The following is a 57,671-nucleotide window of genomic DNA, read 5'->3' on the forward strand; positions in this document are numbered from 1 at the left end:
ATAACCCCCAAATTATTGAACATTTTATTGTCCAACTTTTGGGGGTCACTTCACTCGCTTGGTTGCGAGAACTTTTTTTATTTAAATGGATTATAGAACCTTCCACCATCAATTTTTATAAATAAGATACCTATTACAATAATTAAAACCGCTAATGATAAAGTTAAATAATCATTTCGACTAAATTTGCGATACATGTACCAAGTTCGAGATTTATTCTTACCAAATCTTCTCAGCTCCATGGCCTGACTAATTACTTGAATTTTGTCTAAACTAGATAAAATCAATGGTACTAAAATTTGTGAAGTCCCTTTAATTCTATCCATAACTTTACCCTTTTTAGAAATTTCATACCCGCGAGCTTGTTGTGCTAAGCTAATCGATTGAAAATCTGCTTGCACATCTGGAATATACCTTAAAGCTAGTGAAACTGCATAGCTAAAACGATATGGTATGCAGATTTGGTTTAAACTAGCTGAAAATTCACTCGGATTAGTTGTGATTAAAAACACCAATGATATAGGAACTGTAACTAGATATTTAATCGCTAAATTTAATTCATAAAATAATTGCTCTTGGGTCATAGTTAAATATCCAAAGTTAAAAATAACGTGTCTGGTGCCATATAAATACGCACCATGACCCGGTGAAAAAATATACACTGTAATTAAATTAAGCACAGCAAAAATAACAATTAACTTCACAACTAATTTAATCTGTTGCCATTTTATTTTAGATTGTTGAAAAATAAAAGCTGATAATAATAAAACTAATAATGTAAATCGAACGTCATAACTAATCATCGATATAATTGAAACTAGAATGAAAAAGACTAATTTGCTGGTTCCAGTTAGTCTATGAATCCAAGTATCGTTGCCATCATAACCAAATATACTATTATTCATTTTTGATATTCGACTCCTTACTAATTAAGTAATGTGTCAAGCGGTCAGCGTTTAAGTTAAATCGGTCAGCTATGGTGCTAATACTAGTTGATTTTAAATGTGCCGCCTTAACTACTGATTCATCATTTAAAACATTTTCTGGATAATCATCCTTTAAGATTCCGTGATTACCTAAGGCCACTGCTCGATTAGCATATTCAGTCATGAGATACATATCATGCGTAACAAATATCATCGTGATGTGATGTTCTTGGTTCAAAGACTTCAAAAATTGCATAATTTCAGTGTAATGATAGTAGTCTTGACCAGCTGTGGGTTCATCTAAAATTAATATTTTTGGATTTAAAGCTAAAATACTAGCAATCGTTAAACGCTTCTTTTGTCCATAGCTTAATGCTGAAATAGGCCAATTTCTAAATTCGTATAAATGACATATTTTAAGCACTTCCATAACTTTTCGATTGATATAATCGTCATCAAAGCCACGTAATTTAAGTCCTAAGGCCACTTCATCTTGAATCATTACTTTACTAATCATTTTATCGGGATCTTGCATGATATAGCCAATCTTATCAGCTCGTTGTTTAATGGTCACACCATCTAAGCTCTCATCACCCAAATAAACGCTGCCACTTTGTGGGTTAATGAACCCTGCAATTAGCTTACTTAAAGTAGATTTACCTACCCCATTTTTACCAACTAGGGCCAGCATATCACCACGATTAATCGATAGATTTAAATTTTCAAAAATAATTTTTTGTTTATAGGCAAAGTTTAAGTTATCTATTTTTAAAACTGGTGATGCTGTTGAAATATCAGGTCTATATTTAGCATATGCATTAGCTTGTTGCAATTTAGGTAATAAGTATTTACCGTCAACTAATTTAGCAGATGAGATATGTTCCAAGCCACTAATGTCAACTCCTGACAATCTTATTAAATCTAAATACAACGGATTTCTCAAACCATAGTTAGTTAAAATATCTTTTTTCAATAATTCATCAGGTTTAAAAACTCCTACGATTTCGCCATTATTCATTAAAATAATTTTATCTACTGATTGATTTAAAACTTCTTCAATTCGATGTTCTATGACAATAACCGTGTTATTTAATTCATTATGAATCGCATCTATCAGATTTATTGAAGCAGCTCCCGATGCTGGATCTAATGCAGCTAGAGGTTCATCCAATAATAAGATTGGGGCTTCATCAACCATAATTCCAGCCAATCCAGTTCTTTGTTTTTGACCGCCGGAAAGTTCACTAGGCGCTTGGCTTAGTAAATCTTTTAAATCTAGACGTTTAGCCCACTGATTTACTTTCTTATTCATGTCAGAATTATCTACGCAATCATTTTCCATACCAAAGGCAATATCTTCAGCCACGGTTAATCCTACGAATTGGTCATTAGAATTTTGCAACAATGTACCCACTTTAAGTGATAAATCGAATAACGACATTGACTGCGTGTTTTTACCGTCAATCAAAATTTCACCATCTAGCATTCCTTTAATATTTCGCGGGATAATTCCGTTGATTAAATTGCCTAGTGTGGATTTCCCCGAACCTGAAGGGCCTGCAATTAATACTTTTTCGCCAGCTTTAATATTCAAGTTAATGTGTTTTAGAGTTGGTTCAGATTGGCTATTATATTGAAAAGTAACGTCCTTAAATTCAATCATTGATTTATTTTCCATAACTATTCCTTTTTAAGACTACCTTTCTGAACCTTTGTGGAAGCGTAAATAACTAATAAAATAGTTCCAATAATTCCCGTAGAAAGACTATTAGTAAATGCGGATACTATTCCTTGTAAATAAACTTTATTAGCCGGTTCGGAATAAATTAGAACATCCCCAGTTGGTGCAATTACTACCCAGCAAATGATGTTAATAATAACTTGATATATATTGTATAAAACCAGTTTTTGGGTACTAATTTTACCTTCATCAGGCTTAATATATCTTTTCAAAAAGCCCATTGCTAAACCAAAGAACCCAGTAGTAAATACCCATGTCCACCAAGGAGTTCCAAACTGAGTAAAATCATTAATTGAATGTCCTAAAAAACCAACACAAAAACCTACAGCTGGTCCAAATAAAACTGCAATAAATCCTAAAAACCCATATGACGTATCTAGATTAGTGTTTGGAATTCCGATTGGAATGGAAACCCATCTTTTGAGTAAGAATAAAATTGCAGTCCCAATTCCAATTGCTACAACACTTTGTACACTTAATTTTTTCTTGTTCATCACAAACACTCCTTAAATTTTTAGTTTCAAATAAAATAAAGCCCACCTCTAGATTAACTAGAAGTGAGCTAACACGATACCATTCTAATGTTGAAATAGTTTCACAACTATCTCCTTACCAACATACATAAAATATGTGTACATTTATAATAGGTGCCGCCTATTATCACCTAAATGTCGGTGATACCAATCGTGAGCCATTTTCATACTAAGTTCTAAACTCATTTTCACCAAATATGAGCTCTCTAAATTTAGAAACATTAATATTACTTAATCAGTCAATTTGTTTCATATATTTATTGATTAAAATTATATTGATAAAAAATTATTAAGTCAAGCTTATCCAAAATCAATTACCTATCATTATACGTTAAATTAATGTTAGTATGTAATAGTCAATTTAAAATAAAGGATGGGTTAATATGAACAATGTAAACGTTACTAATCCCAGCTTTTTTAGAAAATATCTAGATAGTTTTCAATGGGATCAAATTTTACATAACATTACTAATATCATAATTGGATTAATTTTACTTTCGTTATTCTTTATGATTTTGAGATACATTGGTAAAAAAATAATCAATAGGTTGTTTAATAGTTACCAAAAGAAACAAAGTGATGTTTCGGCGGGCCGATTAAAAACATTACACTCATTATCAACCAATGCTTATTTATATATCTTAGTATTCTTTTGGATTTATTCAGCATTGACCATTATTGGAATTCCAGTGGGAACATTGTTAGCCAGTGCTGGGTTATTCTCAGTGGCAATTGGTTTAGGTGCCCAAGGTTTGGCATCAGATATTTTAAATGGTTTCTTTATCTTATTTGAAAAGCAAATCTCAATTGGCGACTATGTCACTATAAATGAAGTTACCGGTACAGTTTCATCAATTGGCTTAAGAACTACGCAAATTAGAGGCAATAACGATTCACTAAATTATATTCCTAATCGATACATCACCGTAATTACTAATATGTCTAAGCAAAGAATGAAAGCTGAAATCAACATTAGAATTAACCCTGATACTCCTATCGATAAGGTAATTAATATAATGAACCAAGTTAATAAAGAATACGTTCCTAAACGACCAACTATCATCAGCGCACCTGAATTACTAGGTACGGTGGATATGGGCGATGGCACAATTGCTATCAAAGAATATATTCCAACTACTGCTGATGCTCGTTTTGAAATTCAATTTGAATTCTTAGAATTATATTTAACGGCTATTAATAAAGCTGGTATTAAATTACCAGATAATCATATCTTATTTGGGACTAACCATTAAAAAGAAGTGCATAAGAAGAATGTACTTCTTTTTATTATGAAATGAAACACGAACAACACAGATAAAATTTAAGATTTTAAACGGGTTTTATTGTATAATGTTAGTTATTAGTTTATTAATGTTATTGAAATAACAATTTATGAATATAAAAAATTAACGTTTAAAAGCTAATCATAAACGCTATAACTCTTAGCTATTACGTTACATCTATCGATTAATAAAAGATGCCGGAATGGGCGTCTTTTATTTTATTATGTAATTTAAAATGACATAAGCATTATTTTTTATATACATATTACGAATATTCTGATATTATTAATACAGTTAATGTTATAAAAAGTAACATAGAAGGGATGATACAATGAAACGACGTAATTTAACCATTAGTGTATTTTTAACTACCATCTGTGCACTAATGATAGCTTTAGGAGTATTTTTAGCTCCTAGCAGGGCTAACGCCGATACAAAGACTTACCAAATTGGAACAGATGTAACCTTCCCACCATTTGAATTCGCGAACAACGACAACAAATATGTAGGAATTGACATGGACTTGTTAAGAGCCATTGCTAAGAACCAAGACTTTAAAGTAAATATTAAACCACTTGGTTTCAATGGATCAGTTCAAGCAACTCAATCTGGACAAATTGATGGTATGATTTCTGGAATGAACATCACACCTGAAAGAAAAGGTACTTTTGACTTTTCTAAGCCTTACTACAGCTCTGGAGTAGTCATGGCAGTTGCTCCAAATAGTAGTATTAAATCATTAAATGAACTAAAGGGTAAAACTGTAGCTGTTAAAACTGGTACCGCAGGAGCTGACTACGCTAACAGTATTCAAAAGAAATACGGTTTTAAAGTTTCTACTTTTGATGATTCAAGCAATATGTATCAGGATGTGACTACAGGTAACTCAGTAGCTTGTTTTGAAGACAATCCTGTTATGATGTACGCAATTAAACAAGGAACAAAACTTAAAATAGTTACTAAGCCTGCCAACAACGGTTATTATGGCTTTGCTGTTAAAAAGGGACAAAACAAAGAGCTTTTACATAAGTTTAATGTTGGTCTAGACAACTTAAAGAAAAATGGTGAATACCAAAAAATAGTTGATAAGTATCTAAAAGCTAAGCCTAACGCTGGTAGTAGCTATGCAGATAATCATTCATTCATTGGTATTTTGAAGCAAAACAAATCTTTCTTATGGAATGGTTTTGTACAAACCTTATGGTTAACAATCGTTTCAATTTTCTTTGCTACAATTTTCGGTATGATATTCGGTTTAATGGGTGTGTTACCAAGTAAGTTTTTACAAGGTGTATCAACAACCGTTATTTATATTTTTAGAGGTTTGCCTTTAATGGTATTGGCATTATTTATCTATACTGGTATCCCAAGCTTAACCGGAACTAAAATACCAGCATTCGTAGCCGGTGTCGCCACGCTAATGTTCAATGAAGGTGCATACATTGCTGCCTTCGTTAAGGGAGGAATTCAATCAGTTGATAAAGGTCAAATGGAAGCTGCACGTAGTTTAGGTCTTCCATTTGGTAAATCAATGCGTAAGATTATCCTTCCACAAGGTGTTAAAATTATAATTCCTTCATTTGTTAACCAATTTATTATTACACTTAAAGATACTTCTATCCTATCAGTAATTGGTATTCTAGAACTTACACAAACTGGTAAAATCATCATTGCTAGAAACCTTGAAGGGTTTAAAGTATGGACTGCCATTGCAATTATGTATCTTGTAATTATTACGCTATTAACTTGGCTTTCTAACTGGGGCAAAAGGAGGACTAAGATTTGAGTAAAATAAAAGTTTCTAACTTATATAAACAATACGGCGATAACCATGTTTTAAAAGGTGTCGATTTAGAAGTAAAAGATAACGAAGTAGTCGTTATTATTGGACCATCTGGTTCAGGTAAGAGTACTCTTTTAAGAACTTTGAATAAATTAGAAGAACCTACTTCTGGTTCAGTTATCGTTCACGGCGAAGACATTGCTAAAAAAGACGTTAATATTGATAAAGTAAGAGAACAAATTGGGATGGTTTTCCAACACTTCAACTTGTTCAACAACTTATCAGTATCTGATAACATCATGCTAGCCCCAATGGAATTGAAAAATGTTTCAAAGGAAGATGCTAGTAAATTAGCCAGAAAGTTACTTAAAATCGTTGGACTAGAAAATAAATTCGATGCTCCAATACAATCACTATCTGGTGGTCAAAAACAACGTGTTGCGATTGCTAGAGCCCTGGCAATGCATCCTGACATCATGCTATTCGATGAACCAACTTCAGCTTTAGATCCTGAAATGGTTGGTGATGTGCTATCCGTTATGAAACAACTAGCTAAAGATGGTATGACAATGGTCGTTGTTACCCATGAAATGGGCTTTGCCAAAGAAGTTGCTGACCGTGTACTATTCGTAGATAAAGGTAAAGTCTTAGAAGAAGGTACCCCTGATGAAATCTTTAATCACCCTAAGGATTTAAGATTACAAGAATTTTTATCCAAAGTTTTAGATGCATAAAAATAAAAAGGAACATTCTAAAATAGAATGTTCCTTTTTATTTATTTGAATATTTTCTGTTATAATTATGAAAAGTAATCTCAAAGGAGATAGTTAAGCAATGTTAAACTTTATTATCAATGTTTTACCTAAAAAATTACAAAGTAAAAACAAACAGAAAGCTCAAGATATTATAAAAGACGATAAAAAAAGAGTATTAGTGAAAAGAGTTAAACATGATCGCATGAATTTTTCAGACAAAATAGAGATAATCACAAAAGAATTAAACGTAAACAAAGGTACTGCTAAAGAACTTATAAAGCAGGCAAAATAAAAAAGATTTGGTAATGTCTACCAAATCTTTTTTATTTTAAGCTTTTTTATTGGCTCGATTATAGAAAATCCAGGCAACAATAATGAAGAATACTGGACCGAAAACAGTCCAAAATGCTGTTTGTAAGTCATGGTCTAAAATTGGTTGTAACGATGTGAATATAATCGATAATGCCAAAGTAGCCATAGTAATCACCGTTACAAAATTAATTGTTATTCGGCGATGATAGAAAATAGCACCAACTTGATTATTAGCAAAATTTTTCTTGAAGAATGGAAAAGCAACTACTAAGAACAAGTATGGAACTGCAGTCGTAATATTATTCATATCAGTCAAAATTGTATAGAAAGCTTGTGCAGTAGATCCACCAAATGAAACCCCTAAAACAATCAAGCAAACTACTAGCGTTTGAATCCAAAGAGCAAAAGAAGGAATTCCATTTTGATTTAACTTAGTCATTTTCTTTGGCCAAAAGTCTTTAGGTGAACCTTCAATAAATGATTTAATCGGTGCATAAATTAAGAATAAAAATTCACCAAAATAACTTATAAATCCGGTTAAACTCATAAATCTAGAAATCCATTGGCCTAAAACAACTGAGTTAGCTGCATTCATATGTAAAGCTTTTTCACCAAACATAGAACCTAAATTAGTTACCATGAAATAACGCACGTTCCCTAAATTAATGTTGCTGCCGCTTAAATCTTTTAACCAGTTAGCACTAATTCCGCAGATAAAAATGCTTACCACATACGACAAAGTCATAAAAACCGTGGCAATGATAACCGCACGTGGAAAAGTCTTTTTAGCATTTTTAGTATTATCAGTAACTCCACCTAACGTTTCCATCCCAGCATAAGCAAAAATAGCATAAACTAAAAATGAAAAAATACTTACTGGAGATTGGAAAGCTGAGTTAGGAGATTGTGTAACACTGTGCATAGTAATTGGTTCGGCAAAGTGGCCACCTTGCAATACTAATAACCAAACTGATAAACCTACAAAAATAATAATATCAATCACACTAATAATTCCACTAAAGTAAGAAATTTGCGTAATTGCATTTAATCCGCGATTAGCCACCCAAGTAATTAAAATAATTGCAAAAACTGATAAAATTCCAATCGTTTCATTGGAATTAAGTCCCAATAAACTCCAAGTTTGGGTTTTATCAACGCCTGAAAAAGTAACTGATAAAGGAATCCACATATTAGTTAAAAGTGAAACTAAAGTTAAAACCCAACCGGCTAGCCAGGTAAAACTACCAATAAATGCCCATTTTTTACCAATTGATTTTTCTAACCATGAATAAATTCCACCGTGGGCATCCTTAAAAGTTGAACCGTATTCAGCAAACATTAAACTAGTTGGAATAAAAAACAATAGTGCTCCTAATATATACCAAGTTGCACTAGCGTAACCCATTTGATAAAAAGCCGTCTGAGAATTACTAATTCCAAAAATAGTTGAAAAAATAATGAGAACTAGTCCCATTGTTGTAATCTTACGATTACTTTGTACTTTATCCATAATAAATACTCCCTTTTTTAAGGAAGACACTTCGACACAGCTAAATAACTATGTAAAGATTTTACATATATAAAAAGCATCTCCTAAAATTAGAAGATGCTTTAAAATAAGTACTTAACAAACTAAAAAGTTCATATATGTAAATACCTTAAAAGCACCCCGTAGAAAACTACGACAGTTACCAGTCTATTAAACTGGTCCCCAATAATAAATTAAATAAGTAATTCATTACTTCGGCAAAATACCCTTTTTAACTAAATCACAGTTGCTTAATCAACTCAATAGCTATACTAATGTATTTTGCGCCTCTTCCTTAGATATATTTGATTATTTTAATAATACAATAACATTTTATATTATGCAAACTAAAAAAGATGCCTTTTAGGCATCTTTTTTAGTATTTTTTAATGGAATTGCATTCCACCGTCTAAAATTAAAGTTTGACCTGTCATGTAATTAGAATCTGATTCAGCTAAGAAAGCTACACCAGCAGCAATTTCTTCAGGTTCAGCTAAACGTTTAACTGCAATGTTTTTGGCAAATTGTTGCATACCCCAATCATCGTCTTTATTGTTGTTTTGTGCAACTTGATGGGCAATGTCCATCATCATTGGAGTTTTAACGATACCTGGTGCAAAAGCATTAACTGTAATGCCTTCTTCAGCTAAATCTCTAGCTGAAGATTGAGTGATACCTCTAATAGCAAACTTAGTACTACTATATAAAGTTAAGTTTGGATTACCAACTACACCTGCTTGAGAAGTAGCATTAATAATTTTACCACCATGACCTAATTCTTTGAACTTATCTCTGGCAGCTTGAATTCCCCAAATAACACTAGCAACATTGATGTTATATACCGTGTTAAATTGTTCTGGAGTAATTGTATCGATAGGAGTTGTTGGGCCAACACCAGCGTTATTTACAACAACATCTAAGCCACCTAATTTTTCAACAGTTTCATCAATCGCATTAAAAACTTGGTCTCTTTGTGAAACATCAACTTGAACGGCAATAGCTTCTCCACCATTATCGTTAATTTCTTTAGCAACCGCTTCTCCTTTAGATAAAGTACGGTTAGCAATAGCAACTGCAAAACCATCTTTAGCTAATCTTACAGCAATTGATTTTCCAATACCTTGACCACTACCAGTTACAAAAGCTACTTTTTTTGTCATTGGGACACCTCTTAAGTTTATTTATTCATAAATAAATTTACACTAAAAACGGTTAAAATGTAAGTGGTTTTCAATAATTTTTTTCTAATTTTTATTATAAATTGAATTTTAGAAATTTAAATTTAATCTTATTATAAATATTATCTAACTACAACTGCATAACGATTATATTGGTCATATACTTGTTGAAATCTGGATGTGCTTACCCAGAAAATTTTATTACCATCTCCAGCGTATTTATAAGGGTCAGCAACTAAAAATTGCCCATATCTATATCCAACAATTGTTAACATATGGCCCGTGGCTTTACCACGCATATTTCTTGATCCAGCAAAGGCCACTGCATTTCCCCTTTTAACTTCCTTAATGATTTGGTCTTTGTGGTAACTAGAAATGTTAGCGGTATTGGAATTATACTGTTTGCCATATCTAGTTAAAGGAGCCGGCAATATAGTCCATGAAACGTTGGTAGCGTTATGTTTGTATGGATTACCGCGAAAACCCTTATGAATATTAGAACTTCTAGGCATTCGATCGATAAAAGTACGTGTACTCAAATTATTAGCACTACCTTTAACTGATAACGCCATTTTTAGACTAATCGCCTCACAGGCATTTGGTGCGAGGGTTGGATACAATTGACTAGAATAAGTGTATGGTAAAACATAAGTTGATATGCTCTTTAAAGCCTTAGCGTTTATCCAACCATAAACGTGTCCTTTGCGACTAATTTGGTAATATGTTTCCTTATTTGAAACGGCTTTTTGATTTAGTTGTACGGATAATCCGTTAATTCTATTAGTGCTACCTAAGTATTTAGCTCCTGGCTTATATGGTTCTGCCCATAGATACGAAGTTCCATTAGCTATTTTCATCATATATTTATCCCTAGCAGAAGTTACATCATACTTATATTGGTCAGCATTATTTTCGTCGCTATTATTATTTTCTCCATTATCATTGTTGTTTTCACTATTGCTATTAGTGTTATTTTGATTGTTTTCAACACTAACTCCGTTGATAGAATCAGCATAAGCTTTATTATACTTAATAGCGGATGTAAAGATGCCTAAACCCATTAAAGATAAAGTTGCTAAATATACTGTTTTTTTCATTTTAAAATCCATCTTCTTATTTTTATTTTGAGTAAATAATATCAACTAAATTTAACAAACGTATAACATAAAGATTAACTTTTATGAATATAATGTTACACCTTTAGGCCAATTGTTTGAATATTAACCGTTGAAATAGTAGTTTATAGACGTAATAAATAAAAGATAAGAGGTTAAAAAATGGCTGATAAATATAATTATGATGTTTTATACATTGGAGCCGGACATGGTACCTTCGATGGTGCAATGCCTCTAGCACAAAAGGGATTCAAAGTTGGTGTTATTGAAGCTGATAAAGTTGGTGGAACTTGTCCTAACTGGGGTTGCAACGCCAAAATAGCCCTAGATACACCTATAAAAATTTATGAACAACAAAAACAAATGAGTAACATTTTAGAAGGAAATCTAAAAATTAACTGGAGAAATAACGTTGAAAATAAACGTAAAACAATTAATTCACTACCTTCAGCTATTGAAAGCGGTATGAAATCAATGGGAATTGATGTAATAAAAGGATGGGGTAAACTTGTCGACAAAAATACTGTAAGCGTCGACGACAGAAAAATCACGTCAAAAAACATCGTAATTGCTACTGGTTTAAGACCAAATAAATTAGACATTCCTGGTACTGATTTAAGCCATGATAGTAAAGAATTTATGGACTTAGACGAAATGCCTAACAATATCGCTATCATTGGTTCTGGATATATTGCAATGGAATTTGCTACGATTGCTAACGCCGTTGGTGCAAATGTTACTGTATTTATGCATAGTGATCGCATTTTGAGACAATTCTACCAACCTTATACTGAGATATTAATGAAATCACTAGAAAATAAAGGCATTAAATTCATTAAATCAGCTAATGTAGCTAGTTTCAGCAAAGAAAACGACAAATTTGTTGTCGAATATGGTGATAATGAAAAATTTGAAACTGACTGGATTTTAGATGCAGCTGGCCGCATTCCAAACGTTGAAAATATCGGATTGGAAGATGTTGGGGTGGATTTTGACAAAAAAGGTATCAAAGTTGATAACTACTTAAGAACCTCAGTAGACAACATATATGCTTCCGGTGACGTTGCTGATGCTGGGCAACCTAAGCTAACTCCAACTGCTGTATTTCAATCAACTTATTTAATGAAATTATTTGCTAAACTAACTGATAAACCAATTGATTATCCAAGTATTCCATCAGTCGCATTTACTATGCCACGTATTGGTCAAGTTGGGGTTAGTGTAGACGAAGCTAAGAGTAATCCCGATAAATATGACATCAAAGAAAATAATTTAACTGATTCTGATTGGTATCGAATTATGACAAATGATAAAATTGCTCAAAATAATTATATTTACAATAAAGAACATCAACTAGTTGGCTTTACCGAAATTAGTAATGAGGCTGATAATGCTGTAGACTCGTTATTACCAATTATTGATTTAAAGTTAAATAAAGACCAAATGGGCCAGATAGTTCAATTGTTCCCATCCATCACTAGTGATACTTGGGGTAATATGTAACAACCTAATAACCTAAAAAAGATTAATCCATAGCGATTAATCTTTTTTTGTTTCACGTATGTATTGTAAATCTATAATAACTCTATTAGTATGTTAAGTATAAATTATCAGGGAGGATTTATATTATGAGTAGATTTGATCTTAAGAAAAAAGCAGATCGAATTTTAATGACTAACTTTAAGTATTTCTTTTTAATGTTTTTACCATATTATATTTTATCAATTATTTCTGGGGTAACATACCAAAATTCATCAGAAATAAGTATAGACGGAAGTAATCACATAAAAGTAACACATAATTGGGGAATGTTAGGTTCAACTACTATATTTTCAATAGTAGCTGGACTATTAATGACTGGAATTATGTTTGTATGTATTGACCATATACGTAATAAGGCTGAATATAACAAACCTTTTTTGCATTCTGTAACTATAATTAATAATGGTAAATATTTCTGGGGAACAATATTTATATATATATTATCTTATATAATGATATGCTTATGGACATTGTTACTAATAATTCCAGGAATAATAAAAGGATTAGCATATTCTCAAGCATTTTATATATATAGAGATGCCGTCGATAAAGGTGAACACATATCATACATGGATGCTATCACAAAAAGTCGTCAGCTTATGGACGGACATAAGTGGGAATTCTTCGTTCTTCAATTAAGTTTCATCGGTTGGTTCTTGTTAGTAGGAATTACATTTGGACTAGCTGGTATTTATGTAATACCTTACTATCGTTTAACTATAGCTAACTTCTATGATAGTTTGTTAGATTAAGAAAATAAGTACTATTTAAAAAAATAGGTTATGAAGTAAACCTCCATAACCTATTTTTTAGTGTCTGAACAAGTAAATCATTGCAAATCCAATCACCGCAATGATACTTCCCCAGAAAAATTGAGCAATCATACTACGATCACCTAACATGTATCTAATCAAAGGAATCTTTTTACCTACACCAAATATACATACTCCTAGAACAGCCAATACAAATCCAACGACTGCTAGTGGTCCATTTTGATGCCACATTTGTGAAAACTCATTTAATATTTCATTCAATTATAATTCACCTCATATTTAATAATACTAAAAAAACACTCAATAGCTATAGTATTGAGTGCTTTTTATAAATAATTTTACTATCTAATTACCATTACAGAGATAGGTGCATACTTAGCCATGTAAGCTGCTTGACTACCAAAGTGTTTGGCAATTCCTTTTTTAGATTCAGAACCAATAATTAGTAAATCCGGTTCAACATGAGGAATAACATCTTTAACAATTGTTTCTCCAGCTTCACCTTCAGAAACAATCACATTAACTTCTTTAACTCCAGCTTCTTGAGCTTGTTTTTGATAATCTAAAACGTGTTGTTCTAATTCAGAACGTTCACCGTGAATATAATCCTTAGTTAAAGCTTGATAGATGTTCATATCTTCATCTTCTAGCACTGAAACGATAGTTAATGAAGCTTCATCTTTTTTAGCACGTTCAATGGCGTACTTAAAAGCTAAAATAGCATCGTCTGAGTCATCAACTGCTACTAAAATTTTTTTGAAGTCATCATTCATATTAAAGCCTTCTATCTTTTATATAATTTAAACTAATCTTTATTAGCTTGCTTTTGAGCGTAACGCTTATTTCCGCGATGCAATTCTACTAAAGTCCATACAAGTAATGCTAAGATTAAAACATCAATTACATAAGCAATAATAGTACCAGCATGTTGTTGACCAGCAGTTGGGTTATCACCAAAGAATCCAATAATGGAATCTGGCATATTTAACAAGTTTAGGAATGTCAAAGCTATAACTGATAACCATCCACAAACTTTTACCCAAGTACTATTCTTAAATCTTTCACCCATTTCAACTTTACTATTAGTCATCATTAGTAATGGCAACATTGAGAATGGTAAAGCAAATGCTAAGAATACTTGTGAATTTTCAATTAAATCATTAATTGCGGCATGTTGAGCTAGTTCAGATTCTTTCGCAGTCATTGCCACACAAATAAGCACTGGAATAACTGAAATCAAACGAGTTATTAAACGACGCATCCATAGAGGCATCTTCATGTGAACGAAACCTTCCATGATAACTTGACCAGTTAAAGTACCGGTAATGGTAGAGTTTTGTCCTGAAGCTAACAATGCAACTGCAAATAAAGTGGAAAGTACACCAGACTTAGCAACCCCAATTAAAATTGGGTTTGATAACATCTTAGTGTTATTTAAAGCATCAAATAATCCAAAGAATGATGTATCTTGAACGGCACCAGATTTGAATACCGCTACACCCATAATTAATAGTAATGAGTTTACAAAGAAAGCAAATGTTAATTGAATATTTGAATCCCAAGTAGTAAATCTAATTGTTCTAGCAACGTCTTCTTCATCTTTATGATCAATTGATCTAGTTTGAGAAACTGCAGAATGTAGGTATAAATTATGTGGCATAACAGTAGCACCAATAATTCCTAAAGCACCACTTAATGGAGTCATACCTGCAACTTCTTCTGAGCCTGAGAACGTACGTGGAAGTGGCATTAATCCAGCAAATGCACCACCCCAGTCTGGTTTAGATAGGACAACTTGATATACGAATACCAACAAAATAACCAAAATTAAACAAACAACGATTGCTTCAATTTTTCTAAAACCAATCTTAGTTAATAATAGCAATACCAAAACATCTAGAACTGTAACAAAAACTGCTACAACTAAAGGTATATCGAATAATAAATAAAGCGCAATCGCAGCACCAATAACTTCAGCAATATCAGTCGCCATAATTGCTAGCTCGGTCATAATCCATAAAACGATTCCTAAGGTCTTACTGGTTCTGGCACGGATAGCTTGTGCTAAATCCATCTGACTCACGATTCCAAGTTTAGCCGCCATGTATTGTAGTAGCATCGCAATCAAACTTGAAATTAAGATGACAGACATCAATAGATAACCAAAGTTTTGACCACCAGTAATTGAAGTAGCCCAGTTACCTGGATCCATATAACCAACGGCAACTAATGCTCCAGGTCCAGAGTACGCAAATAATGTTTTCCAGAATCCCCAGTTTTTAGGAACATCAATCTTCCCGTTAATTTCTTCAAGGGAAGGTCCATTAGCATAATGGATTAAGCCTTGCTTTTTGTGTTGAGAACTTACTTTTTCACTCATATTAGTAGTTCCACCTTTCTGTAAATTAAGCAACAACACACATTGTACAATATTATTAAAAAAGTTTAAAGTTTTTTTTAGGCATTACTAAACTTTTTTTATCCACTTATTAAATATAATCATTATACATACTGTAAAGTAGCCTTTTGATAATGAGTAATTTATTTTAACAAAAAAATCGAAAAGTAAAATAATCGGTAAATTTACTTGTTAAATGTACAATAATACCTTTGTATTAAAGTTTAATTTGAGTTTTGAGCAAAACACGAACTTTTTTTCTATTTGACAAAATAATGTTTATGTTTGATAATAGTCGATAATTTTATACTTAAGAATTGGAGCTATTATGATGGAAAAAGTCGATTTATGCATTACTAACGGTAACGTTTTAAATGTTTTTACCCGTTCATTTGAAAAAAACACTTTATGGATTAAGAATGGAAAAATTGTTGCTACCGGAAATCAATTTAATACAATCCAAGCTAAAACTATTATTAACGCTAGTGATAAATACATAGTTCCAGGATTTATCGATTCACACGTCCACATTGAAAGTTCGCTAGTCGCTCCATCCGAATTAGCTAAAGTAATTTTACCAATGGGAACTACCTCAATTTTTACTGACCCACATGAAATTGCTAATGTATCTGGAGTTGATGGTATTAAATATATGATTGAAGATGCCAGACAAACTCCATTAGATGTCTTTGTAATGTTACCATCTTCAGTTCCTTGTACCCCATTTGAAGATAATGGTGCTACTCTTAAAGCTAAAGACTTACACCCACTTTATAAATTTCCTGAAGTTAAGGGCTTAGCTGAAGTTATGGATTATCCAGCGGTTGAAAAAAGAGATACCGATATAATGGAAAAAATTAATGATGCTTTAAACCATCATTTACAAGTTGATGGACATGGTGCCGGCATGAACAGAGAACAGCTGGACGTCTACCGCCAAGCAGAAATTAGTACCGATCATGAATGTACAGACTTACAGGGAATTAATGATCGTTTGGCTGAAGGCTTTAAAGTATTCTTGAGAGAAGGCACCGTTGAAAGAGATTTACAAAACACGATTCAAATTGTGAATGAAGGTAATGCGCAACGTTTCTCATTTTGTACCGACGACAAATTTATAAACACTATAATTGAAGAAGGTGGCATTAATTTTGCGATTAAGCTAGCCATCCAATACGGTGTTAAACCTGAAACAGCTTACACCATGGCTAGTTACAATGCAGCTATGGCACATAAAATTGACGATTTAGGGGCTTTGTCAACTGGTTACAAAGCTGACTTAGTATTTATAAATAACCCGAAAGCCGTTGATGTTAATAAGGTTATGAAAGATGGAAAGTTCATTCAAGAAAATGATTTTGAAACTAAAACTTTAAACTTTCAAAGCAATACTATGAATCATCATTTTACTAAAGCAGATTTGAAACTTGAATTAAGCAACGACGAATGTAACGTTATTGGTATTTGTCCTAATCATATCGAAACTAAACATTTAATAAAAAAAGTTCCTATTGAAAACGGTGAGTTCAAAGCTGACCTTAAAAATGATGTTTTAAAGATGGTAGATGTAGAAAGACATCACAACTCGGGAACTTACGGATTAGCTTTAGTAAGTGGTTTTAAATTAAATGAAGGGGCAGTTGCTACAACTGTGGCGCATGATTCACACAATTTACTAGCATTTGGAACTAGTGATGATGCAATCTATCGAGCAATTGAAGAAGTTACTAAAGTTGGTGGTGGCATTTCTGTTGTCGATGACGAAAAAACACTTGCCACAATGCCCTTAAAAATTGCTGGCCTAATGTCTGATAAATCCTGGCAAAAAGCTAGTGAAGATTTATCTGCCATTACCAATGCTTATAAAAAAATAAGCAATGATATTGATTTTAACCCATTCATCACCCTATCATTTTTAAGTTTACCGGTAATTCCTACGATTAAATTAACCAACCGTGGATTATATGATTTTGAACAACAAAAATTTATCAATATTGCAAGATAAAAAAATACACATTATCGATTTAGATAATGTGATTTTTATTTTTTATATATTATAAGTTTGTACAAATAAGATACCAGCTAATATTAAAGCTAAAATACCAATGATAATTTTTAACAATCTAATTGGTAATAATCTAACAATCTTAGGACCAATATAACCACCACATAGAAATCCTAATGCTAGCGGTAGTACTAATACCCAAACAATGTGTGATTTAAACGCATATATCACTGTTGCTGCAAAGTTAGCGGCTAACATCGCTACATTTCGAATAGCATTATAAACTGGAAATGGTTCTGAGCTAGTTCTTGATAAAACTGCCAACATAATTACTCCAGCAGCCGCACCAAAATATCCACCATATATTCCAATTAAAATTAAGCTTAAACCGCCTAAAACCAATTTAAATTTGTTTCTTGCGAAATTATGAAAATGTTTTGGATCAAAACCAGTAGAATTTGTTGGATAAGCATTAGATTTTTCTGGCCACAAAATCATAATCCCAGCAATTGCAATAAAAAACGGTACAATACTTTCAAATACTTTGGATGGAACTGACAATAAAAGAAAACTACCTATGATACCACCCACGAAAACTAAGAGTAGTATTTTAAACATTTCTTTCCAATGTCCATGTAGTTCCCTTGAAGATGATACTCCTGAACCAATTCCATTTAAAATTAACGCTGCTGTATTAGTTACATTAGCATACACTGGACTGACTCCAGCCATTAATAAAGCTGGATAAGATACTAATGATGCTAGACCAGTCACAGTACTCATAATTCCAGCTAATATACCTACTGGAAAAAAGATTAGTATTTGCCATAAGCTAAAAGATTGAATAAATAAAACTTCTCTCTATAAGTTGATATCTATCATTGTACAACAACTAATTAATTTTTTTAATTATTTGCCAAAGTTAATTTGAGATAACTGCTTATCTAGTTTCATATCTTTAGTGACAGCTTTACCATTGTGGTAGTAAGTAACTGATACGGTGCTACCAACTTTTTGTTTGTACAATATATCTCTAATATCATTTTGACTTTCGATATTTTTACCAGCAAATTTAGTTATGACATCATACTTACTGATTCCCGCATTAGCTGCTGGAGAATCGCTTGTTGTTTTCATAACTACAACCCCATTTTTAACCGATTCAGGTAACTTTAGAATTGATTTTTGTTGTTGCGCAGATATATTGGTTAAATCAACATATTGAATTCCTAAAGCTGGACGAATAACTTTTCCATGCTCAACTAGTTGATTAATAATATTAACTACTTCGTTACTTGGAATGGCGAAACCAATTCCTTCAACGCTAGTACCTTCACCATCTGACGATAATTTCATGGAGTTAATACCAATAACTTGACCAGCTAAGTTAATTAATGGACCACCAGAGTTACCAGGATTTATCGCTGTATCAGTTTGAATGACAGTTGCTGTATTTCCAGTAGCTTGACCGTTTGAACTAGTTTGTTGTACTTCACGTTTTTTAGCAGATATAATTCCTTGTGTTAAAGATGAAGCATATGATGAACCCATTGGAGAACCAATTGCTAATGAAGTTTCACCAACTTTAATGTTGTCAGAATTACCAAATGTAGCTACTTGATTAACGACACTACTATTAATTTTTAAAACTGCCAAATCGGTAACTTCATCACGACCAACAATTTTTGCTTCAACTTTCTTACCATCACTTAGAATAACTTCTAGTGCCGAAGAACCGGCTACGACGTGGTTGTTAGTAACGATGTAAGCTGAATCACCAGATTTTTTATAAATTAGTCCTGATCCTTCACTACTTGCTTCTAATTCTGACTTACTTTTACCGGAATTAGAAGAATTGCCAGATTCAAAGCCAAACATTTGAGCCAACTGATTATCGGACTGTGAAGCAGCTTTTAAATTCACAACTGAAACCACTGAATTTTTAACAGCTTGATAAGCTTTTTCAGTTTGATTTTGCACGTTAACATTTATATTTGATTGAGTAGCGGTTCCGCCACTGTTTGAACTAGTTGGAACGGCTGTATTAATTCCAGAATTTTGAAAGGCATTAATTCCACCGTAAGCAATCCCACCACCTAAAAGTCCTGCAACTAAAGCCGCTACAGAAGCTTTCCAAATATAAGAATTCTCTTTTTTCATAAGTAATGCCCCCATTAATAAATTTTATTTAATAATAAAACTGTTACTTAAAAATTAACTTAAAAAAAGTTTTATTTTTTATAAAGTAATCAATTTAGATGGACAATTAACATCAGTGTCTAATAAATTAAAGTCACTACCGACATCAAAATCATGATTTTTTAAAATATCCGATACCGTGTCGTGAGCTAAAAGCTTAGTATTATTATTGTGACTACGATGCCCAACAAATATGTTTTTAGTATTCAAACCTATACAATCCATTAACGCATCAGCACCATCCTCATTAGAAAGATGCCCTGAATCACCTAAAATACGTTGCTTTAATGACCAAGCATATGGACCATTTCGCAACATTTCTACATCATGATTACATTCAAAAACATAAGCGTTAGCATTTTTAACCGTTTCAACAATTCTTTGTGGAACGTATCCTATATCAGTTAAAACCACAAAACTTTTATCATGATGATGAAAATTGTAAAACTGGGCTTGTGCCGCATCATGTGAAACTGTAAAACTTTCAATATCTAAATCTCCAAATGATAAAACTACATTAGGCGGGAAAATATTCTTTTGTGAATTATTAATTTTACCTATCTTATCATTCATGGCTTGCCAAGTTAACTCATTGGCATAAACACTAATTTGTGGGTATCTTCTAGCTAATATTCCAACACTTTTGCAGTGGTCATTATGCTCGTGAGTAACTAATAGTGTATCGATATCTTCGATACTTCTATTGATAGAAGCCAATAGCTTTTTTATTTTTATTCCACTTAAGCCAGCATCTAAGAGTATTTTATGCTGGGCAGTTTCAATATAAGAAACGTTGCCACCACTACCGCTAGATAGCACGCTGATTTTCATATTATCATTATTAATCATAAAATACCTCGAAACTAATTAGTTGAAAAACTATTGATTGCATCTTTAGTATTGCCAGAGCTAAGCATTGAACCAGTAAAGGCATTAATGCGCTTTACTTGAATATTTGAAGAATCACCAGTAGTAAATGCAATTACCCAAGTTGGAATATAGACCTGATTATTTTGCAATAGCTTTGTATAATACAACTTCTCCCAATCAATTTTAGAATTATTGGGGATCTCGTTATATTGATACAAATTATAAAGTGCTTTACTGCCAGAAATAGTAGCCGATTTTTCACGCAAAATTCGGACATCAGATAGATAGCTTTGTGTATAGCCTAATACTAAACCATCACTACTAATGTTAAAGCGAATTTGCCCATAGATACTAGAGTAAAAAGTCCCATTATCATGTTTTTGTAAATAAACTAAAGTGTTAGCATTGGATAAATTTTTAGCATATTCATACTGACTACCATGCGTAATGTATGAAGGATTCAACATTATCTTGTCGATACTGTCTTTCCCCCATTTTCGTTTAAAAGTGCTTCTTAAAAAGCCATTGCTAAAACGAGCGGATTGATTTTGTAAATCTTTTATAGAATTTTTCAATGAATCATTTGATTCGGCAGCTAAGTAATAGCCTTCAGAAACTTTATCAGAAGGAGTTGTCGCTACTAATATCTGATCATTTTGCATCTGCTTAACGATTTCACTACTGTTACTTTGAGATACACTTTCAGTTTGTAAGCTTCTATTTTCATGAAACATATTAAAAAGAAATATATCTATCATTATAAATACAATTAAAAAAATCAACTGTATTCGCTTAAAATCCAAAAAATATCCCCTCGATTCTAGTACTGGTTTTGTGTAGCTTTATTATAATTGAGCCATTTCCCATTATATTGAACAAACCAAGTTGGCTTTAAGTTAATCAATATATCTGAAGAGTTAGATTTAATAGATTGATAACCCAATTCTATTGTCCCAATTTTTTTCTTATCGTAGCCTAGACTAATAAGATTATTCATTACCTGTTTAGTACTTATCATTTTCAAATCTTTCTTTTTAGAAGGTAATGGCGTTTGTAAAACATCTAAAGAGAAATTATATCTAACGGATACATTATCGATAATCTTCATTTGTACAGCACCATAGGAGTTATTATCAAAAATTGGAAAACCTTCAACATAATTACGATAAATTACATCTGTGTTTTTATCATCATAACTAAAGTATCTAATACTATTTAAATTATTACCTAATCCCAGATTAGAAACATTTTTGTAGGCCTGGAATAAAAATTGCGATAGGTCAGAAGATATCGAGTTAGCCATGCTATCCATATACGTAGCTTCATTATTTTTATCATTGAAAGAAATTCGTTTATCCTGATCACTATATATCGTTGTGTCACGGTGTCGTTTAGGTGATGTATTCGATTCAGGAAGTAAGCGGTTCACAAAAAAGTTCTGTGAAGTAGTGTTATATAAATAACTATATTGGGGCATATAAAAGCTTTTGGTAAATACCATTGTAGGCTTTTTATTTTCAAAGCTAATGTCAACTGGAATCTGACGTACATCTTTAGAAATAATATTTTTAATTTTATCTAGATTATTATTTTTTAAAGATATCTTATAAACAGAATATGAATCATCACGCAGTAAATAAATACTTTTATGGTCATCTAATGGTATGAGAATGCGATTGAAATCAACGTTAGGTAGCTTACTTAAACTATTATCTAACACTTTATTTAATATATTGGTTGTAACCGTATCCGGATAATTTAACAGTAGAGAATTTTTACGATTAATAAAATCCTTGTACTTATCTAAATTATTGTTATCAATTTTTTTAAAATCTAAATCAGAAAAGTTTAGCATTTGTAATCTTATCTCTGAAACTAAGTTGACTGATTGATTAGTTAAAACATATGACGAACCTGTGTAGTCATTTTTAATCACTTGAGTTGGAGAGTAAACATAAGGCAAGGTCTTTTTGTAAATTTCGTTGTCATCGTTAGTATTAGTTTTGTTTACGTTTTGGTAACGAGAAGGATTTATCCATAAAGTCATAGATAAAAATATACTAATTAAAACAGCAATCGTTAGTAAAAGTGGTAGAATCATCTTTTTAATTTTCATCCCACAAATCCTCCTCCATTGGTTCGTATGGCAAAGCTATATAAAAAGTTGAACCTTTACCTTCCGTACTTTCAACCCAAAGCTTACCACCCAATGCTTGAATAACTTCTTTTGAGATGGCCAAACCTAAACCAGTTCCACCTTGTGCTCTAGACCTTGCTTTATCAACTCTATAAAATCGATCAAATATTTTTGACAACGAGTTTCTAGGAATTCCTAACCCTTGATCTTTAACACTTAAAACCACATTATTTCTAGTTTCGTAAAGTGAACAGGTAATCGTCCCACCATCAGGAGAATATTTAATAGCATTATTCATTAAGTTATCGATAACTTGAGTAAATCGGTCAGTATCGATTTCTACCCATAAAGCTTTACGGGTAAATTTGCGAGTGATTTTATACATTTTATCTGGCTTGTCATCATTTTTAATAATCATATCGAAACGGTCTAATAAGTAATTAAATAATTCGTTAATGTTAACCATTTCTTTTTCCATTTTTTGCGTACCAGAATCCATTCTAGATAACGTTAACAAGTCATTAATCATTCGAATCATACGGTCAGTCTCATCTTGTGTAACCTTTAAAAACTTCGGTGCTAATTTACTGTCCTGCCAGGCACCATCTTGCAGAGCTTCAATATATGAGTGCACACTAGTTAGTGGCGTTCTCAGTTCATGTGAAACGTTTGAAACGAACTGCTTACGATCGTTATCTATCTTTTGTTGTTCCGTAACATCATGTAGCACACAAACTAAGCCTGAAATAAATCCAGAGTCTCTTTGAATAAGTGAAAAATGAGCATGTAAAATTAAATCATGACTAGCATCTGAACGGTCTATGATTAGCTCATCAGGGTCTTCAATTAATTCTCTTAAAGTATATCGATCACGAATGTCTAACACATCTAAAATAGGTTTACCAACAAATCCTTCTTTCGGTGCAGATAAAAAGCTAACTGCTTCATCATTAATAATGATAACGTTACCACGACGATCAGTAGCTAAAACACCATCAGTCATATTCGTTAAGACTGAGTCTAGACGACGACGCTCGGCTTCCGTAGTTTCTTGAGATTCTTCAACTTTTACAGAAAGTGTATTTACTGCGTTTGCAAGTTGTCCCAATTCATCATCACCATAAACATGTACCTGTCCTGAATAATCTCCCTTAGATATTCTCAGTGTTTGTTTTTTCATTTCATCAATAGGTTGCGTAATTGCTCTAGAAATTACTATGGCAATAAATAAGCCTAGCAAGATAGCTACTATGGCAGCCACTACGTATATAATCGTAATTTTATTAATCTCGTAATAAACTTGATTAAGATTAGAATGAACGTATACCGCACCGGCACTACTACCATTGGGCTTATTTAAAGGAGCAATGTAGGTATAATAACGATTATTATCTGAAGGATTGTTTTTGATTCCTGAATATACCTGTTTATTTGGACTAGGGTCAGTCAGAAATTGTTTTATATCTGGATTTTGATTTCTTCTGCCAATAATAGACTGATTATCAATTCTATTGGTACCTCGAATAGTGTTTTTAGAGTCCACAACTTGAATCTCAGTATTTTTTTCATTATTTTCCATATCCAATAATAATGATTTTATTTCAATATTGGCTTTGTTAACATCTTTTTTAGATAAGTCGTTAATCAACGCAGTTTTCACATAATTAGGAATTTTAACTTGATTCTTGAAACTCTCTAAATTAGTTTGCTCTAATCGGCTGACAAAAATAGCCCCCACAATTTCCAAAGTTACTAATAGAATTAGAGCTAGAACAAGTGCTATTTTAAAATGAATCGATTTAAATAACTTCATCCTATTTTTCAATGTGAAAATACTCCTTATAACACAATAAAACTATTGCTTATTCTTTTTCTGAATTTCTTAAATAATACCCTACCCCACGTCTAGTAACTAACCAAATTGGATGACTTGGGTTGTCTTCAATTTTTTCTCTTAAACGTCTAACTGTAACATCGACAGTTCTAACATCACCGAAATAGTCATAGCCCCACACCGTTTGTAATAAATGTTCACGAGTCATTACTTGACCAATGTGTTGAGCTAAATAATGTAATAATTCAAATTCACGGTGTGTTAATTCAATATTTTCACCACGTTTGGTTACCGTGTATGCTTCTGGGTGAATTACTAAATCACCAATTTCAATATCTTTGTTAGTGTCATCTTCATTTTGCGAGTTATTATTAGCAACTTGACGTCTTAAATTAGCCTTAACTCGAGCAATTAATTCACGATTAGAAAATGGCTTCGTAACGTAATCGTCAGCACCTAATTCTAGGCCTAAGACCTTATCTAATTCTGAGTCTTTAGCGGTTACCATAATGATTGGCATATCGTGGTTCTTTCTAACTTCACGGGCAACTTCTAGGCCATCAACCTTAGGCAACATCAAGTCTAAAATAATTAAGTCTGGATCTTCATCATTGGTTTTTTTAATCGCTTCTTCACCATCATAGGCAACAGAAACTTCGTATCCTTCTTTTTCTAAGTTAAATTTTTCAATATCAGTTATCGGCTTTTCATCGTCAACTACAAGAATTTTAGTCATATTGTTGTACTCCTTATTTGGGAATAAATATAGTTTTAATTTTTATTTTTAATTCACATACAACATAATTATATCACGTTGTGTATATGCAACCATATATTAACGAATTGTAGGCAACATTATCAACAATTATAATTTTTTCAGAAATTTTCTTGCAAAAATTTTGTGGACATGTTAATATAATTAAGTCGAAAAGATATGGGCAGTTAGCTCAGTTGGTAGAGCAACGGACTCTTAATCCGTGGGTCCAGGGTTCGAGCCCCTGACTGCCCATCATTCAATTTAAGTAAAAATCATGCTGCATAATTGCCGTGGTTATTACTTCGAAAAAAGCAACCTAATTAATTAGGTTGCTTTTTTTATTTACCTATTTATCAAAATTTGTAAATTTTTTACCGTATATTATATGTGAAAGTATGATAAACATAATTAGACCTATACATACTAATAAAATCGTTAAAAATAACATATTATATGAATAAGCTTCAATCATAATTCCACCTAACAATGGTCCAAAAGCTTTTCCAATTGAGGCCCAAGCGTTATTCAATCCTTGGTATTTGCCTTTAACTTCAACCGGCGTTAGATAATTAACCACGGCAGGAATTGACGGGATTACTGAAGCTTCCCCAATTGTTAACACCGTCATTGACAATACAAATCCTAAGTAGCTATGTGTAAAAATTAAAATAAAATATGAAAGTCCGATAAAAAATATACCTAGGTATATTTGTAAATATAAATTATCATAAAAACGAGCTAGCCAACTAATAATTAATTGAAATACAACTAATAAAAAGGCGTTGATAGTCCATAAAAAACTATACATACTCAAAGGAATGCCCATTCCAGTTATATAAACTGACAAGTTTGACACCCATTGTTCATAAACTATCCAAATTACACTTAAGCTAACGAATAAAGTCATTATCAACATAAAGTTAGGTTTAGGTAATTTAACTTCCTGACGTTTAGGACCTTCTTTAATAACCGGGTAAATCGAATCTGGTTGTTTATAAGTAATGGCAGCACTAATTCCATAAATTATTAATATGGTTGTTGTAATAATAAATACATAGCCTATTCCATATGGATATATAAATCCTACAAACATTGTTCCTAATACAACTCCAATGTTTTGCGCTAGATACAACATATTAAAAATATGGCGACTGGATTGATTACTAATGGTAGTTCCTAACGAGTTTACCATCGTAAGATTCCAACCAGTTCCAAAACCTAATAGTACTAATCCAATTGGATAAGTCGGCCAGCCATGGAAAAAGATTAACATAAGCGATACTAAAACAGAAAATACTATTCCAAATATTGTTAATGGATAACGATTATGTTTATCAAACAATTTTCCACTTACATAATTACCGAAAACATTAGACACCGAAAATAAAAATAAAATAATACCAACTTCAGTTAATGATTTTTTTAAAGTATTATGCATGTAAACCGTAGTTAAAGGCCAAATTGTGCTAACTGCAATATTGTTGATAAATGATCCTAAAAATAACCACTTAAGCTTAATATAATTCATCTCATCACCTCTAAAATAAAATATAATAAAAAATTCTTATCTTACTCGGATAAGAATTTTATTTTACATATCACCATGTTCGTATGAAATAGATGCAAACTTATTGTGTGACTTCACAAAAAGTAATTTAACGGTTCCTCTAGGACCTGAACGGTTCTTTTCAATAATGACTTCAACTTCACCAACATCTTGTTGTTGATCACTATCACCGCCACCATTTTCGTCATCCTCGCCGTCTTCACGTTCATAATAATCATCACGATATAAGAACGCAACAATGTCAGCATCTTGTTCAATTGAACCAGATTCTCTAATATCTGAAAGCACTGGACGTTTGTCCTGACGCTGTTCCACACCACGTGATAATTGTGAAAGGGCAATTACTGGAACTTGCAATTCCTTGGCTATCTTCTTTAGTTGTCTAGATATATATGAAACTTCTTGTTGACGGTTTTCTTGGCTACCACCGTCAATCAACTGTAAATAATCTACTAAGATTAGACCCAATCCATCATTTTCTTTAGCTAGACGACGGGCTTTAGCTCTAATTTCAGATATTTTAATTCCAGCAGTATCATCAATATATATGTTAGCTCTCGATAAACTGCCCATCGCAATCATGATATTATCCCACTCTTCAGGAGATAATTGACCAGTTCTCAAATGATTGGCATCAATACTACCTTCAGCACATATCATACGATTAACCAATGATTCAGCACTCATTTCCAAACTAAAAATAGCTACGTTTTTATTGGTCTTAGTACCAATATTTTGCGCTAAATTTAATGCAAACGCGGTTTTACCAACCGCCGGACGAGCCGCTAAAATTACTAATTCATCATCATGCAATCCGGTTGTAATTTTATCTAAATCTGGATAACCAGTCGACAGTCCAGTCACTGCCGATTTATTTTTTGATAGTTTTTCTACTTCGTTAAAAGCAGTCGTTAAAACATCTTTAATTGGCTTAAAGCCAGACTGATTTCTATTTTCAGAAACGTTTAAAATAGATTGTTCAGCTTTATCTAATAAAGTTGTTACGTCTTCATTCCCCGCATAACCGTCACTAGCAATGTTAGTAGCCGTTTTAATCAATTTTCTAGCAATTGATTTATCACGAACTATCTTGGCATAGTCTAAGATATGCGCAGACGTTGGTACCGAATCAGCTAATTCAGCAATATATTGAATCCCACCAACATCTTTTAAATGATTTTCTTGAACTAATAAATCACGCATAGTAATTACATCAATTGATTTATCTTCATCCGCTAATTTTTGCATTGCAAAATAAATTAATTGATGGGCATGATTGTAAAAATCATCTGGTTCCAAGAATTCCATTGCGTCTGGTAATGAATCCGTATCAATGAAGATTGAGCCTAATACTGCTTTTTCCGAATCAATACTTTGCGGTGGAGTTTGTCCCCCTAAAAAATCATTACTCATAAATTTACCTCTAAATTTAATAACTAACTAAAAAGGGATAGCAACATTGCCATCCTTTTTAAACAATAAAACTACTTTTCACTAACATGAACCCTAATATTTGCGGTCACTTGTGAATGTAATTTAATAGGAACGTTAGTGTAACCTAGAGACTTAATAGGTTCTGGAAGTTCAATTTTACGTTTTTCAATTTTTAAGTTATGTTGTTTCATCATTGTTTGTACGATTTGTTTAGAAGAAACAGAACCAAATAGTCTCCCGTCAGCTCCAACCTTGGCTGGAACTTCAACTACTGTTTTATCATCTTCTAATTTGGCTTTTAAAGCTTTAGCATTAGCTAATTCTTCAGCAGCTTCTTTTTTCTCAGCTTTTTTTTCACCATTTAATTGGCTAATTGCAGATTTAGTTGCAGCCTTAGCTTTGTTTTGTTTAATTAGGAAATTTTGAGCATAGCCATCTGGCATTTCCTTTACTTCGCCACGTTTACCTTTACCTCGAACATCTTGTAAAAATATAACTTTCATTACAATTCACTCCTTTAGTCCTACAAGTAATAATTTAACAGATATAAACCTAAAAGTCTTGAAAAAAGTCAATTAACGGTTAAATATTTTCTTCTTTTTCAACATCGTTAATTGCATTAACTAACATTTTTTCTACTTCTTTAATGGTTTTATCTTTAATTTGCGTAGCACCACTAGATAAGTGACCACCACCACCTAAGGTTTCCATCACTCTTTGCACATTAACACTACCATTGCTACGTGCTGAGATTCCTACTTTTTTATCTGGACGATGAGTAATTACAAAGGAAGCATTTACTCCTGAAATATTTAATAATGAATCAGCAGCCTGAGCAGCTGTAACTGGATCATAAACTGTTTCGTCTTCACCGCAAATAACTGCTAAAGTATGCTTTTCATCAATAAACTTAGTCATCGAAATCAAATGTGTTCTTGCCATATAATCGTCAGGATTTTCTTGCATAAACGCTTGCATTTCCTCAGAATCAGCTCCAGCCGACCTCAAGTAACTAGCCGCATCAAAGGTTCTGGTTCCCGTTCGAAGTGAGAACGATTTAGTATCTACAAAAATACCTGTAAGCATAGCAGTGGCCTCTAGTTTACTAATTGGTTCAGCATCTTGTGATTGATATTCAAACATTTCAGTAATCAACTCACAAGTTGATGAAGCATACGGTTCAATATATACCAGTACTGGATTTTCTGGGAATTCTTCCCCACGTCTATGATGGTCAATAATCATAACCTTATTTTCCAGACGTTCATATATTTCCTTTGAACAACTCATCGAAGGCTTCGAGTGGTCTACCATAATCAATAATGTGTTATCGGTAGCTTTTTGCAGGCCTTCTTCTGGTGAAATCAAGTCATCTTTAAGTTCATCTTTAGACCTCATTTTACCAATTAAGCGTTGGACGTCTGAATGAAGCCCCTCTTCATTTACTATCATCTTACAAGGTTTGCCATTCATGCTAGCAATTCTATGAATTCCAAGACAAGCACCCAATGAATCCATATCCGGATGTGAATGTCCTTGTACAAAAACTTGGTCTGATTCATTAATCAGCTCTTGCAAAGCCTGTGATATCATTCTAGCCCTAACTCTAGTACGCTTTTCCATTGGGTTAGTTTTACCACCATAGAAACGCGCTTCTTTATCTTTAGATTTCACTACAACTTGGTCACCACCACGTCCTAAAGCTAAATCTAAGTCTTTTTGAGCCTGGTCAGCAAGACTATTTAAATTGTCATCACCATAAGCAATTCCGATACTCAATGTTAATGGGAAATTTTGTTTAGAAGTTGATTCACGAATATTATCTAAAATTTGAAATTTATCATCTTCAATTTCTTTTAAAGTTTTAGAATAAGCAAACAGAATATGGTGATCTTCATCAACTTGCTTAATAAAGAAGCCAAATTCTTTGGCCCATGTAGATAATTCATTAGTAACATAGTTATTTAAGTTGGAAATGTTTTGGTCAGTCATTGACTGCGTAATCTCATCATAATTATCTAAGAAGATTTGGCCAATCGCTATTTTTTCATCATTATAATTTTTCTCGATATTAAAATACCTAGTAATATCCATCATATATATGGTGTTATATTCTTTTTGGATTAAAAGATTAAAATAATGATTTTTCCATTCAATAACCTGTGGATTTTCATCTTCCCAATATTTATCTAAAATTTCACTCAATTCGGGTGAAACTGCAGAAACTGGATTACCTAACAAATCAGCGTCACCAAAATATGGTTGTAAATATGGATTTACCCATTCAATGTTACCTGCCTTACTAAGCATTAAAACTCCTACTGGCATCTCCAATAAAGTTTCTTGTTCACCACGGTGAATTCGATATGATAGATTTGAGATGTAATTGTCTCTATCTTCACTTAATTTGTTCATACCATTAAAAATAAAAGCTAACGCTAAACAAATAACTATTAAAAGTGTAAAGCCTAAAACGTTACTATATAAAAAGCTTATTACTAAACTTAGTATTGATAATAAAGAAATAAAAACGGTTATCCACCTTAATATACTATCGCGCAAAAAAGGTGGAAGACTTGCTAATGAGAATAATTTTTTCATTTTAAGTCCTCTTTAATCTTGTTAGTGGTAATTTCATTTTATCACAAAAGAAAAAAGTAATAAAAAAACTGGAGTGTTATAAAATAACAACCCCAGTAAAAGTATTTTTATTATGCTTCAGAAACGAATGGCATTAAGCCCATGATACGAGCACGTTTGATAGCCATTGTTAACTTACGTTGGTTTTTAGCACTTGTTCCAGTAACACGACGTGGTAAAATCTTACCTCTTTCTGAAACAAAACGACCTAGTAAAGCAACGTCTTTGTAGTCGATGTATTCAATGTGATTAGCAGCAATGTAATCAACTTTACGACGACGACGTCCGCCTCTTCTTTGTTGTGGCATTATAATTTCCCTCCCCTATTTTTCGATTAAAATGGTAAATCATCATCTGAAATATCAATTTGGTCGCCAGAATTGGCAAACGGATCAGCTGGTTGTCCATTTCCACCATTGTTGTTGGATGGTTGTGAATTATTAGCTTGATTGTTATTACCATTATTGGAAGATTCAAATGGATTTTCATTGTTTTGAGGAGCACCGTTATTGTTGTTATGATTTGCAGAACGTGGTTCTAACAAAGCAAAATTTTCAACAACTACTTCGGTTACATAAACTCTTTGACCTTGTTGATTTTCGTAATTCCTAGTTTGAATACGACCATCAATTCCAACCAAAGAACCTTTATGAACGAAGTTGGCAAAGTTTTCAGCGGATTTTCTCCAGATTACACAATTGATGAAATCTGCATCACGTTGACCATTAGCATTTGTAAATCGACGGTCAACAGCTAAAGTAAAACTACCCACTGCTACTCCGCTTTGTGTGTATCGCAAATCAACATCCCGTGTTAATCTACCCGTTAAAGTTGTACGGTTAATCATGCTGAAATTCTCCTCTCTGCTTTTTAGTTATTAATTATCTTCTTACAGTCATTTGACGTAAAATGTCATCTGAGAATTTTGATAGACGATCAAATTCATCTAAAGCAGCTTTGTTATCAGTTGTTAAGTTAACAACGTGGTATACACCTTCGTTGTAACCAGCAATTTCGTATGCAAAGCGACGTTTTGACCAGTCTTTTGAATCGATTAACTTAGCACCATTATCAGTTAAAACTTTGTCAAATCTTTCAACTAAGTCTTTCTTTGCTGATTCGTCTAAATCTGGACGAATGATGTAAGTAATTTCATATTTATGTTCTTCCATGAATTACACCTCCTTGTGGACTTTAAGACTCTTTAAATCAAAGAGTAAGGAGTAAAAGTTATTAACAAATACTCACGTTTAAAAAGAATACCACAATATATTATTTTATTCAACAACGGAATTAAATTTACGATACAAGAATATATACGCGTGTTTTAATCTTCCGAATCATTCATTTCTGAATCATCAGCATTTTCAATAACTTTGGCCATTGTAGAAACTTTTGAATCATCAGCAATTTTAATTAAGTGAACTCCTAAAGTAGCTCTTCCGGTTTGTGAAACATCATCAATATTAAATCTAATGATGACACCCTTATCAGTAACTAGCATAATATCTTCTTTGCCAGAAACAGTTGTTAAACCAGCAAGTGGACCATTCTTTTCGGTAACATTCACGGTCTTAATTCCCTTACCGCCACGTTTTTTGATTGCATATTCAGTAGCAGCAGTTTGCTTACCATAACCTTTTTCAGAAATAACAAAAACATTGTCACTAGGGTTAAGCATTGCTGCACCGATTACATAATCATCATCACGTAAACGAATTCCACGAACTCCGGTTGCCGTACGACCCATTGATCTAACATCAGAAACCTTAAAACTAGCTGAGTAACCAGCATGCGTTCCTAAAATCATGTTGTCTTTTTCTGAAACTGTTGATACTCGAATCAATTCATCATTATCTTTTAGATGAATAGCTTTTAGACCATTATTACGGATATTTGAAAATTCTTCTACAGGCGTACGTTTTACAGTTCCATGTAGTGTAGTAAAGAATAAGAATTTGTCATCATAATCTTCATTTTCCGAAATAGTTATAACCGCTTGAATAGTTTCGTCAGATTCTATACCAAGTAAGTTAATAATTGGAATTCCTTTAGCTGAACGTCCATATTCAGGAATTTCATAACCTTTCATACTGTAAACTTTACCTGTATTAGTAAAGAAGAGTAGGTTGTGGTGGGTAGTAGTTGAAATAAGATTTTCAATAAAGTCATCATTATGAACACCCATACCTTTAACTCCGCGACCACCACGATTTTGGCTTCTAAATTCAGAAGTAGCAATTCGTTTAACATAACCCTTATGAGTTAATGTAACGATAACATCTTCTTCTTCAATTAAATCTTCATCCTCAATGCTTAGAATTTCACCAACCATTAATTCGGTACGACGTTTATCGCCAAATTTAGATTGAATTTCCAATAATTCTTGATAGATGATTTCATTAACTTTTTCACGACTAGCCAAAATGCTTCTATAGTTTTCAATCGATTTGAGCAATTCTGCATTTTCATTAGCAATCTTATCGTGTTCCAAACCAGTTAAACGTACCAAACGCATATCTAAGATAGCTTGGGCTTGTTTATCATCTAATTCAAAACCACTTGTTAATTCATTTTTAGCAATTGCTGCGGTTTGTGATTCACGAATAATTTTAATAACTCTATCAATGTTATCTAAAGCAATGATTAAACCAGCTAAAATATGTGATCTAGCTTCTGCTTTGTCTAATTCATACTTAGTACGACGTTTAATAACTTCAACTTGATGTTCTAGATAGTATTGTAAAATTTCTTTTAAACTAAGCACTTTAGGCGTACCTTTAACGATTGCTAACATATTAAAGCTAAAGCTAGTTTGCATTAAAGTCATTTTGTATAAGTTATTCAATACAACTTGTGCTGATGCATCTCGACGCACATCAATCACAATACGCATTCCTTCACGGTCAGATTCATCGTTAATATCAGTAATGCCATCAATTCGTTTATCACGAGCTAATTCAGCAATTCTTTCAATTAATTTAGCCTTGTTAACCATGTATGGAATTTCAGTTGCAATAATTTTTTGCTTACCGTTACTTTGTTCTTCAATATCGGTTTTAGCTCTTAAAATAATGCTACCTTTACCAGTTTCGTAGGCTTTGCGAATTCCAGATTTACCCATAACCACTCCACCAGTTGGAAAATCAGGACCAGGTAAGGCCTCCATTAAATCAGCAGTCGTAGCATCTGGATTATCCATCAGCACATGAATAGCTGAAATAACTTCACTTAAATTATGTGGAGGAATATTAGTAGCCATTCCTACCGCAATACCAGAAGCCCCATTAACTAGTAAGTTGGGAAAACGTGATGGCAATACCACCGGTTCTCTTTCACTTCCATCAAAGTTGTCTTGGAAGTCAACCGTATTCTTGTTAATGTCTTGCAACATTTGGGTTCCAATTTTACTTAATCTAGCTTCGGTATAACGCATTGCGGCTGGACTATCTCCATCCACTGAACCAAAGTTACCGTGACCATCAACTAATTGATAACGATAACTAAAATCTTGCGCCATTCGAACCATTGATCCATAAACTGCTGAGTCACCATGAGGATGATACTTACCTAAAGTATCTCCTACAATTCTCGCTGATTTACGGTATGGTTTGTCAGGAGTAATCCCCAATTCACGCATATCATATAAAATACGACGATGAACTGGTTTCATTCCATCACGAACGTCTGGAAGAGCACGTGCAACGATAACACTCATTGCATAGTCCAGAAATGACGTTCTCATTTTCTGTGATAAGTCAACATCTTCAATACGATGATTTGATAAATCTTCATTGGCCAAAGTCTTTTCCTCCATTCAAGTATGTCAATTCAAAATGTTTCACGTGAAACATTTAATTAAACATCTAAGTTTTCAACAAATTGGGCATTCTTCTCGATGAATTCACGACGTGGTTCAACTTTGTTACCCATCAACATATCAAAGACAGCTGCAGCATTTTCTGCATCTTCTTCTTTAACTCTTTGTAAACGACGATTTTCTGGATTCATGGTAGTATCCCATAATTGTTCAGCATCCATTTCACCAAGACCTTTGTAACGTTGAATGTTTGGCTTTGGTGAAGCAGGAATTTCAGCTTTCCATTGTTCTAATTCTTCATCGGTTGCGATGTAGCGAATCATTTTACCTTGTTGTAATCTGTACAATGGTGGTTGAGCTATATATACATATCCTGCATCTAATAACGGACGCATATAGTTATAAATTAATGTAAGTAACAATGCTTGAATATGTGCACCATCGACATCGGCATCGGTCATGATAATTAGTTTATGATACTTAACTTTATTAATGTCAAAATCAGAACCAAAACCAGTTCCCATCGCGGTAAACATGGAACGAATTTCTTCATTAGCTAAAATTCTTTCCATTGAAGCTTTTTGCACGTTTAATATTTTACCTCTGATTGGCAAAATAGCTTGAGTAAGACGGGAACGCCCTTGCTTAGCGGAACCACCAGCAGAATCCCCTTCGACAATAAATAATTCAGATATTTTGGGGTCTTTACTGGTGTTGTTAGCTAATTTACCAGGTAAATTACTAATTTCTAGACCACTTTTCTTGCGTGTAACTTCACGAGCACGTTTAGCAGCCATTCTAGCTTTAGAAGCTAAAGAACCCTTGTCTACAATCTTGCGCCCAAGTGCTGGATGTTCCATTAAGAATTTAGCAAAATGTTCTGAGAAAACATGGTCAGTCGCTGTTCTAGCATCAGAATTTCCTAATTTAGTCTTAGTTTGACCTTCAAATTGAGGATCCGGATGTTTTACACTAACAACCGCTGTAATTCCTTCTCTAACATCGCTACCTGAAAGATTTTCATCTTTTTCCTTGAAGATATTATTCTTGCGAGCATAGTCATTAATCGTTCTAGTTAAAGCTCGTTTAAACCCTTCTTCGTGGGTACCACCTTCAATAGTATGAATATTGTTGGTAAAAGTACGTAATTCACTATGATAATCATCAGTGTATTGAAGAGCTACTTCAACGTTTATACCATCTTCATTACCTTCAACATAGATTGGTTCATCAAATAAAGGTTCTTTATCTTCATCAATGTATTCAACGTAATGTTTAATTCCGCCTTCATAAAGGAAATCTTGTTCGGTAGGTTCTTCAGCACGTTCATCACGAATACTAATCTTTAATCCTTTATTTAAGAAAGCTAGCTCACGAATGCGATCGGTTAAAGTTTTAACGTTATAAACGGTCGTTTCTCTAAAAATATCTGGATCCGGTACAAAGTGTACTTTGGTCCCATGCTTATCAGGATCAGCATCCCCCAATAATTTCATTGGTGTATTTACGTGGCCTCGTTTAAAGTCCATGTAGTAACGTTTACCACCACGAACAACCGTTACATCCAATGATGTTGACAAGGCGTTAACTACTGAGGCACCAACCCCATGCAAACCACCAGATACTTTATAACCGCCACCGCCGAATTTACCTCCGGCATGCAAAATGGTAAAAACAGTTTCTAGAGCAGGTTTACCAGTTTTTTGTTGGATATCAACTGGGATACCACGACCATTGTCGACAACCGTAATACTGTTATCTTTTTCGATAGTTACATGAATTGCATCAGCAAACCCAGCCAATGCTTCGTCAATTCCGTTATCGATAATTTCCCATACTAAATGGTGTAGTCCTTGAACACTGGTAGATCCTATGTACATTCCTGGACGTTTACGAACGGCTTCAAGACCTTCTAAAACCTGAATCTGACTAGCGTTATATTCACTTGCCTTTTCGCGACGTTCTTCTTTTTCCTTGTCAGTCAAATTAATTCCTCCTCTAAAAACTAATTATTTTTAGATAAATTCCCGTTGTCTATGTTAAAAATAGCTGGTTTTTCAGCTAAATCTTGGGTCATTCCATTTAAACTAGTAGTGGTAATAAATGTTTGAACTTTATTTTTTATCGCATTTAAAAGATGGGTCTGTCGACCATCATCTAATTCGGATAGCACATCATCTAGTAATAAAATGGGATACTCTCCTGTTTCTTGTTTCATTAAATCAATTTCCGATAGTTTTAACGATAGTGCTGTTGTTCGCTGCTGGCCTTGTGAACCAAAAGTTTGTACATTTCGTTCATCTATCAAAAACTGTACGTCGTCACGATGTGGCCCATACAAAGTCGTTCCTTGATGAATTTCCTTATTCTGATTATTAGTAAGACTATTTAAAAGATCACTGTAAATTTTGTCAGTGGTCAATCCATTGTCATCCAAATTCACTGAAGTAAGATATTTAAAAGTTAATTTTTCCGCATTTTGTGAAATTTCACTATGAATATTTTGCGCCCAATGTTCTAATTTTTTTAACAAATTAAGTCGACTAAAAATAATCTTAGAACCAAAGGCAGCAATCTGCTTAGAAATAACTTCTAAATAAATTTCATCTTTTTTATGACTGTATTGAACCTTTTTTAAGTAATTATTACGTTGTCTCAATATCTTTTTATATTGAGTTGTATTGTATAGATACTGACTGCTAATCTGACTAAATTCAGTATCCATAAACCTTCTGCGAATGCTCGGTGAGCCCTTGACGATAGATAGGTCTTCTGGCGCAAATAAAATAACGTTTAGATTTCCGATGTAAGATGATAACTTCGCTTGTTCAATGTGATTGACCTTCGCTTTTTTACCCTTTTTACCTAAATCTATTTCTAAATTAGTGTTACCTAAACGCTTTTGAATTAAGCCTTTTAATTGCGCGTAATCATTATGCCAACTAATTAACTCTTTATTATTAGCGGTTCGATGACTTTTTGTTAATGCTAAGACATATATCGATTCCAAAAGATTGGTTTTGCCTTGAGCATTATTTCCAAGTAGAACATTTACGCCAGGATTAAATTCAACACAAACATTTTCATAATTACGAAAGTTACTTAACTTCAAAGTCGTTATTCGCATTCTTATCCCTACTTTTTACGAATAAAAAACATCCCTGCATCAGGGACTTCAACGTTGTCACCGTCATACAATTTACGACCACGACGGTCATCTGGTTCACTGTTGACCATAACTGTATTTTCTCTCAAATACCATTTTGCTTGACCACCTGATGAAACAACGTTTTCTTCCTTCAAAAGTTGACCTAGCGTAATAAAATCAGTGCTTATAATTACGTTTTTTTTCAAGACTTCACCCACCTTTGCTTTAGTGATTATTATACCCTTTTTTTAGATTAAAGTACACATTTATAGCTTTAAAATTAGTATATGAGCGGTTTTAAAGTATTTTCGATAATTTATACATATATCCACAAAAAATCGCTAAAATATGCTAAAAATTCAATTTTAAATATAAAAAAGTGGAATCAGTATATTTGATTCCACTTTTTAAAATATTGTTAACGACATTTATTTATCCACATAAATTAAATTTTTAGGTGTGTGCGTAAATGGTTTGCTGCCATCTTCTGTAACATATACACAATCCTCAATTCTTACCCCGGCAAAACCAGGTACATAAATCCCTGGTTCGATTGAGAAACACATACCAGGTTTTAATTCCATTTGGTTACCTTGCATTATTGATGGAAATTCATGTGTTCCCATGCCGATTCCATGACCTAGACGGTGGATAAAGTATTCACCGTAACCAGCTTTAGTAATAACGTCACGTGCTATTTTATCTAATTCTTCAGCTGTAATGCCAGGTTTAACAGCATCCATAGCTTTAAGTTGGGCTTCTAAACATACTTTATGCATGTCTAATTCTTTATCACTAGGTTTGCCGACTGCAACAGTTCTAGATGCATCAGACATGTAACCATCGTGGACTGTACCTAAATCAAACAATACTAGTTGATTGTTTTCAATAACATTGGTGCTAGATTCACCATGTGGTTCAGCTGCATGTTTCCCAGCTTGCACTAAGGTGTTGAAACTCATTTCCATAACACCCTTTTTCATTAAAGCATATTCTAATTCGGCCACTACATCGACTTCTTTTACGCCTGGTTTAACAGCTTTAAAACCAGTTTCAAAAGCAAAATCAGCTTCTTGACCTGCCAAAATCATTTTCTGAATTTCATCCTCAGTTTTAATGGCACGCATAGAATCAATTAATCCGCTAATGTCTTTATTAAAAGTAACGCCTGTTAAATTTTCGGTAAGCTTTTCAAAATGGTCAACTGGGAATGCTATTTTATCTAAACCAGCTGTAGTTGGGTGATTATTTCTTTGACGAATTTTATCAGCAATAATTGCCCAAGGATTTTCATGGTCCAAATATCCATAAATGTCAAAAGACACCCCTGCTTCTCTAGCAGACTCAACTTCTAATGCCGGCGTAAATAAAAATGGTGATTGATTTGGAAATACCAGCAATGCTAAGATTCTTTCATGTGGATCACTAGCAAAACCAGTTAAATATTCGATAGTTGTTGGGTCACTGATATATGTAAAATCTAAACTATTTTCAGCAGTCCATTGTTGAATTCTTTCTAATTTTGTCATTTGAAACCTCCATAAATAATAGTTGATATAATCTTAAAACAAGATTAAATATTTAACAATGAAAATTAAAAAAGCATTTATATTTTTTAATATAAATGCTTTTTATTGTTTAAATAATTTTTAAAATGTTCTTACTGGCGTTATTAATTCAATAAAGTTTTCACTATCTTCAGTTGGAAGTAACGTGAATGGTCTTAATGAAGAAGTAAAGGATATTTTAATAATTGATTTACCAAATGCTCTTACAGCATCTTTCATGTAATCAGGATTAAAAGATATTTCCAATTCATTTCCGTCAATTTTTTTAGGATCTAGTTTTTCTTCTACGTTACCAACATCAGGTGAGTTGCCTGATATTTTAACAATTTCATCAGCTGGATTAATTGTTAATTTAACAACATTATTTCTAGATTCATGTGAAAGAATTGAAGCACGTTCAATTGCACCCAATAACTCAACATTGTCAAATTCAATGGTTGTGGTAGATGTATCGGGAATTAATCTAGATGTATCGGGATAGTTTCCTTCTAACAATCTTGAATAGAAAGAATTTTGACCAACTATAAATAATACTTGGTTTTCTGAAACACTCATTTTTACTGTTTCGTTATTTTCAGAAATCATCTTAGATAATTCAGATAAACTACTACCTGGAATAATTAAATCATATGATTTACCTTCATCAATTTCTGGTAATTTTATTTTTCTTTGACTTAAACGATGTGAATCGGTAGCTACAGCCATTAGCTCAGCATTATTTAGTACAAAATGGACCCCAGTTAAAATTGGGCGACTTTCTTGATTAGAAACAGCAATAACGGTTTGACTAATCATTTCTTTAAATATGTCACCTTTTAATTCAATAGCGTTATTAGTGTCAATTTCTGGTAAGTGTGGATAATCTTCTGCATTTAAACCATTAATTGTAAATGAAGCAGCTCCTGATTTAATTACAGTTTGCAAGTTATCTTCGTTAACTTCGATAGTCACTAAGTCTTCTGGTAATTTTTTTACGATTCCCGTAAAGAATCTGGCAGGTAAAACTACTGAACCAGGTTCAACAACCGTTAACATGTTATTGTTGTCTTCAGATAATATTTTGTTTTCAATTGATATATCAGCATTACTACCAGTTAAAACTAATTCACTGCTATTAGCTTTTAATTTTAATCCAGTTAATATTGGGATTGTCGTTTTAGAAGATATTGCTCTTGATACTAAATTTAATCTTTTAGTTAGCTCAACTCTGTTTATTGAAAATTTCATAACTATGCAAACTCCTTATTTTTTAAATTAATTAATATAATAATATAAAGTACTAGTAGGGCCTGTGGATATGTGGATAAGTCTAAAATATCCCTTTATATCAACGCTCGTGCCTGTGGATAACTCTGTGGATAACTTTTATTATCTGTGGATAACTATTTTCCCAAAATTTTTGATAATTCTTTTACAGCTTCTTTTACAGCTTTTTCTTTTTTCATTAATACACTAATTTTATCATATGCATGAATAACGGTAGTATGATCTTTACCACCAAAAGATATACCAATTTTAGGTAGTGATACGTTGGTTAATTTTCTAGATAAATACATAGCAATTTGCCTAGGAATCACGATGGCTTTAGTACGTTTCTTACCCTTGATATCTTCAGGTTCTAATTCAAAATAATTTGCTACTTGATATATTATTTCATCGACCGATGATTTATTGAGCTTAGATATGTGGTTATTTAAGCCATGAAGAGCCTCAGAAACCAAATCTTTACTAATCACTGTTTTTTTGAATTTTGCAAAAGCTTGAACCCTAGACAATGCACCTTCTAATTCTCTAACGTTTGAATCAATTTGCCCAGCAATATAATTTAGGATATCAACTGGAACTTCCATATTATCACTATCAGCTTTAGCTCTCAAAATAGCAATCCTGGTTTCTAAGTCAGGAGCAGTGATATCAACTGATAAGCCCCATGCAAACCTAGATACCAAACGGTCTTGTAATTTTGAAATTTCGTTTGGTAGACGATCAGATGTTAAAACGATTTGTTTACCATCTTCATATAAATCGTTAAAAGTATGGAAAAATTCTTCTTGAGTACCATCTTTATCAGCAAAAAATTGAATGTCATCAACTAAAAGTACGTCAACATTACGATATTCTTGTCTAAATCTTTCAGTATGATTAGATTGAATAGCATTTATAAAGTCATTAGTAAACGATTCGCTGGTAACATATTTGATTTGAGTATCCGGTTTGTTTTTTACTATTTTATTACCAATTGCGTGCATTAAATGCGTTTTACCTAATCCAACGCCACCGTATAAAAGGAGGGGATTATACATTTTTCCTGGATCTTCTGACACTACTAAAGCAGCAGCATGTGCCATTTGGTTGCCTTTACCAATGACGAATGTATCAAAGGTATATTCTGGGTTTAAGTGTGTATCTTTCATAAACGTTGGTAACTGCACTTTAGTATCATTGATTTTTTCTTCTGATTTTTTTAACTCATCCTTTAATACGAATTTAGGAAAAATGTCTTTTTTAGTTATTTTATAAGCATATTCAATTAATTGCTCTGATAATTTATCTTTCCAATAATCTTTATGTAAAGGTGAAGGTAATTCAATTATTAACTCGTTGTTTTCCAATTTAATTGGGATCGCAGTTTCTACCCAAGTCGAATAGGTAGTTCTTGAAACGTCGGATTTGAAATAGTCGCTTATTTTTGACCATAAATTATCCTTGTCCATACAATTTCCTCCCAATTTAAAATTACATAGAACAATTTTAGCATTATGTATGTTAATTATCCACAGGAATACATAAATAAAATAAAGTTATCCACACCCTGTGGATAAAGTTATCCACAGCCCTGTGGATAACTAGCACATAAAAATTAAAAAATTAGAGTTATCCACAGGCACCTGTGGATAACTATTGCCTACAAACGTTGATATTAAAACGTTTTGAAAGTTATCCACAGGGCTGTGGATAAAGTTATCCACAGGGCTGTGGATAACTCTTTTTCTGTGGATAAGTCTGTGGATAACTCATGGTTAAAAATAGCTACCTGTGGATAAAATGTGGATAACTAAGCCTTAAATTGTGGATAACTATTGGATGTTAAAATAATTTTTTTGTTTTATATAATCTAATTTTATGTTATGATATTAAAGAAATGTATTTGGCATAGTTAGAAATTTAAATTAAATATTTAAGGAGGGTTAGTAATGAAAAGAACTTACCAACCAAAAAGACGTAAACGTGCACGTGTGCATGGTTTCCGTAGTCGTATGAGTACTAGTAACGGTCGTAAAGTATTAGCCAACCGTCGTAGAAAAGGCAGAAAATCATTGACTGTATAGACCACTGACCATTCAGTGGTCTTTTTCATTATCATGATAATTTTACTTGGAGATGTATTATGCGTAAGTCGTACCGCGTAAAAAAAGAAGCAGAATTTCAAAAAGTATTTGAGCATCATGATTCAGTAGCAAATCGATTATTTGTTATTTATCAAATGCCTAAAGATGATCAAAAACACTTCAGAGTTGGAATTTCTGTTGGTAAAAAAATTGGAAATGCTGTACACAGAAATTGGGTTAAACGTCGTATTAGACAGTCACTATTAGAATTAAAACCATATCTAAAGCAAGATGTAGACTTTTTGGTCATTGCTAGACCTAGAGCTGATGGTTTATCTATGAAAGAAATAAAATCCAATCTTGTACATGCGTTGAAGTTAGCTCATTTAATAGAATCTGATTATAACGAGGTTATTTAGTTATGAAGAAATTTAAAAAATACTCTTCACTATCTTTAATAGCCGGACTAGTTCTGTTTTTAAGTGCATGTAGTAATAAACCTATTAACAGCCATAGTACGGGTATTTGGGACGGTGGAATTGTTCTAAACTTCTCTCGTGCAATTATTTGGTTATCTAAATTCTTTGGTGATAATTATGGAATGGGAATTATCCTATTTACCATAATTGTTAGAATCGTAATATTACCACTTATGATTTACCAAACTCGTAGTATGAAAAAAACGCAAGAGCTTCAACCTAAGTTAAAAGCTCTTCAAAAGAAGTATTCTTCAAAAGATACTGAAACTATGAGCAAATTGCGAGAAGAACAACAAAAATTATATTCAGAAGCTGGGGTCAATCCAGTAGCTGGATGCTTACCACTACTTGTTCAATTGCCTATCTTATGGGCTTTATACCAAGCAATTTGGCGTACAAACGTTTTAAAAACAGGACAATTCCTATGGTTAAAATTAGGGGTTAAAGATCCTTACTTTGTATTACCAATTTTGGCAGCTTTATTTACGTTCATTAGTACTTGGCTATCCATGAAATCACAACCTGAAAAAAATGGAATGACAAACATGATGATGTTTGGAATGCCTATAATTATTTTCTTTATGGCTTTAAATATTCCATCAGCCATTTCTATTTACTGGGTAACTACTAACGTATTCCAAGCTTTACAAACTTTAGTAATTCAAAATCCTTGGAAGATTCAACGCGAACGTGAAGAAAAAGTAAGAGCTGAGAAAAATCGTAAACGCACAATTGAAAAAGCAATTAAAAAAGCTAAAAGAAGTCACCGTAAGTAACTTCAGTTTGAAAGAGTTAGTTTGTTTATTAAAAACATGCTAACTCTTTTATTTTGGCTATTTTTTGTGTGTTATTTTGTGATATTATAGTTACTGTATTTTTTTATAATTTAAGGGAGTTATGTAATGGGGAAATTTGTTGCTAAAAGCGTGGATCAAGCCATAGAAAAAGGTTTACATAGCTTAAACATTTCAAAAGATAACGCTGAAATTATTGTAATTCAAAATGACAGAAAAGGTTTCTTAGGACTATTTAAAAAAGATGCAATTGTAGAAATTGCAGTTAAAGAAAATAATTTTAAAAACCAGGTGACTAAACTTGAAATGAAAAAGTCAGAGGCTGAATCTGACCATAAACCTAAATATGATAAAAAAGTTGATAGTTATAGGTTAGATAAAGAAACAATTTACCAAAATTTATCGAAATATCTTATCGATATAATTAGTCAATTGCAAATAAAAGCACAAGTTAAAAATATAAAAATAGCTAAAAAAAGTGTCTATATTGAATTTAAAACAGATACAGAAGGACTTTTGATTGGGAAACATGGTCTTACAATCAATTCACTTCAAGAGTTATCACAAATATATTTAAATCATCAGGGTTTGAGTTATGTTAATGTGGTTTTAGATGTTGCTAATTATCGCGAAAGAAGAAAAGAAATTTTAAAACATTTAGCCATTAAAACCTCACGTGAAGTAGTGGCAAAGGGCTCACCCGTGTATTTAGACGCAATGCCTGCATTTGAACGTAAAGTAATCCATCAGACGCTACAAAATAGTAAATATGTTGCAACGCAATCATCTGGACAATATCCATATCGATTTGTGATTGTCTTACCTAGTGATGTTTAAATTGACAAAATATTATAAAAATTTTATGATATGTTTAATCATTCTTATTCTAAGTAGATAAAGTAGTCAAAGTGCTTTGTCCACGCTTTTTTATGCGTGGAGTAGGCACTTTTTTTGTGTGAAGATTTATTTTAAAGGAGTAATTAGTCATGGCAACTACAACAGATTTTGATACTATTGCTGCTATTTCAACCCCGCCTGGTGAGGGTGGAATTGCGATTGTAAGAATTAGTGGCGATGAAGCTTTTGAAGTTATCAGTAAAATATTTAAAGGTAAAGATTTAAAAAAAGTACCATCTCACACTATTAATTATGGACATATAATTGATCCAGATAACGGTAGTGATGTTGATGAAGTTATGGTATCAGTTATGAAAGCTCCCAAAACTTATACTAAAGAAGATGTAATTGAAATTAATTGTCATGGTGGAATTATTGCTACCAATAAAATATTACAGTTAGTACTAAGCTATGGGGCTAGAATGGCTGAACCGGGTGAATTTACTAAGCGCGCTTTCTTAAATGGGCGAATTGATTTATCACAATCCGAAGCAGTTATGGATTTAATTGAAGCAAAAACTGATCGTTCAATGAAGGCGGCTTTAAATCAATTAGATGGAAACCTTTCAAGTTTAATTCGTAAATTACGTCAAGACATTTTAGATGTTTTAGCTAACGTTGAAGTAAATATTGATTATCCCGAATATGACGATGCCGAAGTAGTTACAACTAAACTTTTGTCTAATAAGGCTAAGGAATTAAAAGTAAGAATTCAAAAATTATTGGATACTTCTAAACAGGGACGTGTTTTAAGAGATGGTTTGGCAACTTCAATCGTTGGTCGTCCAAATGTCGGTAAATCAAGTTTGTTGAATCATTTATTGCACCAAGACAAGGCCATTGTAACGGATGTACCCGGTACCACTCGTGATGTTTTAGAAGAATATGTTAACGTACGTGGTGTGCCTTTGAAATTAGTGGATACAGCTGGAATTCGTGAAACTGATGATAAGGTTGAAAAAATTGGGGTAGATCGTTCTAGAAAAGCCATTCAGAGTTCAGATTTAGTATTGCTAGTATTAAATGCTAGTGAACATTTGACTGATGAAGATAAAGAGTTGATTAAGTTAACTCAAGACACTAAAAAAATTATTATTTTAAACAAAACCGATTTAGACCAAAAATTAACAACTGATGAGATTAAACAGATTGTGGGTTCTGATGAATCTATAATTACAACTTCAGCTATTAAAGACGATGGAACTGAAAAATTAGAAGAGCTAATTGCTCATTTATTCTTTAATGAAGGAATCGAAAGTAGTCAAAATGATGTAATGGTTACTAACGCTCGTCATATTAGTTTGTTGCATCAGGCTAAAGATGCGCTTTCTAGTGTATTAGACGGAATTGATTCAGGAATGCCAGTCGATTTAGTTCAAATGGATATGCGTAGATGTTGGGACCTATTAGGTGAAATCACAGGTGATAGCTACAATGGTGAATTATTAGACCAGTTGTTTAGCCAATTCTGTTTAGGTAAATAACAATGTTTCACGTGAAACATTTAAAATTGTGGAGGATATTTCATGAGTGAAATTGTAAGTGAAGAAAATATTAAATATGATGCTGGTAACTACGATGTAATCGTAGTTGGTGCTGGTCATGCTGGATGTGAAGCAGCTTTAGCAGCAGCTAGAATGGGTAATAATACATTGTTATTAACCATTAATTTGGAAATGGTTGCATTTATGCCATGTAATCCGTCAGTTGGTGGCCCTGCTAAGGGAATCGTAGTGCGTGAAATTGATGCACTTGGTGGTGAAATGGGCCGAAACATTGATAAAACTTATATTCAAATGCGAATGTTGAATACCGGTAAAGGTCCAGCAGTACGTGCCTTAAGAGCCCAAGCAGATAAGCATGCTTATCATCGCGCAATGAAAAAAACAATTGAAGAGGAACCTAACTTAACTTTGCGTCAAGGAATTGTAGATTCTTTAATTGTTGAAGATGGCGAATGTAAAGGAGTTGTAACTTATACTGGTGCTAGATACTACTCTAAAACAGTTGTAATATGTGCTGGTACCGCAGCTAGAGGCCGTATTATTATCGGTGAATTAAGATATTCATCTGGTCCTAATAACTCTCAACCAGCTATTAAATTATCAGAAAATCTAGAAGAATTAGGCTTTAAACTAAAACGTTTTAAAACCGGAACTCCTCCACGAGTTAACGGAACTACAATTGACTTTGACGAAACAGAGGAACAACCAGGTGATAAAGAAGTAAATCACTTCAGTTACGAAACCTCAGATGATGATTATTTAGATGTTAAAAATCAATTATCATGTTGGTTAACTTATACTAACGAAACTACCCATAAAATTATTCGTGACAACTTAGACCGTGCGCCTATGTTTACTGGAGTAATTGAAGGAGTGGGACCTCGTTATTGTCCTTCAATTGAAGATAAGATTGTGCGTTTTGCTGATAAAAGTAGACATCAATTGTTCTTAGAGCCAGAAGGACGTGACACTGATGAATACTATGTTGATGCTTTATCGACTTCAATGCCTGAAGAAATTCAAAAGAAAATGATTAGAAGTATTGCCGGTTTGCATCATGCTGAAATGATGCGTCCAGGGTATGCGATTGAGTATGATGTCGTGGATCCATATCAATTAAAGCCAACTTTTGAAACTAAGGTAGTTAAAAATCTTTATACAGCTGGCCAAACTAACGGAACTTCGGGTTATGAAGAAGCTGCTGGTCAAGGATTATATGCTGGAATTAATGCTGGACTACGAGCAATGGGTAAAGAACCATTCGTCTTAAAACGTAATGAAGCTTATATAGGTGTGTTGGTCGATGATTTAGTTACTAAAGGAACTAATGAACCATATCGTTTACTTACTAGTCGTGCCGAATATCGTTTACTGTTGAGAAATGACAATGCTGATATTCGATTAACCAAAAAAGGTCATGCTTTAGGCTTAATTTCAGATGAACGCTATCAAAAATTCTTGGCTAAAAAAGCAGCCGTTGAACAAGAAATGGATCGATTGAATCATCTTAGAATTAAACCAAGCGAAGCTGTAAATAAATTTGTTCAAGAACATGGCGATAAGCCGCTCAAAGATGGCGTGATTGCAGCAGTCTTTTTACGTCGACCATATGTTACTTATCATACTTTGCTTAACTTCATGGAAGCACCAGCAAAGCCATTAGGTCGTCGAGTAATTGAACAAGTTGAAATTCGAACTAAGTATGCTGGATATATAAAGAAAGCCGAAGCTAACGTTGAACGTTTGAAGAAAATGGAAGCTAAAAAAATTCCATTGAATATTGATTATTCAGCAATTGATGGCATTGCAACTGAAGCTCGTCAAAAACTAGAAAAAATTCAACCACGTACGATTGCCCAAGCTTCTAGAATCTCTGGAGTAAATCCTTCTGATATTTCTATTTTGAGTGTTTATATTCAACAAGGTCGAATTGCTAAAACTAAATAGTTAAGTTTTTGATAGAATATTTAAAAATCAATACATTTAACTATCGTATGCTATAATCATAGTCAGTTCGATAAGAGGAGATTTTAATATGTCTTTTATAAAGTCAGTTATGAGTTATGTAATTCCCATTGTAGTTGGATTATTAATCGCATTCGTAGTTAAATCTACGTTGTTGACGGTAGCTAAAGTGCAAGGAACTTCCATGCAACCTAACTTGGAAAATAATCAACGTGTTTTAGTTTTAAAACAAGCTCAAATAAAACATTTGAGCGTAGTAGTTTTTAGTGCTGATGGAGTTGACCCAGATGAAGTTGGTCATGGGAACTACTATGTTAAAAGAGTTATCGGTTTACCTGGTGATACGGTGGATTATAAAGATGGTAGCATTTATGTTAATGGTAAAAAAATAAACCAAAGTTTTATTAATGCATATCAACGAAGCACTGGTACTGGGACTGTGCAAGGGTATCAAGAAGATAGTAATTGGGATATTAAAAAACTATCTTCACATTGGCAATATAACCATGGAGCAGTTAAGGTGCCTAAAAATAGTTACTTTGTTTTAGGTGATCACCGTAGTGTTTCTAATGATAGTAGGTACTGGGGATTTGTTCCTAAGGACAAAATCATGGGGGTTGCTAAAGCTTTACCATTTGGTTCTAGTACCAAACGTCATAATGTAAATAATTTAGCTTATTAATAAAAAAACTATGACATTGTCATAGTTTTTTTATATTGGGTTTGATTGTTCATTAAAAAAAGATTAGAATTATTTTAATATTTATTAGGAGTGATGAAATGCCTAAATCAGAATTAACTAAATACAATTATGACAAGATGGAAAAAAACTTTAAAAATGAAAAATTACGTAATGTAGTTTCACGAACGATTATTAATAATGGCATCAGAAATAGTGCTAGGGACAATCATGTTCAAGAGCGTTTGAATGGATCTTTCTCAGTAGAATTAGATACTGGAAAGGTTTCCGACCAAAAAGCTTCAGGTAGATGCTGGCTGTTTTCATTATTAAACGTTTTAAAACATGATTTTGCTAAAAAATATGACGTAAAAGATTTTGAATTATCACAAGGATACTTATTCTTTTGGGATAAAATTGAGCGTGCCAATATTTTTTATGACCAAATGTTAGAAACAGCTGATTTACCTGCTGATGATCGTTTGGTAGCCTGTTATCTAGCCTATCCAGGTGGTGACGGTGGAGAGTGGGACATGGCAGTAGCTTTAGTCCAAAAATATGGAGTTATGCCAACTAGTGCTTTTCCAGAAAGTAATGTAACGAACAATACACGTGATTTAAACGAAGTTTTGAACTTAAAACTGCGTCGTGATGGCTTAAAATTAAGAAAACTAGTTCAAGATAAAGCTTCTGACAACGATATTAAAGCCGCTCGTAAAGCGATGTTAGCTGAAATATATCGAATTGCTGGTTACGCATGTGGTGTTCCACGTGAAACATTTGATTTCGAATACCGTGATGACAAGAAAAAATATCATTTAGACAAAGGTTTAACACCACAAAAATTTTATCAAAAATACTTTGATATCGATTTAGATGATTACGTATCAGTTTCCAATTATCCTAATAAAGAAATGCGTAAATTGTATAACATGTCATTTGCAGATAACGTAGTCGGTGGCAGACATGTTCATTTCTTAAATATGCCAATGAAAATTTTGAAACATGTTGCAATTAAACAATTAAAAGATGGCCAGGCAGTATGGTTTGGAAATGATGTTGCTACCCAATCAAATAGCAAAGCAGGACTTTTAGATTCTAAGCTATATCACTACGACGAATTATTTGATGTAGACTTATCAATGTCTAAAAAAGATCGTTTTAGTTATTATCAGGCAGTACCCAGTCATGCAATGACTTTAACTGGAGTTGATTTAGTTGATGATAAACCAACCAAGTGGAAAGTTGAAAATAGTTGGGGCGAAAAAGTTGGTGAAAAGGGCTACTTTAAAATGTCAGATAGTTGGATGAATGATTATGTTTATGAAGTTATTGTTAATAAAAAATATTTAAGTTCAGCTGACCAAGCATTACTTAACCAAAAACCAATTGAATTGCAACCATGGGAATAAGAATAGGAGATGAGTGATTTGATAAAATCAGAATTAACTAATGAAATGTTACAAGATTTAAGAAAGCAATATGCTAGTCGCCCAGAATCTAGTATTTTAGAACGTGCGGTGACTCAAAACGGCATCAACAATGTTGCCAAAGATAAAGACGTGAAAAGCAAATTGAACCCAGTCTTTTCCGTTGAAGTAGAAACAGGTAAGGTTTCGAACCAAAAACGTTCGGGTAGATGTTGGTTATTCTCCATTTTAAATACTTTAAAGCATCGTTTTGCTAAGCAATATAATGTTAAGGACTTTGAACTATCACAAAACTATCTATTTTTCTGGGATAAAATTGAACGGGCAAATATTTTTTATGATCGGATGATTGCAACCGCTGGACTACCTACAAATGATAGAACAGTTGAATTCTATTTAGCTGGACCGGGTACTGACGGTGGTCAATGGGCAATGGCAGCCTCATTAGTCCAAAAATATGGAGTTATGCCAACGAGTGCCTTTCCTGAAACTAATGTCTCAGAAAATACGACCGATTTGAATGAAGTTTTGAATTTAAAATTACGCCGTGATGGCATGAACTTGCGTAATATGGTTAATAATGATGCAACTGATGAAGAAATTAACAACTCCCGCGATAAAATGTTGTCAGAAGTTTATCGAATTGCTGGATACACATTAGGTGTGCCACCCAAGACTTTTGACTTTGAATATCGTGATGACAAAAAGAAATACCATTTAGATGAAAAGCTTACCCCCAAGAGTTTTTACGCTAAATATTTCTCAGATGTAGATTTAGATGATTATGTAGTTTTATCTAATTCACCGGATAAAGCGATGAATAAGACGTATAGTATGAGTGCACAAAATAATGTTGTCGGCGGAACTAACATTGAATTTTTAAACCTATCCATGCCAGAATTAAAAGCAGCTGCCATTAAACAATTGAAAGCCGGCGAAACGGTTTGGTTCGGTAACGATGTAACTAGACAATTAAGTCGTAAAGAAGGTTTCTTAGATGCCGACTTGTATCATTATGATGAATTATTTGATTTAAACTTATCCATGACGAAAGCCGAACGACTTGAATATCATCAAGCTGAAGTTAGTCATGCAATGACTCTAACCGGGGTTGATTTAGTTAATGACCAGCCAACCAAATGGAAAATTGAAAACAGCTGGGGCGAAAAAAATGGAGTGAATGGTTACTTCGTAATGGCTGATAATTGGATGGATGAATATGTGTACGAAGTAGTGGTTAATAAAAAATTCCTTAATGATGACCAACGCGAATTACTAAATCAAGCTCCAGAAGAATTAAAGCCATGGGATTCACTAGCTTAAAATTGACTATTGACTTCGATTGGTATTATTATAGTTTAGTAAATTAATATTTATATTGAATTAGATACTGCGGATTTATTATCAAGGAGGAAGACTTTTGTCTAAAAGATTTAAAATAGTTGAAGAATCATTAACTGGAGTTTCCGTTTATATTGACCAAAAGACTGGTGTTGAATATGGTGGTTATGGAAGCACATTGACTCCACTAAGAAACCCCGATGGAAGTCTTTTTGTTGATAAAGATGCGATTGACGACGATTATGAAGATAAAAACTAAATTATAAAAAAAGCGCTAACCTTAGTTAGGGCTTTTTAATTTTGCTAAAGGAGGTGATACATTGTTTTTGTGGATACATTTATTGGTCGCCGTTTTATTTATATTTACAGTTGTTTTAGGGCTGGTAAAACATAGTGGTTATACAGTTTATCAAATGATATCAAGATTTTGTTATCTTATCTTTATCGTGACCGGTGGTTTTTTAGCTTTCAAGGCTTTTCATAGAGCCCCGTTTTTAATTAGCCTAAAAATAATTATTGCTTTGATATTTATAGTTGCACTAGAATACGGTTTTGCTAAAAAGAATCATAAGAATTTGGACCAAAAAACTTTTAAAATACTAATATTCATTTTTGTAATTTTGATATTAGTTGGTTTATTGGCTGCCGGTGGTCGTCCGTTCATGTAAAAAGGCTTGATGAATTTTAAATCATCAAACCTTTTTTATAATCTGTTGATAGCAATTAATTCACAATCGTTTGGCATGTTGTCTTTATCGATTAAATATACGTCGCCACCAAAGCCCATAGTAGTGATAGCTAAATCATTTATTTGACTACTAATTGTGTCATTATCACTTATGATTAGGGTATCTATATATCCAGAAATCGCAGCTCCTGCAATCTCTTTTGTTTCAGTTAACACTTTTGATTTATTAACAGCCTTATTGTAATTGAATCTTAGATTTTTAATAAATTTTTGATATAACTGATAATTTACATGCTCTACAATATAATTAATGCTTGGATAATCTTGATAGCTGATATTAATGTCGGATATTAAATTATTATATTTAGAATTGGCAGAATATAATTCGCAATCATTTTGACTACCTACAACTACCAAAGGAATTGTATCGTCATTATTTAGCTTTTCGAGTATAGATTCATCAATTAATTTAAAGAAATCTTTTTTATTATTAGTGAAAGCCAACGCTGGAGCATTAGGAATTTTTAGTTCTTCATATTTATCGTTGTGGACAGTATACATTTTAAAATCATTGTCTTTTAAAACTAGCATTTTATAGTAGCACTCATCAGTGATGTCTTTAATTAGTGGGATTATGCACATGGTCGATGCGATGGTCGCACTAGTTTTAACCGCATGATTTAAATTAAATAAGTGGATAGAATCATAACTTACATACACAGCGATGCTTTTACTGTCGCTGACGTTTTTCTCACGTGAGTAATTAAAATGTTTAAGCTTTTTATAATATTTATTCCAATATGTTTCACCATATTTAGCAGTAAAACGGTCTTTAATTTTAGCTATAAATTGATTAAATTCTAGATTATCTTGTATTTTATTAAAGTTAATAAACAGTGATATAAAGGGCCCCTGTTCAGCTTCTAGTGTCAATGTGTTTTTAAGTTGCATGTCTATATTCAACTCATAAACCTCCCCAATAATTGGTAAACTACATTATATCACTTGTTGCGATGTTGTTATTATTGTCTATGCTATAATTAAAAATGTTAGTAGAATATTAATTACTAACACTGGAGGATATGAGCATTTTGATAGATTTGTCTTTATTATGGGAATTTATCATCTTTCTAAATACAGGCTTAGCAATAATAACTGTATTTAGACAACCTAGAGATATTGCTGCAACATGGGCGTGGTTACTGGTTTTAACTTTCTTGCCAGTAGCTGGTTTTATAGTATATGCCTTTGTTGGACGTAAGTTACCTAAAAAAAGACTTTTTAGGTTCCAGCAGCAAGATTTATTAAGAATGGATAACATATTAAGTAAGTTGAATCGTAAATATGCTGACCCTAAAAAAATTAAAGCAGATGAAGTAGCATATCAAGCTCGTGATATGGTACGGCTCTTTAAAAATACAGATATGGCATATTTAGAACGACGTAATAAATTGCATATCTACACTGATGGATATGGATTGTTTACGCAAATGATTAACGACATTAAACATGCTAAAAAATCAATAAACATTGAATTTTATACTTTTTATAACGATAAAATTGGTCGACAGATTTTAGAACTGCTAACTATGAAAGCTCGTGAAGGAGTATTAGTACATGTAATCTATGATAGTTGGGGTTCAATGGGTACTACTCGTCGTTTCTTTAAACCTTTAATAAATGCGGGTGGATATGCTGAGCCATTTTTGCATACGCATTCCGTAATAACTGATTTTCGAATTAATTTTAGAAATCACCGCAAAATTGTGGTGATTGATGGTCAAATAGGTTATGTAGGTGGCTTTAACATTGGCGACCAATATTTAGGTCGCAAGAAAAAGTTTGGACATTGGCGTGACACACATTTGAGAATTATGGGTTCAGCAGTTTATAGTCTGCAATCACAATTTATATTAGATTGGAACGTTACCGATATAAAAAACAAAATTGATGAAGAAAGGGATCACGCCTTTTACTTCCCACCTTTTAAATCAGAGGGAACTACTAACATGCAGATAGTATCTAGTGGGCCAGATTCTGATTTAGAACAAATTAAAATTGGTTATATTAAAATGATTCAAAGTGCTAAAAATTATTGTTGGATTCAAACGCCATACTTAATTCCTGATGATAGCACTTTAGACGCCATTAGAATTGCTGCAATGTCAGGCGTTGATGTTAGAATTATGGTGCCAAATAAACCAGACCATTTGTTTGTTTATCGAGCGACACAGTATTATGCCAAACGTTTAGCCAACGAAGGCGTTAAAATTTACTACTACCAAAAAGGTTTTATGCATGCTAAAACGGCAGTAATCGATGATAAAATTGCTTCAGTTGGTTCTGCCAATTTTGATTTTAGAAGTTTTAAGCTTAATTTTGAAATCAATGCTTTTCTATATGATTCAGAATTTAGCAGTCGTTTGAAATCTATTTATTTAAAAGATATTAAAGACAGTGAATTACAAACGATTGAGATGTTTAAAAAACAATCACTATGGTTAACCTTTAAACAAATTTTTAGTCGCTTACTTTCACCAATATTATAAAAAGCTAGCTCATATGAGCTAGCTTTTTATTTATTCCAATTCCATGGATCATCACGCCATTTTTTAAGTAGTTGTAAGTCTTCATCACTAACCATTTTTTCTTTGTGAGCTTGTTCAATCATTTCAGAATAATTAGTTAGAGTATTGAGTTTAGTATTCGCTTCAGCAAAGTTAGTATCACTATCACTTAACTGATATGTGAAAATAGCAGCTACGCCCACAACCTCTACGCCTTCATTTCTCACAGCTTCAACAGCTTTAAGAACACTGCCACCTGTAGATATTAAATCGTCAATTAGAACTATTTTGGGATTATCAGGTAAATCGCCTTCAATTTGTTTACCTGCACCGTGGTCTTTGGGTTTTGAGCGAACGTAAATCATAGGTAGACTTAATTTATCTGCTACGATGGCAGCATGTGGGATACCTGCCGTAGCGACGCCACCGATAACATTTGCCTCAGGATAGTTTTCTTTAATTACTTCGCATAATCCTTCTGCAATTTGAGTTCTTATTTCGGGGTAACCAATCGTCTTACGATTATCAGTATAAATAGGGGCTTCAATGCCACTAGCCCATGTAAATGGCTTTTTAGGAGCAAGCGTTACAGCTTTTATTTTTAACAAGTCGGATGCAATTTGATTTTTAAAGTTTGTCATTATTTTGAACTCCATTCATTTAAAATTTGCTTGTACGCAGCGTTTGGCTTTTCAGCTTTAGTAATTGAACGACCTACGACAATTCCATTACTACCAAGTTTTCTAGCCTTTTTTGGATTCACAACTCTTTGTTGGTCATCGTTGTTATCAGAGCTTAGTCTAATGCCAGGGTTAACGCATAAAAATTCTTCACTAGTATTTTGGTGGATCATTTCATTTTCTAAGGCTGAACAAATTACGCCGTCAGCACCATTTTGATAAGCGATTTTAGCTAAATGGGTAACCATTTCTGGCATTGATTTGTTTACAGCCTGTTCTTGTTGCATTTGTGTTTCTGAAAATGAAGTTAGTTCGGTAACCGCTAAAATTTTAGTGGTGTCAGTTAAATTATAATCTTTGGCAGCTTGTACGAGACCTTTTTTAGCCGCATTAATCATTTTAGATCCACCAGAGGCATGCACCGTAATATATTGAACTTTCAATTTACCCAGTTCGTACGCAGCTTTTTCGACAGTTGTGGGAATATCATATAATTTTAAATCTAAAAAAATATTGATGTCTTTATTTTGTAAATATTCAATAATATTTTTACCTTCAGAATAAAAAATTTCCATACCAACTTTTACACACATATTATTTGTTTGACTGAAATTTTTCATAAATTGTTTCACTTCAGTTAAATTGTGAAAATCAAGTGCAATGAATACAGGTTTCATTATTTTACCTCCAAAAAAAGCCGCTAAGTCTGAGAGACCTAGCGGCTACACTTATAGTAAATAAAGTTCATTTATTTACAATTCGATATACCGACTTACTAGCCTCTCTGGACTAATTTAAAATCTTTATTGTTGAATAGGTTACTCTACTTAATGGTGTTTAGTCAAGTTAAAATAAATTTGCTTTTTTGAAAAAGTTGTTTCATAATTATTTCTAATATAAAAATAAAGAATGTCTGTGAGCATTCATTTGGAGGAATTTAATATGCAACAAGTAAGTAACCACACAATGACGTCTAATCAAAAATGGACGATGGCATCGACTACGATTGGTCAAGGTTTAGAAAGTATGGATATGTCTTTTCTTTCTTTCACTTTAACTTCGATTATCGCTAGTTTACATATCAGCTCTGGAGCTGCAGGTATGCTATCGACAATAACAACTTTAGGATCGTTATTAGGTGGTATTTTTTTTGGAATAATTGCAGATAAATTTGGCCGAGTAAAAGTTTTAACGTACACTATCTTTATTTTTGCTTTTGCAACTGCCGGAATTTACTTTACTTCTAATATATTTATGTTGTACATTTTGCGATTCTTAGTTGGAGTAGGCGCTGGTGGTGAATATGGTGCAGGGATGACTTTGATTGCTGAAAATTTTGATAAGTCCAAATTAGGTCGAGCAATTTCGATAACTACTATTGGTGGCCAAGTTGGTTCAATCATGGCCGCATTGTTAGCGGCAGTGATGATTCCAGTTGTTGGTTGGCGTTCAATTTATCTAGTTGGTTTAG

53 protein-coding genes, 1 tRNA gene and 1 riboswitch (1 of these 55 running past the window's edge) are annotated in these 57,671 nt (G+C 32.9%); of the genes, 21 read left to right on the plus strand and 33 right to left on the minus strand.

The window, feature by feature from the left end; translation table 11 throughout:
* Positions 1–77: 77 nt before the first annotated feature.
* Genes FD06_RS01070 through FD06_RS01080 form a run of 3 tightly spaced genes read right to left on the minus strand, consistent with a single transcriptional unit; the run spans position 78 to position 3,161 of the window.
* Positions 78–905 carry an energy-coupling factor transporter transmembrane component T family protein gene (locus tag FD06_RS01070; protein ID WP_056965636.1) on the minus strand — a complete coding sequence of 276 codons (828 nt, stop codon included), beginning with the start codon at positions 903–905 and terminating at the stop codon, positions 78–80.
* Positions 898–2,604, minus strand: coding sequence for an ABC transporter ATP-binding protein (locus FD06_RS01075; protein WP_056965637.1), 1,707 nt, complete (start codon positions 2,602–2,604; stop codon positions 898–900). Before FD06_RS01075 ends, FD06_RS01070 begins: the two co-directional genes overlap by 8 nt.
* Before the next feature lie 2 nt (positions 2,605–2,606).
* The gene (locus FD06_RS01080; RefSeq protein ID WP_056965638.1) at positions 2,607–3,161 is read right to left on the minus strand and encodes an ECF-type riboflavin transporter substrate-binding protein; all 555 of its coding nucleotides are present in this window, start codon (positions 3,159–3,161) and stop codon (positions 2,607–2,609) included.
* A gap of 422 nt (positions 3,162–3,583) precedes the next feature.
* Here FD06_RS01080 and FD06_RS01085 point away from each other — a divergent pair, with 422 nt between their 5' ends.
* The 4 genes from FD06_RS01085 (at position 3,584) to FD06_RS01100 (ending at position 7,313) form a co-directional block, all read left to right on the plus strand.
* Positions 3,584–4,453 carry a mechanosensitive ion channel family protein gene (locus FD06_RS01085; protein WP_056965639.1) on the plus strand — a complete coding sequence of 290 codons (870 nt, stop codon included), beginning with the start codon at positions 3,584–3,586 and terminating at the stop codon, positions 4,451–4,453.
* Positions 4,454–4,814: 361 nt separating this feature from the next.
* Complete coding sequence (locus tag FD06_RS01090) at positions 4,815–6,269, plus strand: amino acid ABC transporter substrate-binding protein/permease (protein WP_054657905.1); 1,455 nt, start codon at positions 4,815–4,817, stop codon at positions 6,267–6,269.
* Positions 6,266–7,000 (plus strand): amino acid ABC transporter ATP-binding protein, encoded by a 735-nt coding sequence (locus FD06_RS01095; RefSeq protein ID WP_056965640.1) that lies wholly within the window; start codon positions 6,266–6,268, stop codon positions 6,998–7,000. The genes FD06_RS01090 and FD06_RS01095 overlap by 4 nt, the downstream gene beginning before the upstream one ends.
* Before the next feature lie 100 nt (positions 7,001–7,100).
* On the plus strand, positions 7,101–7,313 hold the full coding sequence (locus FD06_RS01100; RefSeq protein ID WP_056965641.1) for a hypothetical protein: 213 nt from the start codon (positions 7,101–7,103) through the stop codon (positions 7,311–7,313).
* Between the two features lie 36 nt (positions 7,314–7,349).
* Here FD06_RS01100 and yjeM read toward each other — a convergent pair whose 3' ends face one another.
* From yjeM to FD06_RS01115, 3 genes are all read right to left on the minus strand, one after another.
* Complete coding sequence (gene yjeM / locus FD06_RS01105) at positions 7,350–8,843, minus strand: glutamate/gamma-aminobutyrate family transporter YjeM (RefSeq protein WP_056965642.1); 1,494 nt, start codon at positions 8,841–8,843, stop codon at positions 7,350–7,352.
* A 144-nt stretch (positions 8,844–8,987) separates the two neighbouring features.
* A riboswitch (Lysine riboswitch) is annotated at positions 8,988–9,162 on the minus strand.
* An 85-nt stretch (positions 9,163–9,247) separates the two neighbouring features.
* Positions 9,248–10,021, minus strand: a complete 774-nt coding sequence (locus FD06_RS01110; protein WP_054657901.1) for a (S)-acetoin forming diacetyl reductase — start codon at positions 10,019–10,021, stop codon at positions 9,248–9,250.
* Between the two features lie 140 nt (positions 10,022–10,161).
* On the minus strand, positions 10,162–11,136 hold the full coding sequence (locus FD06_RS01115; protein ID WP_054657899.1) for a C39 family peptidase: 975 nt from the start codon (positions 11,134–11,136) through the stop codon (positions 10,162–10,164).
* 180 nt (positions 11,137–11,316) lie between these two features.
* Between FD06_RS01115 and FD06_RS01120 the strand changes: the two genes are divergently transcribed.
* Together FD06_RS01120 and FD06_RS01125 are read left to right on the plus strand one after the other, a co-directional pair.
* A complete protein-coding gene (locus FD06_RS01120; RefSeq protein ID WP_054657897.1) occupies positions 11,317–12,657 on the plus strand; it encodes a dihydrolipoyl dehydrogenase family protein in 1,341 nt (446 codons plus the stop codon).
* A gap of 125 nt (positions 12,658–12,782) precedes the next feature.
* Positions 12,783–13,448, plus strand: a complete 666-nt coding sequence (locus FD06_RS01125; protein ID WP_056965643.1) for a DUF975 family protein — start codon at positions 12,783–12,785, stop codon at positions 13,446–13,448.
* Between the two features lie 57 nt (positions 13,449–13,505).
* On the opposite strand, the gene FD06_RS01130 is transcribed toward FD06_RS01125, so the two are convergent.
* The 3 genes from FD06_RS01130 to FD06_RS01140 form a co-directional block, all read right to left on the minus strand.
* On the minus strand, positions 13,506–13,730 hold the full coding sequence (locus FD06_RS01130; protein WP_054657895.1) for a hypothetical protein: 225 nt from the start codon (positions 13,728–13,730) through the stop codon (positions 13,506–13,508).
* Positions 13,731–13,810: 80 nt separating this feature from the next.
* A complete protein-coding gene (locus FD06_RS01135; RefSeq protein ID WP_054657893.1) occupies positions 13,811–14,242 on the minus strand; it encodes a universal stress protein in 432 nt (143 codons plus the stop codon).
* A 32-nt stretch (positions 14,243–14,274) separates the two neighbouring features.
* Positions 14,275–15,849, minus strand: coding sequence for an Nramp family divalent metal transporter (locus FD06_RS01140; RefSeq protein WP_054657891.1), 1,575 nt, complete (start codon positions 15,847–15,849; stop codon positions 14,275–14,277).
* Positions 15,850–16,198: 349 nt separating this feature from the next.
* Between FD06_RS01140 and ade the strand changes: the two genes are divergently transcribed.
* Positions 16,199–17,872, plus strand: a complete 1,674-nt coding sequence (gene ade, locus FD06_RS01145) for an adenine deaminase (RefSeq protein ID WP_338024173.1) — start codon at positions 16,199–16,201, stop codon at positions 17,870–17,872.
* A gap of 42 nt (positions 17,873–17,914) precedes the next feature.
* Here ade and FD06_RS01150 read toward each other — a convergent pair whose 3' ends face one another.
* The 7 genes from FD06_RS01150 to yycF form a co-directional block, all read right to left on the minus strand.
* A complete protein-coding gene (locus tag FD06_RS01150; RefSeq protein ID WP_054657889.1) occupies positions 17,915–18,718 on the minus strand; it encodes a sulfite exporter TauE/SafE family protein in 804 nt (267 codons plus the stop codon).
* 63 nt (positions 18,719–18,781) lie between these two features.
* On the minus strand, positions 18,782–20,032 hold the full coding sequence (locus FD06_RS01155) for a S1C family serine protease (protein WP_056965645.1): 1,251 nt from the start codon (positions 20,030–20,032) through the stop codon (positions 18,782–18,784).
* A gap of 78 nt (positions 20,033–20,110) precedes the next feature.
* Complete coding sequence (locus FD06_RS01160; RefSeq protein WP_056965646.1) at positions 20,111–20,920, minus strand: MBL fold metallo-hydrolase; 810 nt, start codon at positions 20,918–20,920, stop codon at positions 20,111–20,113.
* 14 nt (positions 20,921–20,934) lie between these two features.
* On the minus strand, positions 20,935–21,744 hold the full coding sequence (locus FD06_RS01165; RefSeq protein ID WP_054657887.1) for a two-component system regulatory protein YycI: 810 nt from the start codon (positions 21,742–21,744) through the stop codon (positions 20,935–20,937).
* Positions 21,745–21,761: 17 nt separating this feature from the next.
* Positions 21,762–23,057, minus strand: coding sequence for a YycH family regulatory protein (locus tag FD06_RS01170; protein ID WP_056965647.1), 1,296 nt, complete (start codon positions 23,055–23,057; stop codon positions 21,762–21,764).
* The gene (gene walK, locus FD06_RS01175) at positions 23,047–24,891 is read right to left on the minus strand and encodes a cell wall metabolism sensor histidine kinase WalK (protein ID WP_420834745.1); all 1,845 of its coding nucleotides are present in this window, start codon (positions 24,889–24,891) and stop codon (positions 23,047–23,049) included. Before walK ends, FD06_RS01170 begins: the two co-directional genes overlap by 11 nt.
* Before the next feature lie 49 nt (positions 24,892–24,940).
* The gene (gene yycF, locus FD06_RS01180) at positions 24,941–25,648 is read right to left on the minus strand and encodes a response regulator YycF (protein WP_056965649.1); all 708 of its coding nucleotides are present in this window, start codon (positions 25,646–25,648) and stop codon (positions 24,941–24,943) included.
* A gap of 200 nt (positions 25,649–25,848) precedes the next feature.
* Between yycF and FD06_RS01185 the strand changes: the two genes are divergently transcribed.
* A tRNA-Lys gene (locus FD06_RS01185) sits at positions 25,849–25,921 on the plus strand.
* Between the two features lie 94 nt (positions 25,922–26,015).
* Here FD06_RS01185 and FD06_RS01190 read toward each other — a convergent pair.
* The 14 genes from FD06_RS01190 to dnaA all read right to left on the minus strand — a co-directional run bounded on the left by FD06_RS01190 (position 26,016) and on the right by dnaA (position 42,560).
* A complete protein-coding gene (locus FD06_RS01190) occupies positions 26,016–27,197 on the minus strand; it encodes an MDR family MFS transporter (protein WP_056965650.1) in 1,182 nt (393 codons plus the stop codon).
* Positions 27,198–27,260: 63 nt separating this feature from the next.
* Complete coding sequence (gene dnaB, locus FD06_RS01195; RefSeq protein ID WP_054657881.1) at positions 27,261–28,649, minus strand: replicative DNA helicase; 1,389 nt, start codon at positions 28,647–28,649, stop codon at positions 27,261–27,263.
* A 71-nt stretch (positions 28,650–28,720) separates the two neighbouring features.
* The gene (gene rplI, locus FD06_RS01200; RefSeq protein ID WP_056965651.1) at positions 28,721–29,173 is read right to left on the minus strand and encodes a 50S ribosomal protein L9; all 453 of its coding nucleotides are present in this window, start codon (positions 29,171–29,173) and stop codon (positions 28,721–28,723) included.
* A 79-nt stretch (positions 29,174–29,252) separates the two neighbouring features.
* Positions 29,253–31,271, minus strand: a complete 2,019-nt coding sequence (locus FD06_RS01205) for a DHH family phosphoesterase (RefSeq protein ID WP_082605242.1) — start codon at positions 31,269–31,271, stop codon at positions 29,253–29,255.
* Positions 31,272–31,381: 110 nt separating this feature from the next.
* Entirely contained in the window at positions 31,382–31,618 is a 237-nt protein-coding gene (rpsR, locus tag FD06_RS01210) for a 30S ribosomal protein S18 (protein ID WP_054657879.1), read from the minus strand.
* A 26-nt stretch (positions 31,619–31,644) separates the two neighbouring features.
* The gene (ssb, locus tag FD06_RS01215) at positions 31,645–32,157 is read right to left on the minus strand and encodes a single-stranded DNA-binding protein (RefSeq protein WP_054657877.1); all 513 of its coding nucleotides are present in this window, start codon (positions 32,155–32,157) and stop codon (positions 31,645–31,647) included.
* Positions 32,158–32,191: 34 nt separating this feature from the next.
* Entirely contained in the window at positions 32,192–32,482 is a 291-nt protein-coding gene (gene rpsF, locus FD06_RS01220) for a 30S ribosomal protein S6 (protein WP_054657875.1), read from the minus strand.
* A 155-nt stretch (positions 32,483–32,637) separates the two neighbouring features.
* Complete coding sequence (gyrA, locus tag FD06_RS01225) at positions 32,638–35,127, minus strand: DNA gyrase subunit A (protein ID WP_056965652.1); 2,490 nt, start codon at positions 35,125–35,127, stop codon at positions 32,638–32,640.
* 41 nt (positions 35,128–35,168) lie between these two features.
* On the minus strand, positions 35,169–37,115 hold the full coding sequence (gene gyrB / locus FD06_RS01230) for a DNA topoisomerase (ATP-hydrolyzing) subunit B (RefSeq protein WP_056965653.1): 1,947 nt from the start codon (positions 37,113–37,115) through the stop codon (positions 35,169–35,171).
* A gap of 20 nt (positions 37,116–37,135) precedes the next feature.
* A complete protein-coding gene (gene recF / locus FD06_RS01235; protein ID WP_056965654.1) occupies positions 37,136–38,257 on the minus strand; it encodes a DNA replication/repair protein RecF in 1,122 nt (373 codons plus the stop codon).
* Positions 38,258–38,265: 8 nt separating this feature from the next.
* Positions 38,266–38,484 carry a S4 domain-containing protein YaaA gene (gene yaaA, locus FD06_RS01240; RefSeq protein ID WP_054657873.1) on the minus strand — a complete coding sequence of 73 codons (219 nt, stop codon included), beginning with the start codon at positions 38,482–38,484 and terminating at the stop codon, positions 38,266–38,268.
* 222 nt (positions 38,485–38,706) lie between these two features.
* The gene (locus tag FD06_RS01245; protein WP_054657871.1) at positions 38,707–39,807 is read right to left on the minus strand and encodes a M24 family metallopeptidase; all 1,101 of its coding nucleotides are present in this window, start codon (positions 39,805–39,807) and stop codon (positions 38,707–38,709) included.
* Between the two features lie 120 nt (positions 39,808–39,927).
* Positions 39,928–41,073: a DNA polymerase III subunit beta gene (gene dnaN, locus FD06_RS01250; protein ID WP_054657869.1), complete on the minus strand. Its 1,146-nt coding sequence runs from the start codon at positions 41,071–41,073 to the stop codon at positions 39,928–39,930.
* Positions 41,074–41,228: 155 nt separating this feature from the next.
* Positions 41,229–42,560, minus strand: coding sequence for a chromosomal replication initiator protein DnaA (gene dnaA / locus FD06_RS01255; protein WP_056965655.1), 1,332 nt, complete (start codon positions 42,558–42,560; stop codon positions 41,229–41,231).
* Positions 42,561–43,040: 480 nt separating this feature from the next.
* On the opposite strand from dnaA, the gene rpmH reads away from it, so the two are divergent.
* The 11 genes from rpmH to FD06_RS01310 all read left to right on the plus strand — a co-directional run bounded on the left by rpmH (position 43,041) and on the right by FD06_RS01310 (position 52,933).
* Positions 43,041–43,175, plus strand: a complete 135-nt coding sequence (gene rpmH / locus FD06_RS01260) for a 50S ribosomal protein L34 (RefSeq protein WP_054657867.1) — start codon at positions 43,041–43,043, stop codon at positions 43,173–43,175.
* A gap of 59 nt (positions 43,176–43,234) precedes the next feature.
* A complete protein-coding gene (gene rnpA / locus FD06_RS01265; protein ID WP_054657865.1) occupies positions 43,235–43,594 on the plus strand; it encodes a ribonuclease P protein component in 360 nt (119 codons plus the stop codon).
* Positions 43,595–43,596: 2 nt separating this feature from the next.
* Positions 43,597–44,430 (plus strand): YidC/Oxa1 family membrane protein insertase, encoded by an 834-nt coding sequence (locus FD06_RS01270; protein ID WP_056965656.1) that lies wholly within the window; start codon positions 43,597–43,599, stop codon positions 44,428–44,430.
* Positions 44,431–44,556: 126 nt separating this feature from the next.
* Positions 44,557–45,285 (plus strand): RNA-binding cell elongation regulator Jag/EloR, encoded by a 729-nt coding sequence (jag, locus tag FD06_RS01275; RefSeq protein WP_056965657.1) that lies wholly within the window; start codon positions 44,557–44,559, stop codon positions 45,283–45,285.
* 149 nt (positions 45,286–45,434) lie between these two features.
* Positions 45,435–46,829, plus strand: a complete 1,395-nt coding sequence (mnmE, locus tag FD06_RS01280; protein ID WP_056965658.1) for a tRNA uridine-5-carboxymethylaminomethyl(34) synthesis GTPase MnmE — start codon at positions 45,435–45,437, stop codon at positions 46,827–46,829.
* 42 nt (positions 46,830–46,871) lie between these two features.
* Positions 46,872–48,797: a tRNA uridine-5-carboxymethylaminomethyl(34) synthesis enzyme MnmG gene (gene mnmG / locus FD06_RS01285; protein ID WP_056965659.1), complete on the plus strand. Its 1,926-nt coding sequence runs from the start codon at positions 46,872–46,874 to the stop codon at positions 48,795–48,797.
* A gap of 88 nt (positions 48,798–48,885) precedes the next feature.
* Entirely contained in the window at positions 48,886–49,497 is a 612-nt protein-coding gene (lepB, locus tag FD06_RS01290) for a signal peptidase I (RefSeq protein ID WP_056965660.1), read from the plus strand.
* Positions 49,498–49,595: 98 nt separating this feature from the next.
* Complete coding sequence (locus FD06_RS01295) at positions 49,596–50,906, plus strand: C1 family peptidase (protein WP_056965661.1); 1,311 nt, start codon at positions 49,596–49,598, stop codon at positions 50,904–50,906.
* 9 nt (positions 50,907–50,915) lie between these two features.
* Positions 50,916–52,247 carry a C1 family peptidase gene (locus tag FD06_RS01300; RefSeq protein WP_420834744.1) on the plus strand — a complete coding sequence of 444 codons (1,332 nt, stop codon included), beginning with the start codon at positions 50,916–50,918 and terminating at the stop codon, positions 52,245–52,247.
* Positions 52,248–52,344: 97 nt separating this feature from the next.
* Complete coding sequence (locus tag FD06_RS01305) at positions 52,345–52,524, plus strand: DUF6440 family protein (RefSeq protein ID WP_054657861.1); 180 nt, start codon at positions 52,345–52,347, stop codon at positions 52,522–52,524.
* A 61-nt stretch (positions 52,525–52,585) separates the two neighbouring features.
* The gene (locus tag FD06_RS01310) at positions 52,586–52,933 is read left to right on the plus strand and encodes a DUF1516 family protein (protein WP_056965662.1); all 348 of its coding nucleotides are present in this window, start codon (positions 52,586–52,588) and stop codon (positions 52,931–52,933) included.
* Positions 52,934–52,968: 35 nt separating this feature from the next.
* On the opposite strand, the gene FD06_RS01315 is transcribed toward FD06_RS01310, so the two are convergent.
* Positions 52,969–53,916, minus strand: coding sequence for a hypothetical protein (locus FD06_RS01315; protein WP_054657859.1), 948 nt, complete (start codon positions 53,914–53,916; stop codon positions 52,969–52,971).
* Between the two features lie 125 nt (positions 53,917–54,041).
* On the opposite strand from FD06_RS01315, the gene cls reads away from it, so the two are divergent.
* Positions 54,042–55,502 (plus strand): cardiolipin synthase, encoded by a 1,461-nt coding sequence (gene cls, locus FD06_RS01320; protein WP_056965671.1) that lies wholly within the window; start codon positions 54,042–54,044, stop codon positions 55,500–55,502.
* 26 nt (positions 55,503–55,528) lie between these two features.
* Here cls and pyrE read toward each other — a convergent pair whose 3' ends face one another.
* Together pyrE and pyrF are read right to left on the minus strand one after the other, a co-directional pair.
* Positions 55,529–56,161 (minus strand): orotate phosphoribosyltransferase, encoded by a 633-nt coding sequence (pyrE, locus tag FD06_RS01325; RefSeq protein ID WP_056965663.1) that lies wholly within the window; start codon positions 56,159–56,161, stop codon positions 55,529–55,531.
* On the minus strand, positions 56,161–56,877 hold the full coding sequence (pyrF, locus tag FD06_RS01330) for an orotidine-5'-phosphate decarboxylase (protein ID WP_202812972.1): 717 nt from the start codon (positions 56,875–56,877) through the stop codon (positions 56,161–56,163). Before pyrF ends, pyrE begins: the two co-directional genes overlap by 1 nt.
* 265 nt (positions 56,878–57,142) lie before the next feature.
* Here pyrF and FD06_RS01335 point away from each other — a divergent pair, with 265 nt between their 5' ends.
* Positions 57,143–57,671, plus strand: the 5' end (the start) of a protein-coding gene (locus tag FD06_RS01335; RefSeq protein WP_237757215.1) for an MFS transporter. Its footprint extends 683 nt past the window's final position; only the first 529 of its 1,212 coding nucleotides appear in the window; its start codon is at positions 57,143–57,145; the stop codon falls past the right edge of the window.

The organism is Apilactobacillus ozensis DSM 23829 = JCM 17196, assembly GCF_001435995.1.
GTDB lineage: Bacteria > Bacillota > Bacilli > Lactobacillales > Lactobacillaceae > Apilactobacillus > Apilactobacillus ozensis.

What these genes read in the sequence shown, in the direction of transcription:
- FD06_RS01170 (WP_056965647.1), bottom strand. Translation starts at nt 23,057, where the DNA reads ATGAAAATTAAAAAGATGATTCTACCACTTTTACTAACGATTGCTGTT.
- FD06_RS01140 (WP_054657891.1), bottom strand. Translation starts at nt 15,849, where the DNA reads ATGAGTGAAAAAGTAAGTTCTCAACACAAAAAGCAAGGCTTAATCCAT.
- pyrE (WP_056965663.1), bottom strand. Translation starts at nt 56,161, where the DNA reads ATGACAAACTTTAAAAATCAAATTGCATCCGACTTGTTAAAAATAAAA.
- pyrF (WP_202812972.1), bottom strand. Translation starts at nt 56,877, where the DNA reads ATGAAACCTGTATTCATTGCACTTGATTTTCACAATTTAACTGAAGTG.
- gyrA (WP_056965652.1), bottom strand. Translation starts at nt 35,127, where the DNA reads ATGGAGGAAAAGACTTTGGCCAATGAAGATTTATCAAATCATCGTATT.
- rpsR (WP_054657879.1), bottom strand. Translation starts at nt 31,618, where the DNA reads ATGCCACAACAAAGAAGAGGCGGACGTCGTCGTCGTAAAGTTGATTAC.
- dnaA (WP_056965655.1), bottom strand. Translation starts at nt 42,560, where the DNA reads ATGGACAAGGATAATTTATGGTCAAAAATAAGCGACTATTTCAAATCC.
- FD06_RS01300 (WP_420834744.1), top strand. Translation starts at nt 50,916, where the DNA reads ATGAGTGATTTGATAAAATCAGAATTAACTAATGAAATGTTACAAGAT.
- dnaN (WP_054657869.1), bottom strand. Translation starts at nt 41,073, where the DNA reads ATGAAATTTTCAATAAACAGAGTTGAGCTAACTAAAAGATTAAATTTA.
- FD06_RS01075 (WP_056965637.1), bottom strand. Translation starts at nt 2,604, where the DNA reads ATGGAAAATAAATCAATGATTGAATTTAAGGACGTTACTTTTCAATAT.
- mnmE (WP_056965658.1), top strand. Translation starts at nt 45,435, where the DNA reads ATGGCAACTACAACAGATTTTGATACTATTGCTGCTATTTCAACCCCG.
- FD06_RS01135 (WP_054657893.1), bottom strand. Translation starts at nt 14,242, where the DNA reads ATGAATGATGACTTCAAAAAAATTTTAGTAGCAGTTGATGACTCAGAC.
- FD06_RS01155 (WP_056965645.1), bottom strand. Translation starts at nt 20,032, where the DNA reads ATGAAAAAAGAGAATTCTTATATTTGGAAAGCTTCTGTAGCGGCTTTA.
- lepB (WP_056965660.1), top strand. Translation starts at nt 48,886, where the DNA reads ATGTCTTTTATAAAGTCAGTTATGAGTTATGTAATTCCCATTGTAGTT.
- FD06_RS01125 (WP_056965643.1), top strand. Translation starts at nt 12,783, where the DNA reads ATGAGTAGATTTGATCTTAAGAAAAAAGCAGATCGAATTTTAATGACT.
- walK (WP_420834745.1), bottom strand. Translation starts at nt 24,891, where the DNA reads ATGAAGTTATTTAAATCGATTCATTTTAAAATAGCACTTGTTCTAGCT.
- FD06_RS01080 (WP_056965638.1), bottom strand. Translation starts at nt 3,161, where the DNA reads ATGAACAAGAAAAAATTAAGTGTACAAAGTGTTGTAGCAATTGGAATT.
- yjeM (WP_056965642.1), bottom strand. Translation starts at nt 8,843, where the DNA reads ATGGATAAAGTACAAAGTAATCGTAAGATTACAACAATGGGACTAGTT.
- FD06_RS01190 (WP_056965650.1), bottom strand. Translation starts at nt 27,197, where the DNA reads ATGAATTATATTAAGCTTAAGTGGTTATTTTTAGGATCATTTATCAAC.
- jag (WP_056965657.1), top strand. Translation starts at nt 44,557, where the DNA reads ATGGGGAAATTTGTTGCTAAAAGCGTGGATCAAGCCATAGAAAAAGGT.
- FD06_RS01115 (WP_054657899.1), bottom strand. Translation starts at nt 11,136, where the DNA reads ATGAAAAAAACAGTATATTTAGCAACTTTATCTTTAATGGGTTTAGGC.
- yycF (WP_056965649.1), bottom strand. Translation starts at nt 25,648, where the DNA reads ATGACTAAAATTCTTGTAGTTGACGATGAAAAGCCGATAACTGATATT.
- FD06_RS01070 (WP_056965636.1), bottom strand. Translation starts at nt 905, where the DNA reads ATGAATAATAGTATATTTGGTTATGATGGCAACGATACTTGGATTCAT.
- FD06_RS01160 (WP_056965646.1), bottom strand. Translation starts at nt 20,920, where the DNA reads ATGATTAATAATGATAATATGAAAATCAGCGTGCTATCTAGCGGTAGT.
- FD06_RS01100 (WP_056965641.1), top strand. Translation starts at nt 7,101, where the DNA reads ATGTTAAACTTTATTATCAATGTTTTACCTAAAAAATTACAAAGTAAA.
- FD06_RS01110 (WP_054657901.1), bottom strand. Translation starts at nt 10,021, where the DNA reads ATGACAAAAAAAGTAGCTTTTGTAACTGGTAGTGGTCAAGGTATTGGA.
- rnpA (WP_054657865.1), top strand. Translation starts at nt 43,235, where the DNA reads ATGCGTAAGTCGTACCGCGTAAAAAAAGAAGCAGAATTTCAAAAAGTA.
- ade (WP_338024173.1), top strand. Translation starts at nt 16,199, where the DNA reads ATGGAAAAAGTCGATTTATGCATTACTAACGGTAACGTTTTAAATGTT.
- FD06_RS01090 (WP_054657905.1), top strand. Translation starts at nt 4,815, where the DNA reads ATGAAACGACGTAATTTAACCATTAGTGTATTTTTAACTACCATCTGT.
- FD06_RS01205 (WP_082605242.1), bottom strand. Translation starts at nt 31,271, where the DNA reads ATGAAAAAATTATTCTCATTAGCAAGTCTTCCACCTTTTTTGCGCGAT.
- FD06_RS01270 (WP_056965656.1), top strand. Translation starts at nt 43,597, where the DNA reads ATGAAGAAATTTAAAAAATACTCTTCACTATCTTTAATAGCCGGACTA.
- recF (WP_056965654.1), bottom strand. Translation starts at nt 38,257, where the DNA reads ATGCGAATAACGACTTTGAAGTTAAGTAACTTTCGTAATTATGAAAAT.
- FD06_RS01085 (WP_056965639.1), top strand. Translation starts at nt 3,584, where the DNA reads ATGAACAATGTAAACGTTACTAATCCCAGCTTTTTTAGAAAATATCTA.
- rplI (WP_056965651.1), bottom strand. Translation starts at nt 29,173, where the DNA reads ATGAAAGTTATATTTTTACAAGATGTTCGAGGTAAAGGTAAACGTGGC.
- FD06_RS01295 (WP_056965661.1), top strand. Translation starts at nt 49,596, where the DNA reads ATGCCTAAATCAGAATTAACTAAATACAATTATGACAAGATGGAAAAA.
- FD06_RS01120 (WP_054657897.1), top strand. Translation starts at nt 11,317, where the DNA reads ATGGCTGATAAATATAATTATGATGTTTTATACATTGGAGCCGGACAT.
- rpmH (WP_054657867.1), top strand. Translation starts at nt 43,041, where the DNA reads ATGAAAAGAACTTACCAACCAAAAAGACGTAAACGTGCACGTGTGCAT.
- FD06_RS01245 (WP_054657871.1), bottom strand. Translation starts at nt 39,807, where the DNA reads ATGACAAAATTAGAAAGAATTCAACAATGGACTGCTGAAAATAGTTTA.
- mnmG (WP_056965659.1), top strand. Translation starts at nt 46,872, where the DNA reads ATGAGTGAAATTGTAAGTGAAGAAAATATTAAATATGATGCTGGTAAC.
- ssb (WP_054657877.1), bottom strand. Translation starts at nt 32,157, where the DNA reads ATGATTAACCGTACAACTTTAACGGGTAGATTAACACGGGATGTTGAT.
- rpsF (WP_054657875.1), bottom strand. Translation starts at nt 32,482, where the DNA reads ATGGAAGAACATAAATATGAAATTACTTACATCATTCGTCCAGATTTA.
- dnaB (WP_054657881.1), bottom strand. Translation starts at nt 28,649, where the DNA reads ATGAGTAATGATTTTTTAGGGGGACAAACTCCACCGCAAAGTATTGAT.